Source organism: Mesorhizobium sp. M0058, from assembly GCF_040323095.1.
Taxonomy (GTDB): domain Bacteria; phylum Pseudomonadota; class Alphaproteobacteria; order Rhizobiales; family Rhizobiaceae; genus Mesorhizobium.
In genome coordinates this window covers 53784-98511 of record NZ_JAMYUQ010000020.1, presented here as the reverse complement: position 1 = coordinate 98511, position 44728 = coordinate 53784, and the positions used below count along the sequence as shown (strand labels likewise).

The following is a 44728-nucleotide window of genomic DNA, read 5'->3' as shown; positions in this document are numbered from 1 at the left end:
AAACCATCGCCGGTCCTCCGGCGGACAAGAAAACTGTCACCCATGCTATCGGTCCATTCTGTTACCTATCTATCCGGTTCGGACATAACCCCCTTCTCCCCGTCACTATACGGGGAGAAGGTGCCGGCAGGCGGGGCGGCGCGACGCCAAGTGGCCCTCGCGCCTCGGCACATTCACGCCAACGGCCACTGTCGCCGCCGCCAAGTCTGGCCCAACGCAAGTGGATTGGTCTGACCGGGCAGCACCCTTATTGTGCGCTGCAATGAACGCCGCTCCATCACCCTTGCGCCAAGCTCTCGCTGGCATGATCGCCATGGCCGTTGCCATGGGCATTGGCCGTTTCGTCTACACGCCGATCCTGCCCGGAATGATGGAAGAACTGCATCTGTCGCCGGCCGATGCCGGCTGGATCGCGTCGGCCAATTATCTCGGCTACCTCGTCGGCGCGCTTGCGGCGGCAGGCGGCTGGGCGCATGGGCGCGAGCGCCTGCTGATGTTTGGCGGCCTTGCCGCCAGTGCTGCGCTCGCCGCCCTGATGGGGCTGAGCGAGACGATGACCGCCTTTGTCGTCCTCCGCTTCCTTGCCGGTCTCGCCAGCGCCTTCGTCATGGTGTTCATGGCCTCGATCGTCTTCGGTCACCTGGCAGCCGCCAACAGAAGCGACCTGCAGGCGCTGCATTTCGGCGGCGTCGGCCTCGGCATCGCGGCATCCTCAGCGCTGATGGCGGTTCTGGTCACCGAACATGCCGGCTGGGCTTCGGGCTGGCTGTGGTCGGCAGCGATTTCCGCCGGCGGCCTTGCGATGGTCGCCTTGCTCGCCGGCAGCACCGCACCTGGCCGCGGCGTGGCCGACCGCGAACCGGCACTGCCGAGGGACCGGTCGTTGGCAAAAGTCATCGTTGCCTACGGCCTGTTCGGCTTCGGCTATGTGGTGACGGCGACCTTCCTGGTCGCCATCGTGCGCCAGGGCGGCGGCGGCCGCGTCTTCGAGGCAAGCGTCTGGATGGTCACCGGCCTTGCCGGCTTTCCCTCGGTCTGGCTGTGGCAGAAGGTAGCGGCACGGATCGGGCTTTATACCGCCTATGCCGTGGGCTGCCTGGTCGAGGTGGTCGGCGTCACCGCCAGCGTCGCCATCGGCGGCACCGCCGGGCCGCTGCTGGCGGGCGTCCTGCTCGGCGGCACCTTCATCGCCATCACCGCGCTCGGCCTGCAGACGGCAAGGCAGCTCGTGCCGGAGGCGCCGCGCCGGATTTTTGCGCTGATGACCGCTTCCTTCGGCATCGGCCAGATCGTCGGCCCGATCGTCGCCGGACTGCTGGCGCAAGCCTCGGGCAACTTCTTCCTGGCCTCGATCGTCGCTGCTGGCGTATTGCTGGTATCTGCTGGGATCACCTGGTCGGCCGCGCCAAAATCGCCATGATTGTGGTCTTGCTCGATGCCGGGCATCGGGTACGGGCATTTGCTTTCCACCTAATGTGTGACTTTATGCCCGCTGAACCCCGCTGATTTGCGCACCGACCGAGGATTTCACCACAGTGTTCGTATCCTTCTTCCCGCAGCCGAAGCTGTTTTTCACCTCGGCCGCCGTCTGGAGCCTTTTGCTCATCATAATTTGGTTTTTCGGCGGCCAAGAGCTGGGTACCCTGATTGGGCTTGCTCCGGTGGCAGCCGACACGCCCGTTGGCGTTGAAGTCTTTTGGTCTGACCCGTTCGTCTGGTTCTACCTATACTACGGCACGGGCGTAGCGCTTTTCGCTGGCTTTTGGAGGTGGTATTCACCCCATCCTTGGCAGAACTGGTCGATCCTTGGGTCCGCGCTCATTCTCTTCGTGATCTATTTCCAGGTTCAAGTGGATGTAGCCTTTAACGCTTGGTACGGACCGTTCTACGATCTCATACAGCGGGCGCTCGGCAAGGCGTATTCGACAACGCCGTGGGATTTCTACAGCCAACTGCTGACCATCTCCTGGGTCGCTGGATTGGCCGTTGCCGTGGGTGTCCTTAACCTATTTTTTGTGAGCCATTGGATCTTCCGCTGGCGCACGGCGATGAATGAATACTACATGTTCTATTGGGACAGGCTTCGCACTATCGAAGGAGCGTCGCAGCGTGTCCAGGACGACACCATGCGCTTTTCCACGACGATGGAAGCACTCGGTGTGAATTTGGTCCGCTCGGTAATGACGCTGATCGCATTCTTGCCCGTTCTCCTCGTTCTGTCGAAAAATGTAACTGAATTGCCAATCGTCGGAGAGGTCCCTTACTCCCTAGTGGTGGTAGCGATTGTTTGGTCGATTTTTGGGACTACTTTCTTGGCGCTCGTCGGCATCAAGTTGCCAGGCCTCGAATTCCGTAACCAGCGCGTCGAGGCTGCCTATCGAAAAGAACTTGTTTATGGTGAAGATGATCCGAATCGTGCTCGGCCGCCCACTGTCGCCGAACTATTTAACAACGTGCGGCGAAATTACTTTAGGCTTTACTTCCACTACATGTATTTCAATGTGGCTCGCATATTCTATCTTCAGATAGATAATATATTCCCTTATATAGTATTGGTCCCAACGATGGTGGCCGCCAAAATCAGTTTGGGTCTATTGAACCGAATTCTCGATGCCTTCGGGCAAGTGCGCTCCTCGTTCCAATATCTCGTCAATGCGTGGACAACGATTGTCGAGCTTCTGTCCATTTACAAGCGCCTGCGTGCCTTCGAGGCAATTATCCACGGCGAGCCGCTTCCCGATATCGATCGTCGTTTCCTCGCGCGCCAGGCAAAGGAACCCGACCCGGCTTGATCCTATCTGCATAGACGGTTGGCGGCTCAGCCGCCCACCGCCGCCTGCCTCTCGCTACCACGTTGCCGCTGCACATAATCGCGAAAACTGATGCACTCGACATCTGATTTGACGCAGTTTTCGCCGGCAAAGCGCTCCAGCGCGTCCCAGTAGGCGCCGTTGTTCATCGGCGTGAAGTGGAAGCTGAGCACCAGCGGGATGCGCTTGCCCTGATATTGCCTGTCGAAGGCGGCGCGGAACGCCTGGTACGTCCGCTCGGTGAAGTCTGCCGCCTGGCTTGGCCGCTCGAAGCCGCCGGAATGCCTGACATAGAGATTGTAGTCCATGGCGATCACCAGCCTACCATCAGGGCCTTCCGGGATCTGCGGCAGCGAAAAGCGGGTCAAGCCGCCGCCGGTCGGCGGCTCGACCGGGCCTTTCGAAACGCCGCTGGCATCATAGTGGTAGCCGGCTTCAGGCAGGGCCTCATAGAGCCCTTTGCTGGTCGAGAGGTACGGCGCGCGAAAGCCGACAACGGCATGGGCAATATCGCGCCATCCCTTGGGCTCGGGTTCAATACCGTTGATCGCATAGGCGTTTTCCAGAATGCGCTCGAACGAGGCGAATTCCTTCAGCCAGTCGGCCTTGCTCCAGTCCTTGCCGTCGAAATGGCCGCAGCCATGGCTGGCGATGTCGTGGCCTTCCGAAGCGGCGAGCCCGATCTGATCGAGCCGATCGGCGACGTCCTGCTTCGAAGCGGCAAAGCCGATGTTGGATTTGCCCGCGGACTTGGCCGGAGCTGTGTAGTCGGCCCGCGTCTGCGGCGACAGCAGGAAGACGCAGGACAAAAAGTAGGTGAAATGCGCGCCGGTGCGCTTGGCCAGCGCCCGGCTGCGCTGCCATTGCGAGATCTCCCGGGCGCTATCGAACGAGATGATGACGATTTGCTTCGGCTTTGCCGGGGCAGGCGGCGCCGGCGGGTCGGCGAAAGCCGCACCAGCCATGGCAAGCACGGCTGAGGAAAACGCAACAACGCGGGACAAACGTGGCATCGGCAATCTGGGCTTGATCTGGAGGCAGTCCAAGCCGGCTATCGGCAAAATGTGGCGTGGGTGCGATCAACGTCGGCAGCTATGCGCCCGGCGATTAGCCGATTTTCCTGCCGAGCCCCTTCCATGCCCGCGAAATTTCGCTAAAACGCGGGCTCAAGAAGCGCCCCTGTTAGGGCAGCAATGGTTTTGATTGATGTCCGACGACAGTTTTATCCGCGAAGTCAACGACGAGATCCGTCGCGAGCAGGCGCAGGCGCTATGGGACCGCTTTGGTCCGGCGATCCTTGGCCTCGCCATCCTGGTGGTGCTTGGCACCGCCGCCTTCGTCGGCTACCGCTATTGGGACGAGACGCGCGCCAACCGCTCCGGCGATGCCTTCTCGCAGGCGCTGAAGCTTGCCAATGACGGCAAGAGCGACGAGGCGCTGACCGCCCTCGAACAGCTGGAAAAGGACGGCTACGGCGCCTATCCGCTGCTCGCCCGCATGCGCGCGGCGACCGTCAAGGCCGACAAGGGCGACTTTGCCGCCGCCGTCGCCGATTTCGATGGCGTCGCCGCCGACAACGCCATTCCCCAGGGCATTCGCGACATGGCGCGCCTGCGGGCCGCCCTGCTGCTCGTCGATCACGGCTCCTTCGCCGACGTCTCCAGCCGCGTCGAGGCGCTGACCGCCGACAACAACACGCTGCGCCACACAGCGCGCGAAGCGCTCGGCCTTGCCGCCTGGAAGGAAGGCAAGACCCAGGATGCGCTGAAACTGTTCGACCAGATCGCCGCCGATGACGGCGCCCCGCGCAACGCGCGCCAGCGGGCGACGCTGATGTCGGAATTGATCCGCGGCTCGGGCGCGTCATGATACGCATCGCCCAAAGCCTGCCCTCGGGCCTGACCCAAGGGCGCGCTGCGGTTTGGGCGATGATATGGATAGCCGGATGAGCTTCAAAGTCGCCATTATCGGCCGGCCCAATGTCGGCAAATCGACGCTTTTCAACCGATTGGTGGGACGGAAGCTGGCGCTTGTCGACGACACGCCGGGCGTCACCCGCGACCGTCGCGTCCACGCGGCCAAACTCTACGATCTGCATTTCGATGTCATCGACACCGCCGGTTTCGAAGACGCCGCCGCCTCGACGTTGCCCGGCCGCATGCGCGCGCAGACCGAGATCGCGATCCGCGAAGCCGACCTGATCTTCTTCACCATCGACGCCAAATCAGGCCTTTTGCCCGACGACCGCACCTTTGCCGAGATCGTGCGCAAATCCGGCAAGCCGGTCGTGCTGGTCGCCAACAAGGCCGAGGCCAAGGGCGCCCAGGGCGGCATGCTGGAGGCCTGGGAACTCGGCCTCGGCGAGCCGATCCCGGTCTCGGCCGAGCACGGCCAGGGCATGCCCGATCTGCGCGACGCGGTGATCGAGGCGCTGGGCAAAGACCGCGCCTTCGGCGAGGAAGAAGACGAGGCCGAGGACGTCGCCGCCAGCGAGGTGCTGATCGGCGAGGACATCACCGATCCCGACGCCGAACCTGCCTATGACGACACCAAGCCGATGCGCATCGCCGTCGTCGGCCGTCCCAATGCCGGCAAGTCGACGCTGATCAACGCGCTGATCGGCGAGGAGCGGCTTTTGACCGGCCCGGAAGCCGGCATCACCCGCGATTCCATCTCGGTCGACTGGGACTGGCATGGCCGTCGCCTAAAACTGTTCGACACTGCCGGCATGCGCCGCAAGGCCAGGATCCACGAAAAGCTGGAAGTGATGTCGGTGCAGGACGGTCTGCGCGCCATCCGCTTTGCCGAGATCGTCATCATCGTGCTCGACGCCACCATCCCATTCGAGAAGCAGGACCTCCAGATCGCCGACCTGATCATCCGCGAGGGCAGGGCGCCGGTCATCGCCTTCAACAAATGGGACCTGATCGACAATCCGCAGGAACTGCTGGCCGAATTGCGCGAAAAGACCACACGGCTTTTGCCGCAAGTGCGCGGCATCCAGGCGGTGACGGTTTCGGCCGAGACCGGGCGCAGCCTCGACAAGCTGATGGATGCCGTCATCAAGACGCACAAGGTGTGGAACAGCCGCGTTTCCACCGGCAAGCTCAACCGCTGGCTGGAAAGCATTCTTGCGCATCATCCGCCGCCCGCCGTCGCCGGACGCCGGCTCAAGGTCAAATACGTCACCCAGGCCAAGACCCGGCCGCCGGGTTTCGTCGTCCAGTGCTCGCGGCCCGACGCGATGCCGCAATCCTATGTCCGCTACCTCTCCAACAGCCTGCGCGAAGCCTTCGACATGCCCGGCGTGCCGATCAGGATAGCGCTGCGGACTTCGGACAACCCGTTCGCGGGGAGAGCGAACAAGCGCAAGTGAGCGGTGACGGTTGCGAAATTCTCCGCAAGATTGGCGGGGCAGCACCCCCTCTGCCCTGCCGGGCATCCCCCTCAAGGGGGGAGATCAGCAGCCGCTGCGGCCGTTCTCACCTTGCAAGATCAAAAATTGGCGAAAGCGTTGATGACAGCAATCTCCCCCCTTGAGGGCCCTTGAGGGGGAGATGTCCGGCAGGACAGAGGGGGGTGTGACGGAACGCGACACCGGGTGATCACCGCGTCTAAGCGACCTCTCTCAACCGCTCGTCCTGCGGCAGCGCCGCCACCGCCGCCTGCCACAAAATATCCGCCAGCCGCGTCGCCACCGGGTCCAGTTCGGCGTCTTTCTGGTGCATCACCAGCGCCATGGTTGGCAGCGCGGGTAAGCCCAACGTTTGCGGTGCCATCGTCCTGACATTGGCCGGCAGGCCGATATCCGTGCGGATCGTCAGGCCGAGGCCGGCGGCGACCGCCGCCCAGATGCCGCCAAGGCTGGGGCTGGAGAAGGCCATCCGCCATGGCAGGCCGGCGCGGTCGAGCGTTTCCGTCGTCACTGTGCGCAGCAGGCATGGCGCTTCCAGCGCCACCAGCGGCAGTGCCTCGCCCTCGCGTAGCCTGGTCTCGATCAGCTTTGCCGGCCCGATCCAGCGCAATTGCGCGTCGCCGACATGCCGGCTGTAAGGCAGCGCCTGGCCGCTGTCCCAGGCCAGCGCAATGTCGAGATTGCCTGATGTGATCCGCTCGGCGAGTTCATAGCTGCGCCCGATCCGCGCCTCGATCTTGACCTTGGGGTGCGCGCGGGCGAAGCGTCCGAGCACCTCCGGCAGCACCGCCTCGCCGAAATCCTCCTGCAAGCCGAGCCTGACCCAGCCTTCCAGTTCCACGTCGTGGATGGCCGAGGCCGCCTCGTCGTTCAACTCGAGCAGCCGCCTGGCATAGCCGAGCATGGTTTCGCCGGCTTCGGTCAACGCCAGTCCGCGGCCCGACTTGCGGAAGATCGGCGTCGCCGCCTGGTCCTCCAACTTCTTCAGTTGCGCGCTCACCGCCGAGGTCGAGCGGCCAAGCCGGTCGGCGGCCTTGGCGAAGCTGCCGAGTTCCATGCCGGTGACGAAGCTTCGGAGGACATCGAGGTCGAAGGTTACGCGGCGCATCACAACGATCCTGTTTTTCGGGAACAATTGTCAAAAACTTCCCGATATTCGGGATGAAGTTATGGCGGTAAAGACGAGGCGTCAAGGTCCCGAAAGGGCATCAACAGGAGTCCCGCCATGTCGATCGCCGACGCAAATTGTGAGCCAGGCCGGGTTGGCCGAGCCGCCGCCGTCACGTCGAAGGCTGAACGATTTCGCGCCAATCATCGCTGGAAGGTGCTTGGCATCGGCGTTGCCGCCAATGCCAGTTTCTCCGCCACCTTCGCCGGCATACCGGCGGCGGCGGTGTTTCTGCGGTCGGGCTATCACTTGAGCAATGGCAATCTCGGCCTGGTCCTCGGTCTTCTCGGACTGGGCGTTGCCTTGAGCGAACTGCCCTGGGGTCTGCTCACCGACCGCTGGGGCGATCGCGGCGTGCTATTGACCGGCCTTGGTGCGACCGCGGCGTGGCTCGCCCTGATGGCGTTGTTCATCGTGCCCTCAGTGACCTATGTGCCTGGCGTCGCAATGCTGGCCGCATGCCTTCTGGTCACCGGCCTGCTCGGCGGCAGCGTCAACGGTTCCAGCGGCCGCGCCATCATGGCCTGGTTCCACGAAGGCGAACGTGGCTTTGCCATGAGCATCAGGCAGACCGCGGTGCCGCTCGGCGGCGGGCTCGGCGCGCTGGTCCTGCCGTCGCTGGCATCGGTGCACGGTTTCGCGGCGGTCTTCGGGCTGCTGGCCGCCATGAACGCCGTCTCTGCGCTGTTTGCCTGGCGATGGCTGCACCAGCCGCCGGAACTGGACAATGCCGGCAGCATGGCCGTGGCAAAGTCGGGCGGTCCGGCGCCGCTGCGCAATGTCGAGGTCTGGCGCATCGCCACCGCCATCGGCCTGCTCTGCTTTCCGCAAGTGGCGGTGCTCACCTTCGCCTCCGTCTTCCTGCACGATTTCGCCGGCATGGCCACGCTCACGATCAGCGCCAGCCTTGCCGCGGTGCAGACCGGCGCGATGGTGATGCGCGTCTGGAGCGGCCGCTTCACCGACCGCCATGGCAACCGCCGCTGGTTCCTGCGCCTCTGCAGCATGACGAGCGCGCTTGGCTTCGCGGCCGTCGGCCTGCTGGTCCTGGCGGCAGGAGCCACGCCAGACGCCCATGCCGCGTTGATCCCGGCGATCGACGTGCTGCTGGTCGTTGCCGGCATTTCGGTCTCCGCCTGGCATGGCGTCGCCTACACCGAACTCGCCACGCTTGCCGGCGCCAGCCGCGCCGGAACCGCGCTCGGTCTTGCCAACAGCTTCGTCTTCATCGCCTTCTTCGTGGTGCCGACCGCCATTCCGGCTTTGCTGCTCATCTGGTCGTGGCCTGGCGTCTGGCTGGTGGGCGCGCTCTGCGCCATGATTGCATGGCCAATTTTCCTGCGGCCGAACTGACGGGTTGCCGGTCGGCAAACGGCGTCCCATTTCGGGCCGCTTCGGAAAAACACGATCAACCGCGTTAACCCCGCATCAAGGTTAATGCTTCACTTTGGCTCTCCAGTGGCTCAGTGGCGTTTCTGGAGAGTTCCCCGTGCATCGACGTGTCCTGAAGCGGCTGGCCGCCGCCGCCGGTGAGAAAAAACGTTCCTTCGTATCGCCATTGGTCATCGGGCTCGGCATCTGGATCGGCTTTCCAACTGTCGTCGCCTACCAGGACATGGGCAGCTTGATTTCCGGCCTCGAAGCTTCGGGCACCCGCTGGAACTCTTATGTCGAGCGCTCCGTCGCCGGCTCGGTTCATGCCGCCGAAATGCCTTTCATCGATTCCGTCACCACCGGTTCGCTCTCGGGCTCGGGCGTGCGCCTGCCCGGCGTCGGCAAGGTCTCGTTTCGCGGCAAGGGCAATGTCGCCGGCATCACGCCCGACGAGGACCGCATCATGCGCGCCGACAAGAAGGGCCGCATCATCCAGGTCTCGCCGGTGGCGCCGCCGAAGAACTTCAATGCCGGCTCAATCTTTCAGCGCACGTCCTCGCTGCTGCGGCCGAGCATGGACAGCGGCCTGAAGCTCGCCTTCGCCAAGCCCGGCATCAAGGGCAAGGAAATCCAGATCGCCCAGGCCTTCCATACCAATGTGGACAAGAAGCCCGATCCCGGCGTGCCGGCCATGCTTGCCGCGTTGGTCAACAATGACAGACCGGACGTGCTGGCCACCGCCTATGCCCAGGCCGAACCCGATTACGCCAAGGCCTCACCCTTCGAAGCGCTGCTGCAGGACGAGGAGCCGAGCAGCGGGCGCTTCATTCCGCCGATGGCCAAGGGTGACCACTCGTGGATCCAGAACCCGCTGCCGGCCAGCGTCTTCTCCACGAAGGAGCAGGCCTGCCTCGCCAACGGCATCTATTTCGAGGCGCGCGGCGAATCCGTGCGCGGCCAGGCCGCCGTCGCGCAGGTCATTCTCAACCGCGTCCGCAATCCGGCCTATCCGAACTCGATTTGCGGCGTCGTCTACCAGAACGACAACTGGCTGAACCGCTGCCAGTTCTCCTTCGCCTGCGACGGCCGCAAGAAGCGCATCGAGAGCCCCGCCCATTACAAGACCGCGCAGGACGTCGCGATGGCGGTCACCGCCGGCAAGATATTCATTCCCGAAGTCGGCTCATCGACCCACTACTACGCCAACTACGTCCATCCGGGCTGGGCGCGCACGATGCAGAAGATGACCAAGATCGGCCTGCATATCTTCTACCGCACCTATGGCGGCGGCTGGAGCTGAGCCCTTCGGCTTGCCTGTCGCAAACGAACCGCAAAGGCCCTGGAAGCCGAAATCGGACAACGGTCGCCGGACGGATTCGGGGCATGTGCCGACCCGATAGTGCCGGGCACGATGTCGCACCTCGCCAAGTGATTGATTCCAATAGAAAAAATACATGGCTTTGAAGTCCCGCCCGTGGCTTGACGGGCGCAAACCCTCTAACTATGTTGCCGGCGACTTTAGAAGCGGACGGACGGTGACGGTCTGACCGGGCAGGGGGGTTACGATGGCCGACAAGAACGGGCCAGACGGAACCGGAGAAACCGGCCGCGGCAGCAAGCACGAGGCCGACATCCGCGACGAAGATCTCGAACGCCGCCGGCGTGAGCTTGGAGCATCGCTTGCGACAAGACGGCCGGATCAGCTCGAGGGGAATGACGGCGCGAAGGCGACGGCCGGATATGGCCAGGCGCTCAAGCTGTCCAGCGAGTTCATCGCCGGGATAGTGGTGGGTGTGGGCCTTGGCTGGTTTCTGGATCGCGTGGCGGGAACCTCGCCATGGGGTCTGGTCGTCGGCTTGTTGCTGGGCTTTGGCGCCGGCGTGCTCAATGTCCTGCGTTCGTCAGGTGTTGTGGCGGAATTCGGAAAAAGCGAGAAGTCGCACGATCCGAAAGAATGAAATGGCGCGCCGCCAATGGCGCACAAGGACACTTAAGGCCGCTCGCGGTTTTGACGGGGATGTAAATGGCTGCTGACAAGGTCGATCCGATCCACCAGTTCCATATCGTCAAGCTGATTCCGATCAATATCGGCGGCTATGACCTGTCCTTCACCAATTCGGCTCTGTTCATGGTCGCGACCGTGCTCGTCGCATCGGCGTTTCTGTACCTCTCGACCTCCAGCCGCAGCCTTGTTCCCGGGCGCCTGCAGTCGGTTTCGGAAATGGGCTATGAGTTCGTCTCCAACATGCTGCGCGACGCCGCCGGAACGCAGGGCATGAAGTTCTTCCCCTTCGTGTTCTCGCTGTTCATGTTCGTGCTGGTCGCCAACCTGCTTGGCCTTTTCCCTTACTTCTTCACCGTCACCAGCCACATCATCGTCACCTTCGGCCTCGCAGCCCTGGTGATCGGAACCGTCGTTGTCTACGGCTTCACGAAGCACGGTCTGGGCTTCCTCAAGCTCTTCGTGCCGCACGGCGTTCCGGTGTTCCTGTTACCGCTGGTGGTGCTGATCGAGGTGATCTCCTTCGTGTCGCGCCCGGTCAGCCTCTCGGTTCGTCTGTTCGCCAACATGCTGGCCGGCCACATCACCCTGAAGGTGTTTTCGGGCTTCGTCGTCAGCCTGAGCGCGCTCGGCGCCGTCGGCGTTGCCGGTTCGGTGTTGCCGCTGGCCATGGCAGTCGCGCTGACCGCGCTGGAATTGCTGGTCGCTTTCCTGCAGGCCTACGTCTTTGCGGTGCTGACCTGCATGTATCTGAACGACGCCCTGCATCCCGGGCACTGACCTTAGAATTTCCGGCATCTTTCGCCGGATGGAATTGCAACGGAATTACAGATCCAAAGGAGTTCAAAATGGACGCAGAAGCAGCAAAGTACATCGGCGCCGGTATCGCTTGCCTGGGCATGGGCGGCGCGGGCATTGGCCTCGGCAACATCTTCGGCAGCTACCTGGCGGGCGCCCTGCGCAATCCGTCGGCCGCCGATGGCCAGTTCGGCCGCCTGATTTTCGGCTTCGCCGTGACCGAAGCTCTGGGCATTTTCTCGCTTCTCATCGCGCTTCTCGCCCTGTTCGGCTGAGCCCCTGTTCGGCCAATTATCGGTCGGACGAGCATTGGGAAGAATTGGCTGGCCGCATTCCTGCGGCCATGCCTGATATGAGGGGATAGTCCATGTTCGTGACATCTGCGTTTGCGCAAGAGTCCGCACCCGCCGCTGAAGGCGCCCACACCGGTACGGAAGGCGACACGCATTCCGGCACCGGCGTGCCTGCCGAGGCGCACGGCACGTTCCCGCCATTCGATCCGGCGACGTTTCCGTCCCAGCTTCTGTGGCTGGCGATCACGTTCGGGCTGTTCTATTTGTTCCTGAAGAAGGTGGTGATGCCGCGCCTTGGCGGCATCATCGACGTCCGCAGCGATCGCATCACGCAGGACCTCGACCAGGCCGCCAGGCTGAAGGGCGAGGCCGACGCCGCCGTTGCCGCTTACGAGCAGGAACTGGCGGAAGCCAAGGCCAAGGCCAACGCGATCGGCCAGCAGGCCAACGACGCTGCCAAGGCTGAAGCCGAGGCTGCCCGCAAGAAGGTCGAGGCCGCCCTCGACAAGAAGCTCGGCGAGGCCGAGGCCAGCATTGCTTCCATCAAGGCCAACGCCATGAAGGAAGTCGGCATGATTGCCGAGGACACCGCTTCAGCCATCGTCGATGCGCTTGTCGGCGGCAAGACGAGCAAGGCCGAGATCTCGGCTGCGGTCAAATCCGTGGCCCGGTGAGGAGCACATCATGGACGCCACATCTCTCGCAACGCTTTGGGCAACGGTTGCCCTCGTCATTTTCCTCGGCGTTGCCGTTTACATCAAGGTGCCAGGCCTGATCGCCAAGTCGCTCGACGCCCGTGCGACCAAGATCAGCGACGAGCTTGCGGAAGCCCGCCGGTTGCGCGAAGAGGCCCAGCAACTGCTCGGCCAATACCAGAAGAAGCGCAAGGAAGCCGAGCAGGAGGCCGCAGCCATCGTCGCTGCCGCCAAGCGCGAGGCCGACATGCTTGCCGCCGAGGCGCACAAGAAGACCGAAGACTATGTCACCCGTCGCACTGCGCTTGCCGAGCAGAAGATCGGCCAGGCCGAGCGCGAAGCCGTCGCCGAAGTGCGCGCCAGCGCCGTCGACATCGCCGTCGAGGCGGCCCGCACGCTGCTTGCCGGCAAGATCGACGCCAAGGCCGGCGCCGACCTGTTCAAGTCCGCGCTGCAGGACGTGAAGGCCAGGCTGAACTGAGCGGGGTTAACTCGCTGACATCAAGCCGCCCGGGCAACCTGGCGGCTTTTTTGTTGAGCGCGGACAATCTGCCCCCTTGAGGGGGAGATGTCGCCAAAAGCGACAGAGGGGTTCGGTGCGACCGGCCGCGACGCTCTTTCTGCGGCCAGTAAGGGCTAGCGCTTCACGCGCGGCGACCCCCTCTGGCCTGCCGGCCATCTCCCCCTCAAGGGGGGAGATTATCATTACTCAACCCGGCGAAGCTCTCTTGCTCAACCACCTCAACTCCACCCAGCCTGAACGGCGCGAATGACGCCCGGTGCAGCCTTGCCACCGGACCATGCGCTTCGATCGCGGTGCGGTGCCGCACGGTGGCGTAGCCCATATGGACTTCGAACCCGTAGCGTTCGTGGTGGCTGCCGCAGCCGCACATCATGCGGTCGCGCATCACCTTGGCGACGATCGAGGCGGCGGCGATCGATTGCGAGCGCTGGTCGCCCTTGATCAGCGCGCGGCCTTCGCAGAGGAGGCCCGGCGGCACATCGCGGCCATCGGCCAGCGCCAGCTTCGCCTGGATCGGCAGGCCGGCAAGGGCGCGGCGCATGGCTTCCAGGCTGGCCTTGAGGATATTGCTGCCGTCAATGCCTTCGGCGCTGACCGAGGCCATCGACACGCCGAGCGCTGACCCCAGGATTTTCAGGAACAGCGCCTCGCGCTGCAAATGGTTGAGCCGTTTGGAATCGTCTAGCCCGTCGGGAATGTTGGCGGGATCGAGGATCACCGCCGCCGCCACCACCGGCCCGGCCAGCGGACCGCGGCCGGCCTCGTCCATGCCTGCCACCGGCCACAGGCCTTCAGCCATCGCCTTCGTCTCGAAGGAGAAGTCGGGCTTTTCGACGATTTCTAAAAGAAGCGGAGAATCGGAACGCGCGCGAGCCATGTTGCGGCGAGGTTCGCATCGGCTCCGATTCTCCGCAAGTCCCTCCAGGGTCGAGTGGGGCAAGACCGGGAGGGCACCGTCTGCAGGCCGGGGGACAGGCCGGACGGGATTCTTGGGTCGCCTGCCAACCACGAGGGCAGGGCAGGCGCTACTCTCAGAGCAGCATCAGCTGCTCGGTCGCCGTGGCGGCGGCGACAAACTGGTCGGTTCGGAGCGTGCGCCGCTCGGCGTTGAGGCCGAGCCGCTTGGCCGTGATCTCGAAGCGCCGGCCGATCTGCCAGGCATAGGGGCCGGCGCCTTTCATCCGCTTGCCCCATTCCGAATCATAGTCCTTGCCGTCGCGCATCGAACGGATCAGCGACATCACGTGCCGGTAGCGGTCGGGATAGTGGCGCAGCAGCCAGTCCTTGAAGATCGGCGCCACCTCGAGCGGCAGGCGCAGGATGACATAGCCGGCCTCGCGGGCGCCTGCGGCGCGTGCCGAATCGAGGATACGCTCCATCTCCTGGTCGGTCAGGCCGGGAATGATCGGCGCCACCATGACAGAGGCCGGGATGCCGGCATCGGAAAGCTGCCGGATTGCCTCAAGCCGCTTGGTCGGCGTCGACGCGCGTGGCTCCATGGTGCGCGCCAGCATGCGGTCCATCGTCGTCACCGACAGCGCCACCTTGGCCAAGCCCCGTTCGGCCATGCGCGACAAGATGTCGATGTCGCGCGTCACCAGATGGGATTTGGTGACGATGCCGACCGGATGGCCGCGCGCCTCCAGCACTTCGAGGATCTCGCGCATAATCCGGTATTGTTTCTCGATCTGCTGGTAGGGATCGGTGTTGGTGCCGATCGCGATGGTGCGCGGCTGATAGCCATCCTTCGACAGTTCCTTGTCGAGCAGCCGCGCCGCATCCGGCTTGGCAAACAGCTTCGCTTCGAAATCCAGCCCCGGCGACAGGCCCATGAAGGAATGCGTCGGCCGGGCGAAACAATAGACGCAGCCATGCTCGCAGCCGCGATAGGGGTTGATCGAGCGGTCGAAGGAAATGTCGGGCGATTCGTTGCGGGTGATGATGGTGCGCGGCTTCTCGACCTGCACTTCGGTCTTGAACGGCGGCAATTCCTCCAGCGAATTCCAGCCGTCGTCGAACACATGCCGGCTGACCGGCTCGAACCGGCCGGACGGGTTGATGCCCGCGGAACGGCCGCGGTTGCGATCCGGACGGACGCGCATGCCGCTCTGTTCGATCATCGCATTGGCCATCTCGGCTCGCCCTGCTCCGAAAGCAGCAATGTCCGCACGCACGATATGTTCCATTTTGGCCCTTTCCCAAGGACTGTCGGCTGGCTGTCGAATCGCTCTGTTCATGAAAATAATCCTATTTCGCTGATGAGAACAAAGCAAGAACTTTTTCGTTGGGCCATGCAAAACTGGCGCTGCGCCGGGCTTTCCGCTATTCGGCTAAAAATGCTCAGCGTTCTCATCGAAACCCGGGATGACGAAGAAGGCCTTGCCCGCACGCTCGCCTCGTTGATCGGCGGCGCGGTCGAGGGCGTGGTGCGCGATGTCATCGTCTGCGACACCGGCTCGACCGACCAGACGCATCGGGTTGCCGATCATGCCGGCTGCCACTTCGTGGCCGGCGGCATTGCCGCGGGAATCAGGCAGGCGAAGGGTGACTGGCTGCTGTTTCTGGAACCCGGCGCAAGGCTGGCGGAGGGCTGGATCGACGACGTTGTCGCTCACACGGCGCGGCAAACCATGCCGGCGCGCTTTTCCCGTGCGCGCGGCAGCCGCACGCCGTTCCTGTCACGGGTGTTTTCGGGCAACCGGGCGCTGGCCGAAGGGCTGGTCATCAGCAAGCGCCAGGCCGCTGCCCTGTCGAAGAACGCGCACAGCGCCGAAGCCCTTGCGCGCGGTCTCGCCACCAGGCGGCTCGACGCCGAAATCTGGCTGGCGCCGAAGAAGTGATCTTTCTCCCTTTTCCCGTTCCCAGGGAGAAGGGTGCCCGAAGGGCGGATGAGGGGCAGCGTCGGCGCCTCATCCGCATTGGCACGGTCGCAGCACCATCCCTCTTTTTCGCCGCAAAAAGCTATTGTGCATTGCACAAAAGCTGACGCGGGATTAGCATTCCGTTGATGCGGGATATCGGGGCTTGGGTAGTGCCGGAGCGGTAAGCAAGCGCCGCGTCGTCGTTGCTGCCGTTCATATCTGAGGACCCCGATGAACCTTTCGTCCCCTGACAAATCCGGCGCCCCCAGTCTGGAAGCCATTGCCCGCAACGGCAGCCAGCTCCGCCGCATTGCGGTGCGTATCCCGACCTATCTGTCCGACCTGCGCGAAAATCCCGCATGGCTGCCGATGTTCGTGCTTGCCCGCACCATGCCGGCGCGCAAACTGCACTGGCTTGGCGCCAAAGCCGCGCGCCCCGCGCAGAGTGCCGGAGCGACGATGTTCAGGGGCGTCGACCTCAAGTCGATCGTCGCGGCGCTGCGCGCCGATGGCCTGTTCTCCGGACTGGTCCTTCCGCAGGCAATCCACGAAGAGATCGCCAGCTTTGCTCAGAGCACGCCGTGCTTCGGCAATTTCGACCGCCGGCTCGAATTCATGCCCGGAGAACACGCAGAAGCCGAGAAGCGGTTCGGCCGCTCTTTGCTCAGCGGCCACTATTTCGAGCGCATCCTCAGCTGCAAGGCAGCACTCGCCATCCAAAACGATCCGCTGCTGCTCGACATCGCCCAGCACTATCTGGGCGGGCAGGCAAAGCTGATCACCACGCGTGTCTGGTGGAGCTTTCCGACCGGCGAGGCTTCCGACGCCGACAAGAACCTTGCCTCGCTCGGCAAATATCATTTCGATCTCGACGACTGGCGGATGCTGAAATTCTTCTTCTATCTCAAGCCCTGCGATGCCGGCACCGGCCCGCATGTCTATGTCAAAGGCAGCCACAACAGGCGCAGCCTCAAGCACCAGTTGACGCTGCTGGTCGGCCATCCGGCGCAAGACGTGCTCAAGGTCTATGGCGACGACAGCCCGGTCACGCTGACCGGCGAGGCCGGCCTCGGCTTCGTCGAGGACCCGTTCGGCTTCCACATGGGCACCGTGCCGTCCACCACGCCACGGCTGATGATGGAGGTCGGCTTCGGCGTCTCGCCGCCCTCGCGCCGCCGCTTCCACGGCGAACCGGTCATCCGCTGAGGCCGGAGCGGATCTCGACCGGCATCCAGCGCGCTTGCCGCCGGGCAATGCGACCCTCTTTGTTCTCGGCATCATAGTCCATTGGGACCGGCTCGCGGTTGAACCGCGGCCGGTCATCCAGCGCATTGACGATGACGATCGCTCTCGGTTCGCCGTCGGTGGTCACAGCAGCGACATAGACGCCGCAGTCCCGGCAGATGAGATAATCGGCGGTGCGCAATCCGAACCGGTATCGGTGCAGCCGGGCCTCGTCCTCGGCCGCGACGATCAATCGCCCCTGCGGATCGGCGGCGGCGCGTGAGCCATGCCGGACGCAGAAGGCGCATTGGCAGGCGCGGATCTCCATCTCGGACGGCTCAATTCCGGTTTCGAAGGTCAGGTGGATGTTGCCGCAATGGCAGCCGCCGCGGTGCGCGCTCATTGGATCTCTTCCGTCTTGACTTGGCGACAGACTATCCGCCCGACGACCCGGAGGAAATGACCTCTCGAAGGCGCAGCCGCCATTCTGCCTGACAAAGGCAGCACTTGGCCGGCACTTTGCCTTGGTTTACGAGGCGGCCTTGCCGCGCCGCAAATGCTCGTCCAGGCGCGGCATGATCTCGACGAAGTTGCAGGGCATGTGGCGGTAGTCGAGCTGCGGTTTCAGGATGCCGTCCCAGGCGTCCTTGCAGGCGCCGGGCGAGCCCGGCAGCACGAAGACGAAGGTGGCGTTGACGACGCCGCCCGTCGCTCGGCTCTGCACTGTCGAGGTGCCGATCTTGTCGTAGGAAATGCGGTGGAACACTTCGGAAAAGGCATCCATGCGCTTCTCGAAGATCGGCTCCAGCGCCTCCGGCGTCACGTCGCGGCCGGTAAAACCGGTGCCGCCGGTGGTGATGACGACATCGATGTCTTCGTCGCGCGACCAGCCCAGCACCTTGTCGCGGATTTTCTCCCGGTCGTCGGTGACGATGTCGCGCGCGGCCAGGACATGGCCGGCCTCGGCGATGCGATCAGCCAGCGTCTGGCCGGATTTGTCGTCGGCAAGGCTGCGCGTATCGGACACCGTCAGCACCGCGATGCGCACCGGGATGAACGGCCGGCTCTCGTCAATTTTGGCCATCGGCCCCCTCCGAAGCGATGCTTCGTGTCGCGGCGACAAACCACTCCGGTTCGCGACTGCGGATCTCGGCGGCGGCGCGCTTGGCGACATTGCCGGTCTCGAACAGCCCGAAGCATGTCGCGCCGGATCCCGACATGCGCGAGAATCCAGATCCGGCCCTGTTCAGCAGGGAAAGCGCTCTGCCGATGGGCGGCTGTATTGCTTGCGCCGGTTCCTCAAGATCGTTGCGGGTGATCTCCAGCCAATTGCGGACGCCGTGGAAATCGAAACCGCGCGGCAGCGGCGGCAATCCCTCATTGTCGCGTTTCTCAAGTGCGTTGAACACATCAGGCGTCGAGACGGCGACGCCGGGATTGACCAGCACCAAGGCCAGCGCAGGAAAATCCGCAATTGGCGACAGCTCATCGCCAACGCCACGCGCAACCAGCGGTTTTGCCGCAAGACACATCGGCACGTCGGCGCCGAGCGTGAGACCGATCCGGCTCAGTTCGGCCTCGCCGATGTCGAGCCCCCAGGTCCGGACAAGACCCTGCAATACCGCCGCCGCGTCGCTCGAGCCGCCGCCGACGCCGGATGCGATCGGCAGGTTCTTTTCCAGCCGGATGGCAACCGGCGGCGTGCTCTGCTGGCCGGCCTGCCTGCGCAGCGCCTCGCGCGCCTTCACCACCAGATTGCTGTCGTCGATCGGCACGGAAGTCGCGTAACGGCCCGATACGGAGAACCGGTCGGCGTCGGCAGGCTCGATCTCGACCCTGTCGCCGAAGCGGGTGAAAACGACCAGGCTCTCGAGCAGATGGTAGCCGTCGGCGCGCTTGCCGGTGACGTGCAGCGCCAGATTTATCTTGGCGGGCGCAAGCCACGTCCGGGCTGCGGCATCCAAACTGTCGGCTGCTGACGGGATGATGATCAGTCCTTGGCCAGGCGGTATTCGCCGGTCTTGGGATCCTGGACCAGCGTGCCGTTGGTGCCGTTGGCTGCCTGCTTTTCGGTGCGCCGCACCTTGGCGGTCACACGTTCGGCCTCGCGGACGAAGGTGCGGTAGCCGAAATAAGCGGCTGCGCCGACAACTGCGAAGAAAATGATCTGTGGCATTTCAAAGCTCCTCCCTCGCAAGGCGGCAAGGCAGACTGTCAAGCCCTCATGCTAGACGCTTTCCCTGCTTTTTCAAAGCCCGAAGCGCGCCCACAATGCGCGCTCTTCCGCCGCATCGATCACGCCGCTTGCGGCGGCGGCGGCAATATCGGGCGCCGAAACGTTCGAGCCGAACAGGCCGATGCGGCCAAACAGGCCACGCGGCGCGGTGACCAGCCTGAGCTGGGTTTTCGCGCCGAAGCGGGTTTTCAGTACCGTGCGCATGTCGCTCAACGCATCGACGAGGCCAAGCTCCAGCCCTTTCTTGCCGGTCCAGAACAGGCCGGTGAACAGGTCCGGATCGTCCTTCAGCTTGGTGCCACGGCGTTCCCTGACCAGGTCGATGAAGGTCTCGTGCACTTCCAGCTGCAGCGCCTTCAGGCGCTCGACGTCTTCCCTCTTCTCCGGCTTGAACGGGTCGAGCACCGCCTTGTTCTGGCCGGCGGTGTGGACACGGCGCTCGACACCGATCTTCTTCATCAGTTCGGGAAAGCCGAACGAGGCCGAGACGACACCAATCGAACCGACGATGGAGGACGGATCGGCAAAGATCTCGTCGCCGGCGACCGCGATCATGTAGCCGCCCGAGGCCGCCACATCCTCGACGAAGACCAGCACCTTCTTGTTCTTCTCGACCGCGAGGTCACGGATGCGCTTGAAGATCAGCCGCGACTGCACCGGCGAGCCGCCAGGCGAATTGATCGAAATGGCGACGGCGGGCGCATCGAACAGGAACGCCTTTTCGATGAGGGCGGCGGTGGACGCCAAGGACAGGCTCGGCCGGAACGGGCCGCCGCCGGCCATGATGGTGCCATGCAGCCTGATGACGGGAATGGTGACGACGCTGGATCGCCAGGATTTCGGCAGCAGGCGGTTGAAAAGGCGTTTCACGAGGTGGCTGTCTCCAAATGGCTTCAACGCATGTAGGGATTTGCGGGTCAACGGCAATGCTGCAATCCATCTCAGCCAACTGTGTGCCGGTTTTGCGGCAACGACACTGACGGGCCCAAAATCAATCGCCAAACAGCGACGCCAGTCCGTTGTTGATCATCTCGGTTCGTTCCGACGGGCCGTCGCCCGTTTGCCCATGCAGCATCAAAGGCGGGCGGATCGACAGCTTGCCGCGCGCGCCGAGCGCTGCCCTAACGACAATGCGGATTGCGGCTGCTTCCGGGCGCGGATGCACGGCCAGCATCTCGGCGTCGCCGAAGCGGCCCGACAGCGCATCGAGGAGGTCGCCAAGCTGTTCCGGCCGCGCAATGACGGCCAGGCCCCCGCGCGGCTTGGCGACGGCAGCCGCACTCCGGATCCAGCTTTCGAACAGCCCGTCGTCCATGACATGCGCCTGCCGCCGCAGCGGATCTGGCGTGGCGCGGTCTTGCGCCGCGTTGAAGGGCGGGTTCATGATGACGAAATCGAAGGAATTGTCGGCGAGGCCGGCTTGCGTCCGCGCCCGGCCTGACAGCGTGACGTCGGCGGTCAGCACCGAGGCGCGATTGCCGAGATGCGCATTGCCGGGATGGGCGAGCGTGGTTGTGGCGAAGCCTGCCATCTCGGCCGACCGTTCGACGAGCACGACCTGCGCCTCTGGGCAGCGCGACAGCACGGCGAGACCCGCCGCACCGGCGCCGGCGCCGAAATCGGCGAGGCGTCCAGAAAAACCGGATGAAACTGCTGCCGCCAGCATCATGGCATCCATCCCGGCGCGATGCCCTGTCCTGGGCTGGACCAGCCAGAAGCGGCCGCGATGGAAGGCATCGACCGTATGGGCCGGCGTATCGCTGGTAAGCGCGCTCGCTTCAGCCATTATGTCTGGCGGATTTCGTTCTCGATGCCGGCGTCTTTCAAGATGCGCCGCGCCTGATCGGCCTGGTCGGCATCGACCATCACGCGCTTCTGCAAAAGACCGATCGACCCTTCGAGGATGTTCATGTTCTGGTCGGCGACGAAGCAGGCGATCCCGGCATCGCGCATCAGCGATTCGACGAAGGAGATGATCACGGCATCGTTGGTGCGCACGAGTTCTATCATCGGACGAAGTTCGCAGGTTGCAGCGTTGATGTAAACGCCGGAGCATGGCGCCGAAAAGTGTGGAGCGGTTTCCGGGCAACGGCATGCGGTCGCTAAGGTTGACACGCCGTCACCGCAGCCGCGCCAATTCGCCTCTTGCCGTGCCCGTATGTGCCGCCCTAGAGTCCCAGGCGGGACCAGGGTGCCGTCGCACGCGTGATCAAAGACGGGAGTGTTTGTTGGTGGGTGTCGTTCTCAACATCGAAAACGGGAAGCGGGAACCCGCCTCCATCAAGGATCTCATCGACCTGACAGCAGCCGATATGGGGCGCGTCAACAAACTGATCCTGTCCAAGGCCGGCTCCGACGTCGAGATGATCCCGGAGGTCGCCAACCATCTGATCTCGTCGGGCGGCAAGAGGCTGCGGCCGATGCTGACGCTCGCCGCGGCCCAGATGTTCGGCTATTCCGGCGAGGGCCACGTCAAGCTCGCCACCGCGGTCGAGTTCATGCACACCGCCACGCTGCTCCATGACGACGTGGTCGACGAGAGCGGCATGCGGCGCGGCAAAAAGACTGCCCGCATGATCTGGGGCAACCAGGCGAGCGTGCTGGTCGGCGATTTCCTGCTCGGCCAGGCTTTTCGCATGATGGTCGATGTCGGTTCGCTGGAAGCGCTCGATATCCTGTCCAGCGCCGCCTCGATCATCGCCGAGGGCGAGGTGATGCAGCTGGCGGCAGCCAAGAACCTGGATACCACCGAGGACGAGCATTTCGCCGTCATCAAGGCCAAGACCGCGGCGCTGTTCTCGGCTGCCGCCGAGGTCGGTCCGGTCATCGCATCGGCGACGCGCAACGATCGCGCCGCATTGCGCTCCTACGGCATGAATCTCGGCCTTGCCTTCCAGCTCATCGACGATGCGCTGGATTATGGCGGCTCCAGCCAGGAGCTGGGCAAGAATGTCGGCGACGATTTCCGCGAAGGCAAGGTTACGCTGCCGGTCATCCTCGCCTACCGGCGCGGCACCAAGGCCGAGCGCACCTTCTGGAAGCGCGCCATCGAGGACAATGTCACCGACGATGCCGGACTGGAAAAGGCCATCGGCCTGATGACCCGCCATGGCGCCATTGCCGACACCATCGGACGCGCCCGCCATTTCGGCGAGATCGCCCGCGACGCGCTGGCGCCGCTGGAGGCGACGCCGCAGAAATCGGCGCTGATCGACGTCATCGACTTCTGCATCAGCCGGGTGAACTGACCCGCGCCTGGCGCCAAAGCAAGTTTGCACGCAAAATCGGGCAATCACCGCTCGACAATCGGTTGCGGCGCAAATTATCTATAAAACATGGCAAAGACCGCAGACGACACCATCGCCGTGCGCATCAGCAAGGTGCTGGCGGATCGCATCATATCGGGTGCGATCGAACCCGGCGCCCGGCTGCGGCAGGATCACATCGCCGAGGAATTCCAGACCAGCCATGTCCCGGTGCGCGAGGCCTTTCGGCGCCTGGAGGCGCAAGGGCTGGCGGCCAGTGAGCCCAGGCGGGGCGTACGCGTCGCTGCTTTCGATCTCGGCGAGGTAAGGGAAGTCGCCGAAATGCGGGCAGCGCTCGAAGTGTTGGCGCTGCGCCATGCCGCGCCGCATCTGACGGCTTCCATTCTCAATCTTGCCGAAGAAGCCACAAAGGCCGGCGACAAATCCCGCGATGTCCGCTCTTGGGAGGAGGCCAACCGCACCTTCCACCGGCTGATCCTGGCGCCCTGCGGCATGCCGCGGCTCATCGCCACCATCGACGATTTGCACGCAGCAAGCGCCCGCTTCCTGTTCGCCGCCTGGCGCTCGGAATGGGAAATCCGCACCGACCAGGATCATCGCGCGATCCTCAGCGCGCTGCGGCAAGGCAACACCGAATCGGCCGCCGCCACGCTTGGCCGGCACGTGCAGTGGATCGGCCAGAAACCAGTCAAGACCGCGTCGGGCAAGATGCGCGAAGCGTTTGCCATCGTCGGGTAGGGACGAAGGGACAAGTCGTCGGATTCCGCGCGTAGCGATCCTTCACACCCCCTCTGTCCTGCCGGACATCTCCCCCGCAAGCGGGGAGATCAACAGCTTTGCCGTTGCGTTAGTCCTGCAACGTCGGCCATTGGCGAAAGCAAAGGCGACATCCGATCTCCCCACTTGCGGGGGAGATGGCCGGCAGGCCAGAGGGGGGTGCTGTCCCGCCAGCCTTTCCAAATGTCCTTTATTCGACACGCAAGCCCAAGCCTTTTTAGGGGTGAGGGTTGCCATTCCCGCGCAAATATGGATTCGATAATAGATCGAACAACAAAATTATCTATAATTTCAAACCAGCTAGGAAGCAACCATGACCGACATCGCCTTTTCGCCGTCCAAGCCGTCCTTCAGCCCGTTGCGCCCGCAAACCCGCTCGCATAGCTGGCAGGCCGCGGCCGTCGTCCTCGGTACGCTGTTTCTGGCGCTGTTGTCCCAGATCGAGGTGCCGATGGTGCCGGTGCCGGTCACCATGCAGACCTTCGCCGTGACGCTGGTTGGCGCACTTTATGGCTGGCGGCTTGGCGCCATGACCATCATCGCCTGGCTCGCCGAGGGCGCCGTGGGCTTTCCTGTCCTGTCCGGAGGGGCAGCGGGCGCGTCGTATTTCGTCGGGGCAACGGGCGGTTATCTCTTCGCCTTCCCTCTCGTCGGCGCGCTTGTCGGCTGGCTGGCCGAGCGCGGCTGGAACGGCAACCGCGTGCTGCTCGCCTTCGCCGGCATGGTCCTCGGCAACCTCGCCTGCCTGGTTCTCGGCACGGCCTGGCTCGCCGTCATGATCGGCCTCGAACAGGCCATCGCCTTCGGTTTCCTGCCGTTCCTCGTCGGCGGCCTGCTGAAATCGGCGCTCGGCGCCGCGACGCTCAAGCTGTTTTGGAGCAACAAGGCGGACCCGGCAGGAGCATGATCCCGAAAAGTGGAGTCCGGTTTTCGGAAGAGATCATGCTCAAACAAAAAAATGGAGCCCCATCCCGATACCATCGGGATGGAACAGGCTCCGCTGGCGCGTCCTGACCGATGACCGTCCGGCTGCGCTCCCACCATCTGCTTTGCCTGCTGACCTATATCGGCGAAGGGTACAGCGCAGCCTTCGTCGCCAACTATGACGTGATCGCGAAACGTCTGGGCCGGGGCGAGGATATTCTGATCGTCTCCGGCCCCGACGACATCTGCCGGCCGCTGCTCGGCGAGGCCGAGCCCCACTGCTTGCGCGAAAGCGCCGCAGGCCGGGACGAGCTGGCAGCACGCGATGTCGGCAAGCTGCTGGCCCGGCCCATCGAGGCGGGCGTCCGTCTCAGCCTCGACGCGGCAACGCTTGCCGCCTCGCGCGCGGCCTTTTCAGCCGGCGTGACGCGTGAGGCCTGCCAGGGTTGCGAGTGGGCCGGCCTGTGCAGCACGATAGCGGCAGGCGGATATCGCGATGTCAGGCTGTAGCTCCCAACCCCGATCTGCTATTGTCGGAACCGACAGTGTCTGCGTCGCCATGGTTTGTTAATCGGGTGACCCGATTGTGAATTCGGCCCGGATTGAAGCCTGACCCCAAAAAGGCCATGCTTTGTCAGGAAACATCGAGTCTATGGCTTCTCCGCGCCGACGCGGGATGGCGCTTGGCTGAAAGGGATACGATGCGGCAAGGACGTGCGCGCTGGCTCGCAGGGCTGGCAATTGTGGCAGGGATGGCGATTTCTCCGCTGCCTGCCTACGCCAAGGAATCGACCGACCCGGTCAAGATCACCTCCTTCTCGGGCGCCTATCTCGCCGCCCGCATCGCCGAAGGCGACAACGACCTCGACAGTGCCATCGCTTATTACAAGCAGGCGCTCGCCTTCAATCCTGGCGACACCTCGCTGCAGCAAAGCCTGATGCTGTCGCTGATCGCGCAAGGCCGCTTCGAGGAATCGCTGGTCTATGCCGACAAGCTCAAGGCAGTTCCCGACGTCGAGCGCTTCTCGCGTCTGGCTCTGGCGGTCGATTCCTTCCACAAGAAGGATTTCACCAAGGCGCAGTACTGGCTCAAGCTGTCGCTCGAATCCGATCTCGACCGGCTGATTTCCGGCGTCATGTCCGGCTGGGCACAAGAGGGCGCCGGCGACCCCACCGGGGCGATGGCCTCGATCGACAAACTGCAGGGGCCTGACTGGTTCGGCCTGTTCAAGTCCTTCCACCGCGCGCTGATCGCCGATGCCGCAGGCCTATCGGACAAGGCCGACGCGCTTTATGACGCGACCCTGACCGACGTCACGGCCGGCGGTGCCGCGCCCGAGACATGGATGCGCAACGCCCAGGCCTACGCGTCTTTCCTGGCGCGCAAGGGAAACAAGAACAAGGCGCTCTACGTGCTCGACAAGGCCGAGGCGTTCGCGCCCGGCAAGCTCGACATCCAGGCGCTTCGCGACAGGATCAGCAAGGGCGACAAGATCGAGCCCTTCGTCGCCAGTCCCTCCGAAGGCGCCGCTGAAATCCTGCTCGACCTCGCCATCGCGCTCAATCGCGGCGGCGGCGAGCCGTTCGTGCGCCTCTATCTGCAATATGCGCTCGCGCTCAAGCCCGACAGCGACGCCGCTTTGGTGCAGCTTGCCGCCGTTGCGGAGCAGCTGAAGGACGGCGAAGGCGCCATTGCGCTCTATAGCCGCATTCCAGCCTCCTCGCCGCTGAAGGAGCTTTCCGACCTGCAGCTCGGCCTCAACCTTGCCGATCTCAACCGTCACGACGAGGCTATCGCCCATCTCAAGGCATTCGTCGAAGCTCACCCCGATGACATGCGCGCCTATCTGGCGCTGGGCGGGGTCTATGCCTCGAAGGAAGATTTCCGCTCCGCCGCCACTCTCTACGACAAGGCGGTCGCGGTGCTGAAGACGCCGACCAATGCCAACTGGAACATCTACTATCAGCGCGGCATCGCCTATGAGCGGCTGAAGGAATGGCCCAAGGCCGAACCGAACTTCCTCAAGGCGCTGGAACTGTTCCCCGACCAGCCGCAGGTGCTGAACTATCTCGGCTATTCCTGGGTCGACATGAACATGAACCTCAAGGAAGGCCTGGCGATGATCCAGAAGGCCGTCGACCTCAGGCCGAGCGACGGCTACATCGTCGATTCGCTGGGCTGGGCCTATTTCCGCATGGGCCGGTTCGACGACGCCGTGCGCGAAATGGAGCGCGCCGTGTCGCTCAAGCCGGAAGATCCGGTGCTCAACGACCATCTCGGCGATGCCTATTGGCGCGTCGGCCGCAAGCTCGAAGCCACTTTCCAGTGGAACCAGGCGCGCGACCTGAAGCCGGATCCCGATGTGCTTGCCATTTTGCAGCAGAAGCTGATGAAGGGCCTGCCGCCGATCGAATCCAACACGGCGCAGGAAACCCCGAAAGTCAAGCCGGCCACCCCGCCAGCGCCGAAAGGGTGATCGGGCCATACTTCTGATGAAACGGGGCTCGCTGAGCCCCGTTTTTGTTTCGGCTTGGCGTCTTAGAGCAATTCCAGGAAAAGTGTGCGCGGTTTTCCGTTCGGAATTGCGACAGAACAAAGAGATAGAGACGCCCTATCGCGATCGTCATTCTATGGCGGAGCAAGGAGCGAAGCGACGCGGCGCAGACCCAGCGTTGGCGCTCATTCTAGAACAGCTTTCGGTAGACGACGAAGCCCGAGAGATCGCCGATCTTGTCGTAGAGCTTCATCGCCGTGTGGTTGGTTTCGTGTGTCAGCCAGTAGACGCGGCTGGAGCCTGCGGTTTGCGCCCTGGTATAGACGTCTTCGATCAGTGCCCGGCCGACGCCCTTGCCGCGCGACGCCTCATTGGTGAAGAGGTCCTGCAGATAGCAGTTCGGCGAAATCGCCGTCGTGGTGCGGTGGTAGAGATAATGGACAAGACCGAGAAGCTTGCCTTCGCTCTCCGCGACCAGCGCATGCATCGGCTCATAGGCATCGAAGAAGCGCGACCATGTCATTGCAGTGATGTCACCGGGCAGGGCGGTCTCGCCCGAGCGGCCGTAAAACGCATTGTAGCCGTCCCACAGCGGCAGCCATTGCTCGTAATCCTCTCGGGTGACGGGGCGTACGGTGAACTGGCCTTGCATGGCTGAACCTTTGTCGTTGAAGCTGGGCGAGCAAACGGCCACCGGCACCGTCCGGCAATGGGCCAGTCCGAAGCAAAGCGTTCAACCTCTCATCAAGGCGGCGATAGGCGCTGCCTTGACGCCTACCGGCCCGGCAACTAGGGAATGGCATCATTTCAGCGCTTTCCGAGGCCGCCGTGACGTCAGACAGTCCAGCCCATATGCATCCCAGCCGCTCGTTCCAGGGGCTGATCCTGACCCTGCACAATTACTGGGCCGCCTATGGCTGCGTCATCCTGCAGCCTTACGACATGGAAGTCGGCGCCGGCACCTTCCATCCGGCCACCACGCTGCGCGCGCTCGGGCCCAAGGGCTGGAACGCCGCCTACGTCCAGCCCTCGCGCCGGCCCAAGGACGGCCGCTACGGCGAAAACCCCAACCGGCTGCAGCATTATTACCAGTACCAGGTGATCCTGAAGCCCAACCCGCCGAACCTGCAGGAACTCTATCTCGGCTCGCTCAAGGCGATCGGCGTCGATCCGTTGCTGCACGACATTCGCTTCGTCGAGGACGACTGGGCAAGCCCGACGCTTGGCGCCTGGGGGCTCGGCTGGGAGTGCTGGTGCGACGGCATGGAAGTGTCGCAGTTCACCTATTTCCAGCAGGTCTGCGGCATCGAATGCGCGCCGGTGGCGGGAGAACTGACCTACGGCCTGGAGCGGCTGGCCATGTATGTGCAGGGCGTCGACAATGTCTACGACCTCAACTTCAATGGCCGAGAAGGCGCCGAAAAAGTCACCTATGGCGATGTCTTCCTGCAGGCCGAGCAGGAATATTCCAGGCACAATTTCGAATATGCCAACACCGCCATGCTGCTCAGGCATTTCGAGGACGCCGAAGCCGAATGCAAGGCGCTGCTCGCGGCCGGCGCCCCGGCTTCGAACGACAATCTGCCGATGCACCGCATGGTCTTCCCGGCCTATGACCAGTGCATCAAGGCCAGCCACGTCTTCAATCTGCTCGACGCGCGCGGCGTGATTTCGGTGACCGAGCGGCAGAGCTACATCCTGCGGGTGCGCAATCTGGCGAAGGCCTGCGGCGAGGCGTTCCTCCAAACCCAGGCCGGCGGCCTCGCCGCCTGAGGCTCACTTCATCATTTCGGGGGACATGTTGATTGGGGCCAACATCGGGCCAGTCGATCCGGCCATGGTCCGCAAAGCCTGCCGTACGCCCGGCATCGCGAAGGCGCCATGGGCCTGCGCGGTCAAACAGGCGCTGAGCGCGATGATCTGCAGAAGTCTCGATGCCGTTTTCATGGTCGTTCAGCCAATAAGTTCCCTGCCTGAGCGTTCGTCGCTTCAGCGCTGCGTTTGGTTCATGGAAATCTTTGATCAAAGGACGGGCGGGCTGGTTGCGGCCCGACAGGGGCGGTCAAAATTTCTGGAAACAGCGGTCAGCCGAGTTGCCATGCCCTCTTACCTCCCCCTAGATGGGGGAGGTCGCCGCGAAGCGGCGGGTGGGGGTGACAGCGCGACGTTCCATGCCAAAACTCGATCGATTCAAGCTGCAGTCTGCGCAAAGGCTTCGCGCGGCGATGACCGACGAGGAACGCATCCTGTGGCGGCATCTGTGGCGCATTCCAGTAGAAGGCACTCATTTTCGCAGGCAGGCGTCGGTAGGCGTTTACTTCCCTGATTTCACCTCCCACCGGCTGAAGCTGATCATTGAGGTGGACGGTGTCCATCACAGCTTCGATGACCAACAGCACCATGACGAACGTCGAACGAAATGGTTTGAGAGCCAGGGTTATCGAGTCATCCGCTTCTGGAACCATGAAATCAAAAACGAACTGGATTCCGTGCTCGATACGATCTATGCGGCGGTGGAAGAACGAAAATCACACCTGCGTTTGCGCGATGGTGCCGAAGGTATCGGCGGCTGAGAGGTCGCCACCCCACCCCGGCGCTACGCGCCGACCCTCCCCATCGAGGGGAGGGTGGGAGCCTAACTATGCCTGATCTGCTTCTAGAACTTCGCTCCGAGGAAATCCCCGCCCGGCCGCGCAACCGCAGCGCCGGAGACGCGAGGACGCGCAATCAGGGAGAAGGCATGCGGGTGGAGAAACTCTGATGCCGGATTTGTTGCTGGAACTCCGCTCCGAGGAAATCCCCGCCCGGCCGCGCAACCGCAGCGCCGGAGGCGCGAGGACGCGCAATCAGGGAGAAGGCATGCGGGTGGAGAAACTCTGATGCCTGATCTTTTGCTAGAACTTCGCTCCGAGGAAATCCCCGCCCGCATGCAGCGCAAGGCGGCGGGCGATCTCAGGAAGATGCTGACCGACGGTCTGGTCGAGGCGGGTCTGACCTATGACGCCGCGCGCGAATACTGGACGCCGCGGCGCCTGGCGCTCGATGTCAGGGGCCTGACCGCGCGCTCGAAGGACATCCACGAGGAGATCAAGGGGCCGTCGACGGCGGCGCCGGACCAGGCGGTGCAGGGTTTTCTGCGCAAGGCAGGCCTTGCCTCGGTTGCCGAGGCGCATGTCCATTCCGATCCGAAGAAGGGCGATTTCTACGTCGCCCATATTTCGAAGCCGGGCAGGGCGGCGGAAGAAATCGTCGCCGAACTGGTGCCGGCCATCATCCGCAGCTTCCCGTGGCCGACATCGATGCGCTGGGGGCCGGCTTCGGCTAAGCCCGGTTCGCTGCGCTGGGTGCGGCCGCTGCAGACGATCCTGTGCACCTTCGGCCCGGAGACCGAGGAGCCGGCGGTGGTCGATTTCGAGATCGATGGCATCCGCTCGGGCAATATCACCTATGGCCATCGTTTCATGGCGCCGGGTGAAATCACCGTGCGCCGCTTCGACGACTACGTGACCAAGCTGGAAGCGGCCAAGGTCGTGCTCGACGGCGACCGGCGCAAGGAGATCATCCTTGCCGACGCCCGCAACCTCGCCTTCGCCAACGGGCTCGATCTGGTCGAGGACGAAGGGCTGCTGGAAGAAGTGTCGGGCCTGGTCGAATGGCCGGTGGTGCTGATGGGCGAATTCGAGCAGGCCTTTCTTGCCATTCCGCCCGAGGTGGTGCGGCTGACCATTCGCGCCAATCAGAAATGCTTTGTCACCCGTCCGCAAGGCGACGGCGAAAACCTTTCCAACCGCTTCATCCTCACCGCCAACATCGAGGCGAAGGATGGCGGCAAGGAGATCGCGCACGGCAACGGCAAGGTGGTGCGCGCGCGCCTGTCGGATGCGCTGTACTTCTGGCGGACCGACCAGGGCGATCTGCCCGATCTCGAGCAGCTTGAAGCATCGGCGGAAAAGTTCGGGCTCGATCTGAAAAAGCCGCTCGACCAACGCATGGCCCGCCTCGACCATCTCGGGGTGACTTTCCACGCCAAGCTCGGCACGCAAGGCGAGCGGGTAGAGCGCATCAAGCGGCTGGCGGAGGAACTGGCGCCAACAGTGGCGCAGTCGATCTCCCCCCTTGAGGGGGAGATGGCCGGCAGGCCAGAGGGGGTCGGTTCGGCTGCCGCGACGCAATCTGGCTTTGCAAAGAAAGAGGGAGTTGGCGCTCCACGCGAGACGACCCCCTCTGTCGCCTTCGGCGACATCTCCCCCTCAAGGGGGGAGATTACCGCGCTCGCGGCCCGCGCCGCGGTGCTGGCCAAGGCCGATCTTACGACCGAAGCAGTGGGCGAGTTTCCGGAACTGCAAGGCGCCATGGGGCGCAAATACGCGCTGCTGCAGGGCGAGCATCCGTCCGTGGCTGCGGCGATCGAGGAGCACTACAAACCGCAAGGTCCGTCGGATAGCGTGCCGACCAATCCGGTGTCGATTGCCGTCGCGCTGGCCGACAAAATCGATACGCTGGTCGGCTTCTGGGCCATTGATGAAAAGCCGACGGGCTCGAAGGATCCTTACGCGCTGAGAAGGGCAGCACTGGGTGTGGTGAGGATCCTGATCGAGAATGGGATCTCACTGCCGCTGACATCGCTCTTCGATAGTGCCTATCAAACGGCGAGTTATCTCGCGTCCAAGGCTGGACGGGCCTTTGGCTCCGACCTCCTCGCCTTCTTCCACGACCGCCTGAAAGTCTATCTCCGCGACCAGGGCGCTCGGCATGATCTCATTGACGCCGTGCTGGCAGGTGGTGGAAGCGCGCCAATCTCCCCCATTGTGGGGGCGGCGAAGCCGACAAAGGGGGGCGCTGTCCCGCCGACCTCTCATTCTGGCGCGCCCCCCTCTGCCCTGCCGGGCATCTCCCTCACAAGGGGGGAGATCGGCCAATCGCACTCGGATGACCTCCTGCAGATCGTGCGCCGCGTCGAGGCGCTAGGGTCCTTCCTCGACACCGAGGACGGCAAGAACCTGCTCGCCGGCGCCAAGCGCGCGGCCAACATTCTGGCTGCCGAGGAGAAGAAGAAAACGCGCGTCGCCGCGACTGTTGAGCCGGCGCTGTTTCGCGAGGAGGCCGAGAAATCGCTGTTTGCGGCGGTGAATCAGGCGGAGAGAGAAGCCGGCGAAGCGATTCAAAACGAAGACTTTTCCGCCGCCATGCTGGCGCTTAGCGTGTTGCGTGAACCGGTTGATTCATTCTTTGAACGCGTTCTCGTGAATGATGAGGACCAGGCCGTGCGCGCCAACCGCCTGGCGCTGCTGGCTCGCATCCGCACGGCCACCGATCAGGTCGCGGATTTTTCCAGAATAGCTGGCTAAGGGACGGACAAGCCCGAACACGGGCGGCGTTCACACGCCGCCCGTCTTGTTTTCAGTCCTCCCGAGGCTGACTCCGTCAGTCCTCCAAAATGCTGACATGCACGCTGTCTGAATAGACGTCGACCTGGATCAGCGGCTCGCCATTGACGATGGCGTTCCGTGTCGAGGAGCTCATCGCGCCACCGCGCTTCAGCATGCGTTCCAGATACGCGCGATCATCGTTGCTGCGGAACCAGTCATCGCCCTGGTCGTCGGCATCGCGCCGGTGGAACTTGTGCCAGTTGGCACGGTCCTGCCGCACCATCTGTGCTGCGCTGCTCAGCTCATAGCCGTCGCTGGCATGGTGGTCGCGATCGGAAATGCGCGCGACGTAGGACCCTAGCTCGTCACCGGCCTGCGCGCCGCCGACACCTATAGGTGACGCCAGCAACAGGCCGGCAATAGTCAAAGATTTCGTCATGTTCATGATAACCCCTCGCTCTCCTAGAACCCGGCGCGCTCATGCCAAACCCGATTGGCGAAATTGGGGCCGCCGCCGCCAAGCCGATCCTGCGCCGGGGCGTCGATCGGCGTCAAGCGGCATGGATCGGCCGACTGTCTTGGCCGACTGTTTTGGCTGAATGGCCTACTCGGCTTTGCCGACGCCCTCGATCGGCTGCTGCGGTGTTGCTGCCGGCTGCGGCGCTGCCGGTTGCGACTCGGGCTTGCCGTTCGATGCCGTTGCAGTTCCGGCTGGTGCGGTCTCTGCCGTCGGCTCAGTCGCCGGCGCCGCGGCGCTCGCCCTGGCCGGAGCCGGCGCGGCGAAGGCGCCGCCGACGATGCCGCCGCGAATGATCATCGGGTCCTGGCCGTGCCTAGGCTTTTCGGGGATCGCCGCGACCTTTTCATAAGTCACATCGGGCTGGGCATCGCCGAGTGCGACGATCGATGGCGACGAGGCGATCCTGACCGGTTCGGATCCGCCAACCTTGATGACCGATGGCGTCGAGGTCGAGACGCCGAGAGAGACGATCGACGAGGCGTGCGCCCCACCGGTCATCGCCGCCAGGGTGAAACCAAGCGCTCCAAGCACACGCATCGACATCGAAACCGTCCCCTTGCCCGACAAGCCGCCAGCCCTAACCGCAAATAGCCTTAACCCCAGTGGATTGATGCCGGCTTGCAGGGAAACGTAGCATTTTAGGCATTGATAATTCGCCAACGCCGGCTTGCCCGAAAACCACTGCCGTATTAGAGCAATTCCAGGAAAAGTGAGTAGCGGTTTTCCGTCCGGAATTGCGCAAAAACAAATACTTAGAGCGTTTCAGCGAACCGCTGAACCGCTCTAATGCATGTCGCTCAAAAGTGGCCCCGGTTTTGAGAGAACGACATGCATCAAAACAAAGACCTAAAGCGCGTCGCATGAATCCGGTTCAGCGCGACGCGCTTTAGGTCCGGTGCCTGTGAGGTGAAGCGAGTGGCTGAGATACTATCCGTCGGCGAAGCGATGGAGCAGGCGTTGGCGCTGCTTGAGGGCGGCGACGTCGTCGCCATCCCGACGGAGACCGTCTATGGACTGGCCAGCGACGCGACCAATGGCGTCGGCGTCGCCCGCATTTTCGAAGCCAAGGGCCGGCCGCGCTTCAACCCGCTGATTGCCCATGTCGCCGATCTGGCGATGGCCGAGCGCATTGCGGCCTTCGATCCGCTGTCGAAACGGCTGGCCGAGGCGTTCTGGCCGGGGCCGCTGACGCTGGTGCTGCCGCTCCAACCCGGCAACGGCATCCATCCGCTGGTCACCGCCGGGCTGGACACGATCGCGCTGCGCATGCCCAGGGGGTTCGGCGGCGAGCTGATCGCCAGACTCGGCCGGCCGTTGGCCGCGCCCAGCGCGAACTCTTCGGGCAAGATCAGCGCCACGACGGCGCAAGCCGTCGCGGCCGATCTCGGCGCCAAAATCCAGCTGGTGGTCGATGGCGGCGCCACCCCGGTCGGGCTGGAATCGACCATCGTCAAGGTCGAAGGCAACAGCGTGCGGCTGCTGAGGCCAGGCGGCATCGCTGCCGCCGATATCGAGGCCGTCACCGGCATTAAGCTGCAGCGCGGCGCGACAGCCGGCATCGAGGCGCCCGGCATGCTGGCGTCGCATTATGCGCCGCGCGCATCGGTGCGGCTCGATGCACAGAGTGTGGCTGAAGGCGAGGCCTTGCTGGCCTTTGGTGGCGACCGCGCCGAAGGCTGGCAAGCGGCGGCCGCCTTGCGCAACCTGTCCGCGTCAGGCGATTTGCGCGAAGCCGCAAGCAATCTGTTCGCGTATTTGCAGGAACTCGACCGCAGCGGTGCGGCGACGATCGCCGTCGAGCCGATCCCGTTCGATGGGCTCGGCGAGGCGATCAACGATCGGCTGTTTCGTGCCGCTGCCCCCCGTGACAAGCTCGATTGAGCGCCATAGTTTGCGCCCATGAACGACGCACCCTTCGACCTCGATCCCGCTCTCATCGCCCGCTTCGCGGCAATCGTCGGCGACAAATATGCGCTGCGCGACCAGGCCGATATTGCGCCGTATCTGACCGAGCGGCGCGGCCTATGGCACGGCAGGACCGCCTTGGTGCTGCGTCCCGGCAGCGTCGACGAGATCAGCCGGATCATGCGCCTGGCGAGCGAGACGGGAACGCCGGTCGTGCCGCAAAGCGGCAACACCGGGCTGGTCGGCGCCCAGGTGCCGGATGCCTCCGGCCGCGAGATCGTGCTTTCTTTGTCGCGGCTGAACCGCATTCGCGAGATCGACGTCTTCTCGAACACGGTGACCGTCGAAGCCGGCGTCATCCTGCAGACGCTGCAGGAAGCCGCCGACGCCGCCGACCGGCTGTTTCCGCTGTCGCTTGCCGCGCAGGGCTCCTGCCAGATCGGCGGCAACCTCTCGTCCAATGCCGGCGGCACCGGCGTGCTCGCCTATGGCAATGCGCGCGAACTCTGCCTCGGCGTCGAAGTGGTGCTGCCGACCGGCGAAATCTTCGACGATCTGCGCAAACTGAAGAAGGACAACACCGGTTACGATCTGAAGAACCTGTTCGTCGGCGCCGAAGGCACGCTCGGCATCATCACCGCGGCGGTGCTGAAACTGTTTCCCAAGCCCAAGGGGCGCGAAGTGGCCTTTGCCGGCCTGTCGTCGCCGGAAGCAGCGCTTTCGCTGTTCAGCCTGGCGATGGACCGGGCAGGGGCGGCACTCACCGCCTTCGAGCTGATCGGCCAGCGTCCTTATGATTTCACGCTGCGCCATGCGCAGGGCGTCACGCGGCCGCTGGCGCAGGATTGGCCATGGTATGTGTTGATGCAGGTGTCGTCGGGCCGTTCGGCCGAGGACGCCAGGGGGCTGATCGAAGAAGTGCTGTCGGCAGGCCTCCAGCAAGGCATCGTCGGCGACGCGGTGATCGCGGCCAGCCTGGCGCAGGGCGACGCGTTCTGGAACTTCCGCGAGGTGCTGCCGGATTCGCAAAAGCCCGAAGGCGCTTCGATCAAGCATGATATTTCGGTACCGGTGGCATCCATCCCGGCGTTTATCGAAAAGGCGGCCGGTGCAGTGGCTTCGGTCAGTCCGCAGGCGCGCGTGGTCTGCTTCGGCCATATGGGCGACGGCAATCTCCACTACAACATCTCCCGGCCGGAGGGCGGTGACGACGAAGCGTTTCTCGGCCTCTACCACGCCATGAACCATGCCGTGCACGATGTCGTGCGCTCCTTCCACGGCTCGATCTCGGCCGAGCACGGCATCGGCCAGTTGAAGCGCGACGAGCTGATCGCCACCGCGCCGCCAATGGCGATCGAGCTGATGCGCCGGGTGAAGGCCGTCTTCGATCCGGCCGGCATCATGAATCCCGGTAAGGTTATCTGATCCTTTCAACATTTTGTGGCTGGTCTCATTCCGATAACCATTGCCTGAGATCAGCAAAATTTAACTGACTTTCTTAAGCCGGGCGGCAGAAGCTCGCGCTAATGTTTCACACAACGAGGCCGGGAAAACCGGCCCGGAGAGACCCGCAAAACGGCTCTCAGGAGAAACACAGGAAGGCAGCAGATGAACAGTGTATTGAAGCCCGTCTGGGCCGGGCGCAACATGCGCCTCGACCCATTCCGCCTGCCGCAAGTGGTGAGCTATGCCACGCGCGACGACTATGGCGACGTTACCTTCACCATCGACCAGCGCGGCGCCGTCATCCGCCGCACGCTCGAGATGAGCGGCGTGCCGGCGATCATCGCGCTGCCCGCCAACGCGTTTCGCGGCGTCGCCGCCCGCGCGATGGAGGATGCGCAAGGCAATGTCACGGTAACCCTCGAACTCCTGCACAACGACCCGATGCTGTCGGTGCCGCTGCTGGTGGCCGACGATCTCGACGACGTCGCCGCCGACTGGCGCGCCTGGGCCGATGCTTACCGGCTGCAGATGCTGCTGATCGAATCCGACGGCATTGCCCGCACGCTTGAGGAATCGCTCGGCGCCGCCATCAAGGCGCTGCCGGCCAAGGATCGCCGCAAGGGCCGGGTCTCGACCACGCGCCGCCCGCGCTTCCTCGCCCGCCGCAGGGCCGGCAATCTCGGGCTGAGACTGGTGATCGACGGCCAGGAGATTATTTCGCGGGAGTAGCTTGACCGGCGATTGGCGAAACCGCCGACGACAGCCTTCTTCTCCCCGTCACTATACGGGGGTTGAGGAGCGGTCCGCGTAGCGGACGAAAAGCCAATTGCTTGGCTTTTCGAGTGACCAACGCCCTGCAGGGCGATGAGGGGCGGCGCTGACCGAGGCATTTCTCGCAATATCGCCGCTGTGCATCTCACCTCAACTGCAAAGATTGGCGCTGCCCCTCATCCGGCTGCCGCCACCTTCTCCCCGTGTAGTGACGGGGAGAAGGAGATTAAACCAGCGGCTTTAGCGCCACCCACAGCGCACCGCCGATCAGGCCGATGAAGATCAACCAGCCGACCTGGTTGTTGGATTTGAACAGCCGCAGGCATTGATCGGGATCGTCGATATCCAGAACCGCTATCTGCCGCGCCATATGGGCGCCGGCGGCGATCAGCCCGGCCAGCGCCACCACCGGCACCTGCGCCGAGGCGAACGCGATGGCGAAGCAGACCAGCGTGCCGCCATAAAGCCCGACCAGCCAGGTCTTGGTGTTGTCGCCGAACAGCCGCGCCGTCGAGCGCACGCCGACGATTGCGTCGTCTTCCTTGTCCTGATGTGCATAGATGGTGTCGTAGCCGATCACCCACAGGATCGAGCCGATATAGAGCATGATGGCCGGGCCATCGAGATCGCCGAACTCGACCGCCCAGCCCATCAGCGCACCCCAGGAGAAGGCGAGCCCGAGCACCAATTGCGGCCAGTTGGTGAAGCGCTTCATGAAGGGATAGACGGCAACGATGACCAGCGAGACGATGCCGAGCGGAATGGCGAAGTCGTTGAACTGCAGCAGCACGACGAGGCCCAGCAAGGCCTGGATGACCAGGAACGCCCAGGCTTGGCGGCGCGTCACCTTGCCGGCCGGCAATGGCCGCGAGCGCGTGCGCTCGACCTTGTTGTCGATGTCCTGGTCGACAATGTCGTTATAGGTGCAGCCGGCGCCACGCATGGCGACGGCGCCGACAAAGAACAGGAACAGGAACCACGGCGACGGCAGCAATGTGAGCAACGGGTCTGCCGGGCGGGGATAGGCGCTGGCCGCAAGCGCTGCCGACCACCAGCAGGGCCACAGCAGCAATTGCCAGCCGATCGGCCGGTCCCAGCGCGCAAGCTGCGCGTAAGGCCACAGCCAGCGCGGCAATATCTTGTAGACCCAATGGCCGCTCGGCGCGTCGGCGACGCGGCCCTGTGCGGCTTTCGACTGGATGGTTTCCATCGTGCTGGAGTGGCAGCAGCGGCGTGCGCCGTCAAGCGGCCGCATTGTCGCTCAGGCGGTGAAAATATCGTGGCTGGCAAACCATTCCTTCGCCACCTCCGTGAAGGCCAGCGCCGCCTTCGACAGCCTTTGCCTTGTGTCATGGGTGAGGATGATGCGCTGCATCGGCAGCGGATCGGACAGCGGCTTGCAGACCAGCGGCAGCCCGTCATAACTCCTGTCGCCATAGGGCCTGGTGTAGCTCACCGCGACGCCGAAGCCGTTGGCGACCATGCTGCGCTGCAGTTCGAACGAACTCGCCGTCGATTGCGAGACCGGCGACAGGCCGCGGCTGAGGAACAGGTCCAGCATATGCTGCCAGCTATGCGGCTGGTCGGTGGTGATCAAGGGATGGGTCGCCAGCTCCGCCAGGCTGACGCTCGCTTGGCTGGCCAGTGCGTGGCCTTGCGGCAGAAGCGCGTGTGGCCGCAGCTCATGCAGCAGGATGCGGGCGAAGTGCGAGGGCAGGCCGAGATCGTAGGTCAGGCCGAGATCGATTGCCGCATCGCCGAGCCGCCGGCCCAGCGTCTCGAAGGTCTCGTCGCGGACCACCACGGTGACCGCCGGGCAGCGTTGCGAAAAAGCGCGGATCAGCGCCGGCGCGAAATAGGGCGCCAGATCCTCGAAACAGCCGAGCACAAGTTCGCCCCCGACATCGGCGTCGCGCGTCCCGAGCCCAACCAGTTCGTCCGCTTCGGCCAGCACCTGCTTTGCCTTCGCCACCGCGCTGCGGCCGAACGAGGTCAGCGCGATGCCGCTGCCGCGCTGGCGCACGAACAGTTTCTGGCCGAGCGTCGCTTCGACATTGTCGATCGCCACCGAGATCGACGGCTGTGAGACGTTCAGCATCCGCGCGGCCGCGGTGACGCTGCCATGCCGTGCGACGGCGACGAGGTAACGCAGCTGGGTGAGGGTCAGATTCATAGTCTAAAACTATAAGAGAGATGAGAAGTTATTATTTTACGCGATGTGCGGCGGCTGCGATAGTCGGTCATCGAAACAGGGAAGACATGAGATGGCCGCCAGACATATTGATGCCGCAGCGATTGCCGACTACCAGCGCGACGGCGCGGTCTGCATACGCGGCGCCTTCAAGGACTGGGTCGGCACCATCGCCGCCGGCATCGAGCGCAACATGCAAAACCGCAGCGCCACGGCCTCGGACATCGCCAACGGCAAGGGCAGCTTCTTCGACGATTACTGCAATTGGGAGCGCATTCCCGAATTCGTCGACGTGGTGCGCAATTCCCCGGCCGCGGAACTCGCGGCAGCGGCGATGCAGTCGCGCAGCGCCCAGTTCTTCCACGACCATGTGCTGGTCAAGGAACCGGGCACGCAAAAGCCGACGCCTTGGCACCAGGACATCCCGTATTACTTCGTCGATGGCACCCAGACCGTCAGCTTCTGGATTCCGATCGATCCGGTCAAGGAAGCGACGCTGCGGCTGGTCGCCGGCTCGCACAAATGGGACAAGATGATCCTGCCGGTGCGCTGGCTAGATGACAGCAATTTCTATGCCGGCGAGGGCGACTACCTCCCCGTGCCGGATCCAGACAAGGACCCGTCGCTGAAGGTGCTCGAATGGGAGATGGAACCGGGGGACGCCATCCTCTTCGACTTCCGCACCGCGCATGGTGCGCGCGGCAATCCGACCGCGGCGCGGCGCCGGGCGCTGTCGCTGCGCTGGGTCGGCGACGATGCGCGCTATGTCGAGCGCCCCGGCCGTACCTCGCCACCCTATGCCGGCCATGACATGAAGCCCGGCCAGAAACTGCGCGAGGACTGGTTTCCAGTGGTCTTCCAGAGCTGATACCGGCCGGGGACGCCGTGCTCTCGGCGCGACGTTCCCGTGCGCAACCGGTATGGCGCAAGGTAAAACTCTTGACCCGCGCCGCCCGGGGCAATAGCGCAGTCCCTGTCGTGAAATGACAAGGGACATCGGCATGCGCGTTTTGTTGATCGGCTCCGGCGGCCGCGAACATGCCCTGGCCTGGAAGATCGCGGCCTCGCCGCTTTTGACCAGGCTCTATGCCGCGCCCGGCAATCCGGGCATCGCCCACGAGGCCGAACTGGTCAAGCTCGACATCGCCGACCATGCCGCTGTTGCCAGCTTCTGCCAGGACAACGCGATCGATCTCGTCGTCGTCGGGCCGGAAGGGCCGCTGGTCGCCGGCATTGCCGACGATCTGCGTGAGCAGGGCATCCGCGTCTTCGGCCCGTCGAAGCGGGCAGCGCGGCTCGAAGGCTCGAAAGGTTTTACCAAGGACCTTTGCGCCAAATACGGCATCCCGACCGCCGCCTATGGCCGCTTCACCGATCTTGCCTCGGCGAAAGCCTATGTCGAAAAGGTCGGCGCGCCGATCGTCATCAAGGCCGACGGGCTTGCCGCCGGCAAGGGCGTCACCATCGCCATGACGCTGGACGAGGCGCGCGCCGCCCTCGATGCTTGTTTCGACGGCGCATTCGGTGACGCCGGCGCTGAGGTAGTAGTCGAGGAATTCATGACCGGCGAGGAGGCGAGTTTCTTCTGCCTGTGCGACGGCACGACCGCACTTCCCTTTGGCACCGCGCAGGACCACAAGCGCGTCGGCGATGGCGATACCGGCCCCAACACCGGCGGCATGGGCGCCTATTCGCCGGCGCCGGTGATGAGCCCCGAAATGGTCGAGCGCACCATGCGCGAGATCGTCGAGCCGACCATGCGCGGCATGGCCGAGCTTGGCGCGCCGTTCGCCGGCATTCTGTTTGCCGGGCTGATGATCACCGACAAGGGGCCGAAGCTGATCGAATACAACACCCGCTTCGGCGATCCCGAGTGTCAGGTGCTGATGATGCGGCTGAAGGACGATCTGCTGGTGCTGCTCAACGCCGCCGTCGACGGCCAGTTGGCGCACAGTTCGATCCGCTGGCGCGACGATGCCGCGCTGACCGTGGTGATGGCGGCACAGGGCTATCCCGGGACGCCGGAAAAAGGCTCGGTCATTCGGGGTCTCGACGAAGCCGCTGGCGAAGGCGTTGAGATTTTCCATGCCGGCACTGCCATCAATGGCGGCGCGCTGGTCGCCAATGGCGGCCGCGTGCTCAACGTCACGGCATCAGGCAAGACGGTGGGCGAAGCGCAAAGCCGCGCTTACGCCGAGCTCGACCGTATCGACTGGCCGCAAGGCTTCTGCCGCCGCGACATAGGCTGGCAGGCGGTGGCGCGGGAAAAGGCCAGCGCCGCCACATAAGCCTCAGCGCTCGCGAACCAGTTCCGTCGAAGCGGTGCTGACCGGGTCGGCGGCCTGCGAGAAGGCGGCCTCGAGCAGAGCCTCCGAACGATACGTGGTCCGCTTCCAGGCGACATACTCGGCAATGCCGAAGCGCGCGCGGCGCGGCACCGTCTTGACCACCGGCATGCGGAAGGCGGCGCGGAATGTCTGCCAGCGCGCGCCGAGCACCGCCACCATTTCCTCGACCGCCGGTGGCGTCGCCACATCGGCGTATGTGATGGTGACTTTGCCGGCGAGCCCGGCCGCGCGCGACACCGGCACCGGTATTGAGGCGAGGTAGTCGGGCGGCACGTCGATCAGGCCGCCGAAGGGCCATTGCTGGCGCAGTGCCGCCGCGTCCATCGGCGCGACGTTGACGTCGATGTCGTTGGGCGTGCCGGCGACGCGGTAGGGGCAGCGCAGGCGCCCGCAATTGGCCTGCGCCGAGAACTGCCACAGCGCATAGCCCTGCCAGTTGCCCATCGGAAAATGCACGTCGATGTCGGGCTTGTAGCGCGCATACCAGAGCGGCAGCCGCGACAGCAGACGGTATTGGTAGCGGTTGTCGGCGATGTACTGGGCGGTCTTGCCGTTGGTGTAGAGGATCGGGAAACGGCCGAGCCGCCGGTGCACCTGGCGCACGAATTCCTCGGCATCCTCGAGCGACATCCATTGCGAGGGGTCGTTGCCTTCGAGATCGAGGGCGAGCAGATCGTCAGGGGCTGGCTCGGCGAAATCGATGAAACTGTTGGCCTGCTCGAGCGGATTGCCGGGGCGGGCAAGATGATACGCGCCCCATTTCAGGCCGAGCGCCTTGGCCACCACCTTGCGCGTCTGAAACAGCTCGCGCGTCACCGCAAAGCGTTTCCACAATGTCTTGCAGAGTTTGACCGTAGGCTCGTCGCCGTAGCAGAAATAGGGCGGCGGCAGCCCGTCGGAGGCCTTGTTGATGAAGCCGACAATGCGCTTGTCGGTTGCAAGCTGCGCCCAGTCGATGGAATTGTATTCATAGGCGTCGACCACCAGCGCGCGGTCGCCATCCCGCCAAGGCTCGGAAAAGTCCGAGGCTGTAGCCGCTGACGTCAGCGCCATCATCGCCGCGAGAGCGATCGCTGAGCGGCGAAGAAGATGCGCCGGCGTTTTCAAACAGGGGATCCCCGCTGACCAAACACCGATGGTGGACCGGTATGGTTAAGGAAGTGCTTTCGGGCAGGAGTCCTGTCGCTCTCGCGACTTCTTCATTTTATGGCGAAGCAAGGAGCGAAGCGACGCGGGGCGGACCATAGTATGCATTCCGCGACTTCGAAGCGTTGCCACGGCGCAGAATTCTGCACCGTTGCGCCCTAGCGCGAGGTCGCGACATGGTACTCGGCGTCCGCTACGCTCCCGCTCCACCTGTGGACGACGAAGTTCGATGAAAATCCGCGTGACAAAGTTTGACGTTTACGTAAAAAGAAGGTCGGAGGCCGCCCAGAGGCGGATGGTTTTGCATCGGCCCGGGTCCTAGGATCGAGCGATCGGAGCAGCGGAGGAGAAGCGGCATGTACAAGGCCCCGGTCGACGACATTTCGTTCACGCTCAAGCATGTCGCCGGGCTCAAGCCGGCACTCGACAGCGGCGCGTTCGGCGACCTCGGCGAAGACCTTGTCGACGCCATCCTGGCCGAGGCCGGCCGCTTCGCCAGCGAGGAGGTGGCGCCGCTCTACAAGATCGGCGACCAGCACGGTGCGGTGCTGAAGGATGCAGCCGTGACCATGCCGCCCGGTTGGAAGGCGCTTTACCGCAGCTGGATCGACGGCGGCTGGAACGCGCTGTCGGGACCGGAAGAATTCGGTGGCCAGGGCCTGCCGACCATGCTCGGCGTTGCCGCGCTCGAAATGTGGAACTCCGCCGCCATGGCCTTCGGCATCGGCCCGACGCTGACCATGGGCGCGGTCGAGGCGCTCGACAAGCATGCTTCCCAGGCGCTCAAAGCAAGGTATCTGGCGAAGCTCGTTTCCGGCGAATGGATGGGGACGATGAACCTGACCGAGCCGCAGGCCGGTTCCGATCTCGCCGCTCTGCGCACCCGCGCCGAGCCTGCCGGCGACGGCACCTACCGCATCTTCGGCCAGAAGATCTTCATCACCTATGGCGAGCACGATTTCACCGACAACATCGTCCATCTGGTGTTGGCGCGGCTGCCCGACGCACCGGCCGGCACGCGCGGTATTTCGTTGTTCCTGGTGCCGAAATTCCTGGTCAATGATCACGGCTCGCTCGGCGCCCGCAACGACGTCTTCTGTTCCGGCCTCGAGCACAAGCTCGGCATCCATGCCTCGCCGACTTGCACCATGATCTATGGCGACGGGTTCCAGGGTGCTGCGCCCGGCGCCGTCGGTTGGCTGATCGGCGAGGAGAACAAGGGGCTCGCCTGCATGTTCACCATGATGAACAACGCGAGGCTTTGCGTCGGCATGCAGGGCGTGGCAGTGGCCGAAGCCGCGACGCAGAAGGCGATCGCCTATGCCAATGAGCGCCGCCAGGGCAAGGCATCGGACTTTTCAGGCGCCGGGATGGCGCCGATCGTCCATCACCCCGACGTGCAGCGCAATCTCTTGACCATGAAGGCTTTGACCCAGATCGCCCGCGCCATCTCGTATTCCTGCGCCTATGCCATCGACTTTGCGCGTGTGTCGACAGGCGAGGAGGCCGCGCATTGGCGCGATCGCGCCAATCTGCTGACGCCGCTGGCCAAGGCCTTTTCCACCGATATCGGCGTCGATGTCGCATCGCTCGGCGTCCAGGTCCACGGCGGTATGGGCTTCATCGAGGAGACGGGCGCGGCCGCGCTCTATCGCGACTCCCGCATTGCGCCGATCTATGAAGGCACCAACGGCATCCAGGCGATCGACCTTGTAGCCCGCAAATTGCCGCTTGGCGGCGGCGAGCATGTGCATGGCTATATCGCCGAACTGAAGGCCATCGCCGACGAGGTGCGGACCTCGAACCTGCAGGGCTTCGGCCGCACCGCCGAAGCGCTTGACCAGGCGTTCGACGATCTCACCGAGGCGACGCGCTTCCTGCAGAAGCTGCTGGCCGACGGCCGTCTGGACGAAGCGCAAGCCGGTGCGACCCCCTATCTCAGGCTGATCTCGCTTGCTGCCGGCGGCGCTTATCTGGCGCGTGGCGGACTTGCCCAGCAGAGCCGCATCGCCCTTTGCCGCTTTTTCGCCGAAAACCTGCTCGGCGAAGTCAGCGCCTTGAAGGAACGCGTCATCGATGGCGCCGAGAGCCTCGCTACCGCCGGCAAGGCGCTGATAACGGCCTGAATACCAGAGCGCTCACCAGGGAAGAATGACCGTGACAGACCATAT

General features: G+C 64.0%; 46 protein-coding genes (1 of these 46 running past the window's edge). 28 read left to right on the top strand and 18 right to left on the bottom strand.

What is annotated here, in order from left to right; all coding sequences use genetic code 11:
* The first annotated feature begins 304 nt into the window (after positions 1–304).
* Both NKJ75_RS28295 and sbmA read left to right on the top strand, forming a co-directional pair.
* Positions 305–1420 carry a YbfB/YjiJ family MFS transporter gene (locus NKJ75_RS28295; protein WP_023668494.1) on the top strand — a complete coding sequence of 372 codons (1116 nt, stop codon included), beginning with the start codon at positions 305–307 and terminating at the stop codon, positions 1418–1420.
* A gap of 115 nt (positions 1421–1535) precedes the next feature.
* Complete coding sequence (gene sbmA / locus NKJ75_RS28290; RefSeq protein WP_023668493.1) at positions 1536–2792, top strand: peptide antibiotic transporter SbmA; 1257 nt, start codon at positions 1536–1538, stop codon at positions 2790–2792.
* A gap of 26 nt (positions 2793–2818) precedes the next feature.
* Here the strand turns inward: sbmA and NKJ75_RS28285 are convergent, their stop codons facing one another.
* On the bottom strand, positions 2819–3823 hold the full coding sequence (locus tag NKJ75_RS28285; RefSeq protein WP_023834492.1) for a polysaccharide deacetylase family protein: 1005 nt from the start codon (positions 3821–3823) through the stop codon (positions 2819–2821).
* 193 nt (positions 3824–4016) lie between these two features.
* On the opposite strand from NKJ75_RS28285, the gene NKJ75_RS28280 reads away from it, so the two are divergent.
* Positions 4017–4679: a tetratricopeptide repeat protein gene (locus NKJ75_RS28280; protein ID WP_023729304.1), complete on the top strand. Its 663-nt coding sequence runs from the start codon at positions 4017–4019 to the stop codon at positions 4677–4679.
* 76 nt (positions 4680–4755) lie between these two features.
* A complete protein-coding gene (gene der / locus NKJ75_RS28275) occupies positions 4756–6186 on the top strand; it encodes a ribosome biogenesis GTPase Der (RefSeq protein ID WP_023692116.1) in 1431 nt (476 codons plus the stop codon).
* 238 nt (positions 6187–6424) lie between these two features.
* Here the strand turns inward: der and NKJ75_RS28270 are convergent, their stop codons facing one another.
* Entirely contained in the window at positions 6425–7333 is a 909-nt protein-coding gene (locus NKJ75_RS28270) for a LysR substrate-binding domain-containing protein (RefSeq protein WP_023738457.1), read from the bottom strand.
* A gap of 117 nt (positions 7334–7450) precedes the next feature.
* Between NKJ75_RS28270 and NKJ75_RS28265 the strand changes: the two genes are divergently transcribed.
* The 7 genes from NKJ75_RS28265 to NKJ75_RS28235 all read left to right on the top strand — a co-directional run bounded on the left by NKJ75_RS28265 (position 7451) and on the right by NKJ75_RS28235 (position 13036).
* Positions 7451–8746 carry an MFS transporter gene (locus tag NKJ75_RS28265; RefSeq protein WP_023745507.1) on the top strand — a complete coding sequence of 432 codons (1296 nt, stop codon included), beginning with the start codon at positions 7451–7453 and terminating at the stop codon, positions 8744–8746.
* Positions 8747–8882: 136 nt separating this feature from the next.
* Positions 8883–10067 carry a cell wall hydrolase gene (locus tag NKJ75_RS28260; RefSeq protein WP_023668487.1) on the top strand — a complete coding sequence of 395 codons (1185 nt, stop codon included), beginning with the start codon at positions 8883–8885 and terminating at the stop codon, positions 10065–10067.
* 265 nt (positions 10068–10332) lie between these two features.
* Complete coding sequence (locus NKJ75_RS28255) at positions 10333–10725, top strand: AtpZ/AtpI family protein (RefSeq protein ID WP_023668486.1); 393 nt, start codon at positions 10333–10335, stop codon at positions 10723–10725.
* Between the two features lie 65 nt (positions 10726–10790).
* Complete coding sequence (locus NKJ75_RS28250; protein ID WP_023745505.1) at positions 10791–11549, top strand: F0F1 ATP synthase subunit A; 759 nt, start codon at positions 10791–10793, stop codon at positions 11547–11549.
* 68 nt (positions 11550–11617) lie between these two features.
* The gene (locus NKJ75_RS28245; RefSeq protein ID WP_006206606.1) at positions 11618–11842 is read left to right on the top strand and encodes a F0F1 ATP synthase subunit C; all 225 of its coding nucleotides are present in this window, start codon (positions 11618–11620) and stop codon (positions 11840–11842) included.
* 92 nt (positions 11843–11934) lie between these two features.
* Complete coding sequence (locus NKJ75_RS28240) at positions 11935–12534, top strand: F0F1 ATP synthase subunit B (RefSeq protein ID WP_023745504.1); 600 nt, start codon at positions 11935–11937, stop codon at positions 12532–12534.
* A 10-nt stretch (positions 12535–12544) separates the two neighbouring features.
* A complete protein-coding gene (locus tag NKJ75_RS28235) occupies positions 12545–13036 on the top strand; it encodes a F0F1 ATP synthase subunit B (protein ID WP_023668483.1) in 492 nt (163 codons plus the stop codon).
* Positions 13037–13241: 205 nt separating this feature from the next.
* On the opposite strand, the gene rnhB is transcribed toward NKJ75_RS28235, so the two are convergent.
* Positions 13242–13955 (bottom strand): ribonuclease HII, encoded by a 714-nt coding sequence (gene rnhB, locus NKJ75_RS28230; protein ID WP_352500452.1) that lies wholly within the window; start codon positions 13953–13955, stop codon positions 13242–13244.
* A gap of 154 nt (positions 13956–14109) precedes the next feature.
* On the bottom strand, positions 14110–15264 hold the full coding sequence (locus NKJ75_RS28225) for a PA0069 family radical SAM protein (RefSeq protein WP_352500451.1): 1155 nt from the start codon (positions 15262–15264) through the stop codon (positions 14110–14112).
* 150 nt (positions 15265–15414) lie between these two features.
* Between NKJ75_RS28225 and NKJ75_RS28220 the strand changes: the two genes are divergently transcribed.
* Positions 15415–15918 carry a glycosyltransferase gene (locus NKJ75_RS28220; RefSeq protein ID WP_023684377.1) on the top strand — a complete coding sequence of 168 codons (504 nt, stop codon included), beginning with the start codon at positions 15415–15417 and terminating at the stop codon, positions 15916–15918.
* 252 nt (positions 15919–16170) lie between these two features.
* Positions 16171–17145, top strand: coding sequence for a hypothetical protein (locus tag NKJ75_RS28215; protein ID WP_023745502.1), 975 nt, complete (start codon positions 16171–16173; stop codon positions 17143–17145).
* On the opposite strand, the gene NKJ75_RS28210 is transcribed toward NKJ75_RS28215, so the two are convergent.
* From NKJ75_RS28210 to NKJ75_RS28180, 7 genes are all read right to left on the bottom strand, one after another.
* Positions 17135–17566, bottom strand: a complete 432-nt coding sequence (locus NKJ75_RS28210; protein ID WP_023834489.1) for a GFA family protein — start codon at positions 17564–17566, stop codon at positions 17135–17137. The genes NKJ75_RS28215 and NKJ75_RS28210 overlap by 11 nt on opposite strands.
* Before the next feature lie 126 nt (positions 17567–17692).
* Positions 17693–18247 carry a molybdenum cofactor biosynthesis protein B gene (moaB, locus tag NKJ75_RS28205; protein WP_352500450.1) on the bottom strand — a complete coding sequence of 185 codons (555 nt, stop codon included), beginning with the start codon at positions 18245–18247 and terminating at the stop codon, positions 17693–17695.
* Complete coding sequence (locus tag NKJ75_RS28200) at positions 18234–19127, bottom strand: 4-(cytidine 5'-diphospho)-2-C-methyl-D-erythritol kinase (RefSeq protein ID WP_023834488.1); 894 nt, start codon at positions 19125–19127, stop codon at positions 18234–18236. The genes moaB and NKJ75_RS28200 overlap by 14 nt, the downstream gene beginning before the upstream one ends.
* A gap of 26 nt (positions 19128–19153) precedes the next feature.
* Positions 19154–19339: a membrane protein gene (locus NKJ75_RS28195; protein WP_023668475.1), complete on the bottom strand. Its 186-nt coding sequence runs from the start codon at positions 19337–19339 to the stop codon at positions 19154–19156.
* A gap of 72 nt (positions 19340–19411) precedes the next feature.
* Positions 19412–20269: a S49 family peptidase gene (locus NKJ75_RS28190; protein ID WP_023834487.1), complete on the bottom strand. Its 858-nt coding sequence runs from the start codon at positions 20267–20269 to the stop codon at positions 19412–19414.
* A 121-nt stretch (positions 20270–20390) separates the two neighbouring features.
* The gene (locus NKJ75_RS28185) at positions 20391–21185 is read right to left on the bottom strand and encodes a tRNA1(Val) (adenine(37)-N6)-methyltransferase (protein ID WP_023696580.1); all 795 of its coding nucleotides are present in this window, start codon (positions 21183–21185) and stop codon (positions 20391–20393) included.
* A complete protein-coding gene (locus tag NKJ75_RS28180; protein WP_352500449.1) occupies positions 21185–21409 on the bottom strand; it encodes a putative signal transducing protein in 225 nt (74 codons plus the stop codon). Before NKJ75_RS28180 ends, NKJ75_RS28185 begins: the two co-directional genes overlap by 1 nt.
* A 221-nt stretch (positions 21410–21630) precedes the next feature.
* On the opposite strand from NKJ75_RS28180, the gene NKJ75_RS28175 reads away from it, so the two are divergent.
* The 5 genes from NKJ75_RS28175 (at position 21631) to NKJ75_RS28155 (ending at position 26843) form a co-directional block, all read left to right on the top strand.
* The gene (locus NKJ75_RS28175; protein ID WP_023668471.1) at positions 21631–22647 is read left to right on the top strand and encodes a polyprenyl synthetase family protein; all 1017 of its coding nucleotides are present in this window, start codon (positions 21631–21633) and stop codon (positions 22645–22647) included.
* A gap of 87 nt (positions 22648–22734) precedes the next feature.
* Complete coding sequence (locus NKJ75_RS28170) at positions 22735–23403, top strand: GntR family transcriptional regulator (protein WP_023702055.1); 669 nt, start codon at positions 22735–22737, stop codon at positions 23401–23403.
* A gap of 352 nt (positions 23404–23755) precedes the next feature.
* Positions 23756–24349, top strand: a complete 594-nt coding sequence (locus tag NKJ75_RS28165; protein WP_352500448.1) for a biotin transporter BioY — start codon at positions 23756–23758, stop codon at positions 24347–24349.
* A 110-nt stretch (positions 24350–24459) separates the two neighbouring features.
* The gene (locus tag NKJ75_RS28160) at positions 24460–24876 is read left to right on the top strand and encodes a DUF1284 domain-containing protein (protein ID WP_023735592.1); all 417 of its coding nucleotides are present in this window, start codon (positions 24460–24462) and stop codon (positions 24874–24876) included.
* 191 nt (positions 24877–25067) lie between these two features.
* Positions 25068–26843, top strand: coding sequence for a tetratricopeptide repeat protein (locus NKJ75_RS28155; protein ID WP_352500455.1), 1776 nt, complete (start codon positions 25068–25070; stop codon positions 26841–26843).
* A 208-nt stretch (positions 26844–27051) separates the two neighbouring features.
* Here the strand turns inward: NKJ75_RS28155 and NKJ75_RS28150 are convergent, their stop codons facing one another.
* On the bottom strand, positions 27052–27513 hold the full coding sequence (locus NKJ75_RS28150; protein ID WP_023687114.1) for a GNAT family N-acetyltransferase: 462 nt from the start codon (positions 27511–27513) through the stop codon (positions 27052–27054).
* A gap of 176 nt (positions 27514–27689) precedes the next feature.
* On the opposite strand from NKJ75_RS28150, the gene NKJ75_RS28145 reads away from it, so the two are divergent.
* A complete protein-coding gene (locus tag NKJ75_RS28145) occupies positions 27690–28634 on the top strand; it encodes a glycine--tRNA ligase subunit alpha (RefSeq protein WP_023687115.1) in 945 nt (314 codons plus the stop codon).
* A gap of 3 nt (positions 28635–28637) precedes the next feature.
* Here the strand turns inward: NKJ75_RS28145 and NKJ75_RS28140 are convergent, their stop codons facing one another.
* Positions 28638–28808 carry a hypothetical protein gene (locus NKJ75_RS28140; RefSeq protein ID WP_352500447.1) on the bottom strand — a complete coding sequence of 57 codons (171 nt, stop codon included), beginning with the start codon at positions 28806–28808 and terminating at the stop codon, positions 28638–28640.
* 224 nt (positions 28809–29032) lie between these two features.
* Here NKJ75_RS28140 and NKJ75_RS28135 point away from each other — a divergent pair, with 224 nt between their 5' ends.
* Complete coding sequence (locus NKJ75_RS28135) at positions 29033–29434, top strand: endonuclease domain-containing protein (RefSeq protein WP_023732115.1); 402 nt, start codon at positions 29033–29035, stop codon at positions 29432–29434.
* 306 nt (positions 29435–29740) lie between these two features.
* Positions 29741–32209 carry a glycine--tRNA ligase subunit beta gene (gene glyS / locus NKJ75_RS28130; protein ID WP_352500446.1) on the top strand — a complete coding sequence of 823 codons (2469 nt, stop codon included), beginning with the start codon at positions 29741–29743 and terminating at the stop codon, positions 32207–32209.
* Between the two features lie 76 nt (positions 32210–32285).
* Here glyS and NKJ75_RS28125 read toward each other — a convergent pair whose 3' ends face one another.
* Positions 32286–32669 (bottom strand): hypothetical protein, encoded by a 384-nt coding sequence (locus tag NKJ75_RS28125; RefSeq protein WP_081732299.1) that lies wholly within the window; start codon positions 32667–32669, stop codon positions 32286–32288.
* A 165-nt stretch (positions 32670–32834) separates the two neighbouring features.
* Positions 32835–33293, bottom strand: coding sequence for a hypothetical protein (locus tag NKJ75_RS28120; protein ID WP_023834484.1), 459 nt, complete (start codon positions 33291–33293; stop codon positions 32835–32837).
* A 372-nt stretch (positions 33294–33665) separates the two neighbouring features.
* On the opposite strand from NKJ75_RS28120, the gene NKJ75_RS28115 reads away from it, so the two are divergent.
* The 3 genes from NKJ75_RS28115 (at position 33666) to NKJ75_RS28105 (ending at position 36830) form a co-directional block, all read left to right on the top strand.
* Positions 33666–34631 (top strand): L-threonylcarbamoyladenylate synthase, encoded by a 966-nt coding sequence (locus tag NKJ75_RS28115; RefSeq protein WP_352462042.1) that lies wholly within the window; start codon positions 33666–33668, stop codon positions 34629–34631.
* A gap of 18 nt (positions 34632–34649) precedes the next feature.
* Positions 34650–36080 carry an FAD-binding oxidoreductase gene (locus NKJ75_RS28110; RefSeq protein WP_023834482.1) on the top strand — a complete coding sequence of 477 codons (1431 nt, stop codon included), beginning with the start codon at positions 34650–34652 and terminating at the stop codon, positions 36078–36080.
* A gap of 183 nt (positions 36081–36263) precedes the next feature.
* A complete protein-coding gene (locus NKJ75_RS28105) occupies positions 36264–36830 on the top strand; it encodes a DUF6101 family protein (protein ID WP_023668457.1) in 567 nt (188 codons plus the stop codon).
* Between the two features lie 268 nt (positions 36831–37098).
* On the opposite strand, the gene ubiA is transcribed toward NKJ75_RS28105, so the two are convergent.
* Positions 37099–38082 (bottom strand): 4-hydroxybenzoate octaprenyltransferase, encoded by a 984-nt coding sequence (gene ubiA, locus NKJ75_RS28100; protein WP_023706640.1) that lies wholly within the window; start codon positions 38080–38082, stop codon positions 37099–37101.
* A 51-nt stretch (positions 38083–38133) separates the two neighbouring features.
* Positions 38134–39045, bottom strand: coding sequence for a LysR family transcriptional regulator (locus tag NKJ75_RS28095; RefSeq protein ID WP_023668455.1), 912 nt, complete (start codon positions 39043–39045; stop codon positions 38134–38136).
* A 91-nt stretch (positions 39046–39136) separates the two neighbouring features.
* Here NKJ75_RS28095 and NKJ75_RS28090 point away from each other — a divergent pair, with 91 nt between their 5' ends.
* Both NKJ75_RS28090 and purD read left to right on the top strand, forming a co-directional pair.
* Positions 39137–39931, top strand: coding sequence for a phytanoyl-CoA dioxygenase family protein (locus NKJ75_RS28090; RefSeq protein WP_023818977.1), 795 nt, complete (start codon positions 39137–39139; stop codon positions 39929–39931).
* A 133-nt stretch (positions 39932–40064) separates the two neighbouring features.
* On the top strand, positions 40065–41351 hold the full coding sequence (gene purD / locus NKJ75_RS28085) for a phosphoribosylamine--glycine ligase (protein WP_352500445.1): 1287 nt from the start codon (positions 40065–40067) through the stop codon (positions 41349–41351).
* A gap of 3 nt (positions 41352–41354) precedes the next feature.
* On the opposite strand, the gene NKJ75_RS28080 is transcribed toward purD, so the two are convergent.
* Positions 41355–42467, bottom strand: coding sequence for a glycoside hydrolase family 25 protein (locus NKJ75_RS28080; protein WP_352500454.1), 1113 nt, complete (start codon positions 42465–42467; stop codon positions 41355–41357).
* Positions 42468–42913: 446 nt separating this feature from the next.
* Between NKJ75_RS28080 and NKJ75_RS28075 the strand changes: the two genes are divergently transcribed.
* Together NKJ75_RS28075 and NKJ75_RS28070 are read left to right on the top strand one after the other, a co-directional pair.
* Positions 42914–44683, top strand: coding sequence for an acyl-CoA dehydrogenase family protein (locus NKJ75_RS28075; protein ID WP_352500444.1), 1770 nt, complete (start codon positions 42914–42916; stop codon positions 44681–44683).
* Positions 44684–44714: 31 nt separating this feature from the next.
* On the top strand, positions 44715–44728 hold the start of the coding sequence (locus NKJ75_RS28070) for a crotonase/enoyl-CoA hydratase family protein (RefSeq protein WP_023738480.1). Its footprint extends 739 nt past the window's final position; only the first 14 of its 753 coding nucleotides appear in the window; the start codon lies at positions 44715–44717; its stop codon lies beyond the right edge, outside the window.

Bases quoted from the DNA above. Each gene is read 5' to 3' on its own strand.
- NKJ75_RS28295 (WP_023668494.1), top strand. From the start codon at position 305: ATGATCGCCATGGCCGTTGCCATGGGCATTGGCCGTTTCGTCTACACG.
- NKJ75_RS28285 (WP_023834492.1), bottom strand. From the start codon at position 3,823: ATGCCACGTTTGTCCCGCGTTGTTGCGTTTTCCTCAGCCGTGCTTGCC.
- NKJ75_RS28280 (WP_023729304.1), top strand. From the start codon at position 4,017: ATGTCCGACGACAGTTTTATCCGCGAAGTCAACGACGAGATCCGTCGC.
- der (WP_023692116.1), top strand. From the start codon at position 4,756: ATGAGCTTCAAAGTCGCCATTATCGGCCGGCCCAATGTCGGCAAATCG.
- NKJ75_RS28270 (WP_023738457.1), bottom strand. From the start codon at position 7,333: ATGCGCCGCGTAACCTTCGACCTCGATGTCCTCCGAAGCTTCGTCACC.
- NKJ75_RS28265 (WP_023745507.1), top strand. From the start codon at position 7,451: ATGTCGATCGCCGACGCAAATTGTGAGCCAGGCCGGGTTGGCCGAGCC.
- NKJ75_RS28255 (WP_023668486.1), top strand. From the start codon at position 10,333: ATGGCCGACAAGAACGGGCCAGACGGAACCGGAGAAACCGGCCGCGGC.
- NKJ75_RS28250 (WP_023745505.1), top strand. From the start codon at position 10,791: ATGGCTGCTGACAAGGTCGATCCGATCCACCAGTTCCATATCGTCAAG.
- NKJ75_RS28245 (WP_006206606.1), top strand. From the start codon at position 11,618: ATGGACGCAGAAGCAGCAAAGTACATCGGCGCCGGTATCGCTTGCCTG.
- NKJ75_RS28240 (WP_023745504.1), top strand. From the start codon at position 11,935: ATGTTCGTGACATCTGCGTTTGCGCAAGAGTCCGCACCCGCCGCTGAA.
- NKJ75_RS28235 (WP_023668483.1), top strand. From the start codon at position 12,545: ATGGACGCCACATCTCTCGCAACGCTTTGGGCAACGGTTGCCCTCGTC.
- rnhB (WP_352500452.1), bottom strand. From the start codon at position 13,955: ATGGCTCGCGCGCGTTCCGATTCTCCGCTTCTTTTAGAAATCGTCGAA.
- NKJ75_RS28225 (WP_352500451.1), bottom strand. From the start codon at position 15,264: ATGGAACATATCGTGCGTGCGGACATTGCTGCTTTCGGAGCAGGGCGA.
- NKJ75_RS28220 (WP_023684377.1), top strand. From the start codon at position 15,415: ATGCTCAGCGTTCTCATCGAAACCCGGGATGACGAAGAAGGCCTTGCC.
- NKJ75_RS28215 (WP_023745502.1), top strand. From the start codon at position 16,171: ATGAACCTTTCGTCCCCTGACAAATCCGGCGCCCCCAGTCTGGAAGCC.
- NKJ75_RS28210 (WP_023834489.1), bottom strand. From the start codon at position 17,566: ATGAGCGCGCACCGCGGCGGCTGCCATTGCGGCAACATCCACCTGACC.
- moaB (WP_352500450.1), bottom strand. From the start codon at position 18,247: ATGGCCAAAATTGACGAGAGCCGGCCGTTCATCCCGGTGCGCATCGCG.
- NKJ75_RS28195 (WP_023668475.1), bottom strand. From the start codon at position 19,339: ATGCCACAGATCATTTTCTTCGCAGTTGTCGGCGCAGCCGCTTATTTC.
- NKJ75_RS28185 (WP_023696580.1), bottom strand. From the start codon at position 21,185: ATGGCTGAAGCGAGCGCGCTTACCAGCGATACGCCGGCCCATACGGTC.
- NKJ75_RS28180 (WP_352500449.1), bottom strand. From the start codon at position 21,409: ATGATAGAACTCGTGCGCACCAACGATGCCGTGATCATCTCCTTCGTC.
- NKJ75_RS28170 (WP_023702055.1), top strand. From the start codon at position 22,735: ATGGCAAAGACCGCAGACGACACCATCGCCGTGCGCATCAGCAAGGTG.
- NKJ75_RS28165 (WP_352500448.1), top strand. From the start codon at position 23,756: ATGACCGACATCGCCTTTTCGCCGTCCAAGCCGTCCTTCAGCCCGTTG.
- NKJ75_RS28160 (WP_023735592.1), top strand. From the start codon at position 24,460: ATGACCGTCCGGCTGCGCTCCCACCATCTGCTTTGCCTGCTGACCTAT.
- NKJ75_RS28155 (WP_352500455.1), top strand. From the start codon at position 25,068: ATGCGGCAAGGACGTGCGCGCTGGCTCGCAGGGCTGGCAATTGTGGCA.
- NKJ75_RS28150 (WP_023687114.1), bottom strand. From the start codon at position 27,513: ATGCAAGGCCAGTTCACCGTACGCCCCGTCACCCGAGAGGATTACGAG.
- NKJ75_RS28140 (WP_352500447.1), bottom strand. From the start codon at position 28,808: ATGAAAACGGCATCGAGACTTCTGCAGATCATCGCGCTCAGCGCCTGT.
- NKJ75_RS28135 (WP_023732115.1), top strand. From the start codon at position 29,033: ATGCCAAAACTCGATCGATTCAAGCTGCAGTCTGCGCAAAGGCTTCGC.
- glyS (WP_352500446.1), top strand. From the start codon at position 29,741: ATGCCTGATCTTTTGCTAGAACTTCGCTCCGAGGAAATCCCCGCCCGC.
- NKJ75_RS28125 (WP_081732299.1), bottom strand. From the start codon at position 32,669: ATGACGAAATCTTTGACTATTGCCGGCCTGTTGCTGGCGTCACCTATA.
- NKJ75_RS28120 (WP_023834484.1), bottom strand. From the start codon at position 33,293: ATGTCGATGCGTGTGCTTGGAGCGCTTGGTTTCACCCTGGCGGCGATG.
- NKJ75_RS28110 (WP_023834482.1), top strand. From the start codon at position 34,650: ATGAACGACGCACCCTTCGACCTCGATCCCGCTCTCATCGCCCGCTTC.
- NKJ75_RS28105 (WP_023668457.1), top strand. From the start codon at position 36,264: ATGAACAGTGTATTGAAGCCCGTCTGGGCCGGGCGCAACATGCGCCTC.
- ubiA (WP_023706640.1), bottom strand. From the start codon at position 38,082: ATGGAAACCATCCAGTCGAAAGCCGCACAGGGCCGCGTCGCCGACGCG.
- NKJ75_RS28095 (WP_023668455.1), bottom strand. From the start codon at position 39,045: ATGAATCTGACCCTCACCCAGCTGCGTTACCTCGTCGCCGTCGCACGG.
- NKJ75_RS28090 (WP_023818977.1), top strand. From the start codon at position 39,137: ATGGCCGCCAGACATATTGATGCCGCAGCGATTGCCGACTACCAGCGC.
- purD (WP_352500445.1), top strand. From the start codon at position 40,065: ATGCGCGTTTTGTTGATCGGCTCCGGCGGCCGCGAACATGCCCTGGCC.
- NKJ75_RS28080 (WP_352500454.1), bottom strand. From the start codon at position 42,467: ATGATGGCGCTGACGTCAGCGGCTACAGCCTCGGACTTTTCCGAGCCT.
- NKJ75_RS28075 (WP_352500444.1), top strand. From the start codon at position 42,914: ATGTACAAGGCCCCGGTCGACGACATTTCGTTCACGCTCAAGCATGTC.